50 protein-coding genes (1 of these 50 only partly in view) are annotated in these 57,671 nt (G+C 70.2%); 26 read left to right on the top strand and 24 right to left on the bottom strand.

What is annotated here, in order from left to right; all coding sequences use genetic code 11:
• Positions 1-158: 158 nt before the first annotated feature.
• Genes E1166_RS01835 through E1166_RS01815 form a run of 5 tightly spaced genes read left to right on the top strand, consistent with a single transcriptional unit; the run spans position 159 to position 5,582 of the window.
• The gene (locus tag E1166_RS01835; protein WP_132335170.1) at positions 159-1,304 is read left to right on the top strand and encodes an inositol-3-phosphate synthase; all 1,146 of its coding nucleotides are present in this window, start codon (positions 159-161) and stop codon (positions 1,302-1,304) included.
• Entirely contained in the window at positions 1,304-2,167 is an 864-nt protein-coding gene (locus tag E1166_RS01830) for an SCO3242 family prenyltransferase (protein ID WP_132335168.1), read from the top strand. The genes E1166_RS01835 and E1166_RS01830 overlap by 1 nt, the downstream gene beginning before the upstream one ends.
• A complete protein-coding gene (locus E1166_RS01825; protein WP_132335166.1) occupies positions 2,164-3,033 on the top strand; it encodes a sugar phosphate isomerase/epimerase family protein in 870 nt (289 codons plus the stop codon). Before E1166_RS01830 ends, E1166_RS01825 begins: the two co-directional genes overlap by 4 nt.
• A 24-nt stretch (positions 3,034-3,057) precedes the next feature.
• The gene (eboE, locus tag E1166_RS01820) at positions 3,058-4,209 is read left to right on the top strand and encodes a metabolite traffic protein EboE (RefSeq protein ID WP_132335164.1); all 1,152 of its coding nucleotides are present in this window, start codon (positions 3,058-3,060) and stop codon (positions 4,207-4,209) included.
• 8 nt (positions 4,210-4,217) lie between these two features.
• On the top strand, positions 4,218-5,582 hold the full coding sequence (locus tag E1166_RS01815) for a nucleotide pyrophosphatase/phosphodiesterase family protein (RefSeq protein WP_132335196.1): 1,365 nt from the start codon (positions 4,218-4,220) through the stop codon (positions 5,580-5,582).
• Between the two features lie 99 nt (positions 5,583-5,681).
• On the opposite strand, the gene E1166_RS01810 is transcribed toward E1166_RS01815, so the two are convergent.
• Complete coding sequence (locus tag E1166_RS01810) at positions 5,682-6,935, bottom strand: exo-alpha-sialidase (protein WP_165944209.1); 1,254 nt, start codon at positions 6,933-6,935, stop codon at positions 5,682-5,684.
• A 121-nt stretch (positions 6,936-7,056) separates the two neighbouring features.
• The gene (locus E1166_RS01805; protein ID WP_132335160.1) at positions 7,057-9,630 is read right to left on the bottom strand and encodes a helix-turn-helix domain-containing protein; all 2,574 of its coding nucleotides are present in this window, start codon (positions 9,628-9,630) and stop codon (positions 7,057-7,059) included.
• A gap of 417 nt (positions 9,631-10,047) precedes the next feature.
• On the opposite strand from E1166_RS01805, the gene E1166_RS01800 reads away from it, so the two are divergent.
• Complete coding sequence (locus tag E1166_RS01800) at positions 10,048-10,836, top strand: hypothetical protein (protein ID WP_132335158.1); 789 nt, start codon at positions 10,048-10,050, stop codon at positions 10,834-10,836.
• Between the two features lie 162 nt (positions 10,837-10,998).
• Here the strand turns inward: E1166_RS01800 and E1166_RS01795 are convergent, their stop codons facing one another.
• The 5 genes from E1166_RS01795 to E1166_RS01775 form a co-directional block, all read right to left on the bottom strand.
• On the bottom strand, positions 10,999-11,682 hold the full coding sequence (locus E1166_RS01795; protein ID WP_132335156.1) for a hypothetical protein: 684 nt from the start codon (positions 11,680-11,682) through the stop codon (positions 10,999-11,001).
• Positions 11,679-12,503 (bottom strand): ATP-binding cassette domain-containing protein, encoded by an 825-nt coding sequence (locus tag E1166_RS01790; protein WP_132335154.1) that lies wholly within the window; start codon positions 12,501-12,503, stop codon positions 11,679-11,681. Before E1166_RS01790 ends, E1166_RS01795 begins: the two co-directional genes overlap by 4 nt.
• Positions 12,500-12,838, bottom strand: coding sequence for a PadR family transcriptional regulator (locus E1166_RS01785; RefSeq protein ID WP_132267088.1), 339 nt, complete (start codon positions 12,836-12,838; stop codon positions 12,500-12,502). Before E1166_RS01785 ends, E1166_RS01790 begins: the two co-directional genes overlap by 4 nt.
• A 436-nt stretch (positions 12,839-13,274) precedes the next feature.
• Positions 13,275-13,718, bottom strand: a complete 444-nt coding sequence (locus tag E1166_RS01780; protein ID WP_132335152.1) for a hypothetical protein — start codon at positions 13,716-13,718, stop codon at positions 13,275-13,277.
• 194 nt (positions 13,719-13,912) lie between these two features.
• The gene (locus E1166_RS01775) at positions 13,913-14,512 is read right to left on the bottom strand and encodes a TetR/AcrR family transcriptional regulator (protein WP_207913917.1); all 600 of its coding nucleotides are present in this window, start codon (positions 14,510-14,512) and stop codon (positions 13,913-13,915) included.
• 86 nt (positions 14,513-14,598) lie between these two features.
• On the opposite strand from E1166_RS01775, the gene E1166_RS01770 reads away from it, so the two are divergent.
• The gene (locus E1166_RS01770; RefSeq protein WP_132335150.1) at positions 14,599-15,087 is read left to right on the top strand and encodes an SRPBCC family protein; all 489 of its coding nucleotides are present in this window, start codon (positions 14,599-14,601) and stop codon (positions 15,085-15,087) included.
• A 112-nt stretch (positions 15,088-15,199) separates the two neighbouring features.
• Here the strand turns inward: E1166_RS01770 and E1166_RS01765 are convergent, their stop codons facing one another.
• Positions 15,200-16,177: a WYL domain-containing protein gene (locus tag E1166_RS01765; protein WP_132335148.1), complete on the bottom strand. Its 978-nt coding sequence runs from the start codon at positions 16,175-16,177 to the stop codon at positions 15,200-15,202.
• 62 nt (positions 16,178-16,239) lie between these two features.
• On the opposite strand from E1166_RS01765, the gene E1166_RS01760 reads away from it, so the two are divergent.
• Positions 16,240-16,689 (top strand): hypothetical protein, encoded by a 450-nt coding sequence (locus E1166_RS01760; protein WP_132335146.1) that lies wholly within the window; start codon positions 16,240-16,242, stop codon positions 16,687-16,689.
• Between the two features lie 165 nt (positions 16,690-16,854).
• On the opposite strand, the gene E1166_RS01755 is transcribed toward E1166_RS01760, so the two are convergent.
• The gene (locus tag E1166_RS01755; protein ID WP_132335144.1) at positions 16,855-17,244 is read right to left on the bottom strand and encodes a MarR family transcriptional regulator; all 390 of its coding nucleotides are present in this window, start codon (positions 17,242-17,244) and stop codon (positions 16,855-16,857) included.
• A gap of 101 nt (positions 17,245-17,345) precedes the next feature.
• Here E1166_RS01755 and E1166_RS01750 point away from each other — a divergent pair, with 101 nt between their 5' ends.
• On the top strand, positions 17,346-18,806 hold the full coding sequence (locus E1166_RS01750) for an MFS transporter (RefSeq protein ID WP_243710078.1): 1,461 nt from the start codon (positions 17,346-17,348) through the stop codon (positions 18,804-18,806).
• Positions 18,807-19,010: 204 nt separating this feature from the next.
• Here the strand turns inward: E1166_RS01750 and E1166_RS01745 are convergent, their stop codons facing one another.
• Positions 19,011-20,105, bottom strand: a complete 1,095-nt coding sequence (locus E1166_RS01745; RefSeq protein ID WP_207913914.1) for an arginase family protein — start codon at positions 20,103-20,105, stop codon at positions 19,011-19,013.
• A gap of 186 nt (positions 20,106-20,291) precedes the next feature.
• Here E1166_RS01745 and E1166_RS01740 point away from each other — a divergent pair, with 186 nt between their 5' ends.
• Both E1166_RS01740 and E1166_RS01735 read left to right on the top strand, forming a co-directional pair.
• Positions 20,292-21,257, top strand: coding sequence for a PaaX family transcriptional regulator C-terminal domain-containing protein (locus tag E1166_RS01740; RefSeq protein WP_132335142.1), 966 nt, complete (start codon positions 20,292-20,294; stop codon positions 21,255-21,257).
• Between the two features lie 229 nt (positions 21,258-21,486).
• Positions 21,487-22,725 (top strand): S8 family peptidase, encoded by a 1,239-nt coding sequence (locus E1166_RS01735; protein ID WP_132335140.1) that lies wholly within the window; start codon positions 21,487-21,489, stop codon positions 22,723-22,725.
• 206 nt (positions 22,726-22,931) lie between these two features.
• On the opposite strand, the gene E1166_RS01730 is transcribed toward E1166_RS01735, so the two are convergent.
• Positions 22,932-23,348, bottom strand: a complete 417-nt coding sequence (locus E1166_RS01730; protein ID WP_132335138.1) for a cellulose binding domain-containing protein — start codon at positions 23,346-23,348, stop codon at positions 22,932-22,934.
• 358 nt (positions 23,349-23,706) lie between these two features.
• Here E1166_RS01730 and E1166_RS01725 point away from each other — a divergent pair, with 358 nt between their 5' ends.
• The 8 genes from E1166_RS01725 (at position 23,707) to E1166_RS01690 (ending at position 33,645) form a co-directional block, all read left to right on the top strand.
• Positions 23,707-24,978 carry a hypothetical protein gene (locus tag E1166_RS01725; protein WP_132335136.1) on the top strand — a complete coding sequence of 424 codons (1,272 nt, stop codon included), beginning with the start codon at positions 23,707-23,709 and terminating at the stop codon, positions 24,976-24,978.
• 802 nt (positions 24,979-25,780) lie between these two features.
• Positions 25,781-27,163, top strand: coding sequence for a PLP-dependent aminotransferase family protein (locus tag E1166_RS01720; RefSeq protein ID WP_132335134.1), 1,383 nt, complete (start codon positions 25,781-25,783; stop codon positions 27,161-27,163).
• An 83-nt stretch (positions 27,164-27,246) separates the two neighbouring features.
• Positions 27,247-30,198 (top strand): AfsR/SARP family transcriptional regulator, encoded by a 2,952-nt coding sequence (locus E1166_RS01715; protein ID WP_132335132.1) that lies wholly within the window; start codon positions 27,247-27,249, stop codon positions 30,196-30,198.
• 66 nt (positions 30,199-30,264) lie between these two features.
• Complete coding sequence (locus tag E1166_RS01710) at positions 30,265-30,504, top strand: hypothetical protein (protein ID WP_132261221.1); 240 nt, start codon at positions 30,265-30,267, stop codon at positions 30,502-30,504.
• Positions 30,505-30,571: 67 nt separating this feature from the next.
• Positions 30,572-31,054 (top strand): hypothetical protein, encoded by a 483-nt coding sequence (locus E1166_RS01705; RefSeq protein ID WP_132335130.1) that lies wholly within the window; start codon positions 30,572-30,574, stop codon positions 31,052-31,054.
• Between the two features lie 2 nt (positions 31,055-31,056).
• Positions 31,057-32,835, top strand: coding sequence for an ABC transporter ATP-binding protein (locus tag E1166_RS01700; RefSeq protein ID WP_132335128.1), 1,779 nt, complete (start codon positions 31,057-31,059; stop codon positions 32,833-32,835).
• Complete coding sequence (locus tag E1166_RS01695; RefSeq protein WP_132335126.1) at positions 32,832-33,143, top strand: S24/S26 family peptidase; 312 nt, start codon at positions 32,832-32,834, stop codon at positions 33,141-33,143. Before E1166_RS01700 ends, E1166_RS01695 begins: the two co-directional genes overlap by 4 nt.
• A 1-nt stretch (position 33,144) precedes the next feature.
• Positions 33,145-33,645 carry a MauE/DoxX family redox-associated membrane protein gene (locus E1166_RS01690; RefSeq protein ID WP_132335124.1) on the top strand — a complete coding sequence of 167 codons (501 nt, stop codon included), beginning with the start codon at positions 33,145-33,147 and terminating at the stop codon, positions 33,643-33,645.
• 91 nt (positions 33,646-33,736) lie between these two features.
• Here the strand turns inward: E1166_RS01690 and E1166_RS01685 are convergent, their stop codons facing one another.
• On the bottom strand, positions 33,737-35,308 hold the full coding sequence (locus E1166_RS01685; protein ID WP_132335122.1) for a nucleotidyl transferase AbiEii/AbiGii toxin family protein: 1,572 nt from the start codon (positions 35,306-35,308) through the stop codon (positions 33,737-33,739).
• A gap of 470 nt (positions 35,309-35,778) precedes the next feature.
• Here E1166_RS01685 and E1166_RS01675 point away from each other — a divergent pair, with 470 nt between their 5' ends.
• Positions 35,779-36,918, top strand: coding sequence for an ROK family transcriptional regulator (locus E1166_RS01675; protein WP_207913912.1), 1,140 nt, complete (start codon positions 35,779-35,781; stop codon positions 36,916-36,918).
• 57 nt (positions 36,919-36,975) lie between these two features.
• Here E1166_RS01675 and E1166_RS31695 read toward each other — a convergent pair whose 3' ends face one another.
• Positions 36,976-37,224 (bottom strand): hypothetical protein, encoded by a 249-nt coding sequence (locus E1166_RS31695; RefSeq protein ID WP_243710077.1) that lies wholly within the window; start codon positions 37,222-37,224, stop codon positions 36,976-36,978.
• Between the two features lie 571 nt (positions 37,225-37,795).
• On the opposite strand from E1166_RS31695, the gene E1166_RS01665 reads away from it, so the two are divergent.
• Entirely contained in the window at positions 37,796-38,170 is a 375-nt protein-coding gene (locus tag E1166_RS01665) for a hypothetical protein (protein ID WP_207913909.1), read from the top strand.
• A gap of 56 nt (positions 38,171-38,226) precedes the next feature.
• On the opposite strand, the gene E1166_RS01660 is transcribed toward E1166_RS01665, so the two are convergent.
• Complete coding sequence (locus E1166_RS01660) at positions 38,227-39,186, bottom strand: YafY family protein (RefSeq protein ID WP_132335118.1); 960 nt, start codon at positions 39,184-39,186, stop codon at positions 38,227-38,229.
• A 102-nt stretch (positions 39,187-39,288) separates the two neighbouring features.
• Between E1166_RS01660 and E1166_RS01655 the strand changes: the two genes are divergently transcribed.
• Complete coding sequence (locus E1166_RS01655) at positions 39,289-39,762, top strand: VOC family protein (RefSeq protein WP_132335116.1); 474 nt, start codon at positions 39,289-39,291, stop codon at positions 39,760-39,762.
• Positions 39,763-39,877: 115 nt separating this feature from the next.
• Here the strand turns inward: E1166_RS01655 and E1166_RS01650 are convergent, their stop codons facing one another.
• From E1166_RS01650 to E1166_RS01625, 6 genes are all read right to left on the bottom strand, one after another.
• Entirely contained in the window at positions 39,878-40,594 is a 717-nt protein-coding gene (locus E1166_RS01650; protein WP_132335114.1) for an ABC transporter ATP-binding protein, read from the bottom strand.
• A 20-nt stretch (positions 40,595-40,614) separates the two neighbouring features.
• Entirely contained in the window at positions 40,615-43,404 is a 2,790-nt protein-coding gene (locus tag E1166_RS01645) for an ABC transporter permease (RefSeq protein ID WP_165944208.1), read from the bottom strand.
• 464 nt (positions 43,405-43,868) lie between these two features.
• Complete coding sequence (locus E1166_RS01640) at positions 43,869-44,615, bottom strand: BTAD domain-containing putative transcriptional regulator (RefSeq protein WP_132335110.1); 747 nt, start codon at positions 44,613-44,615, stop codon at positions 43,869-43,871.
• Positions 44,616-44,635: 20 nt separating this feature from the next.
• Entirely contained in the window at positions 44,636-46,378 is a 1,743-nt protein-coding gene (locus E1166_RS01635) for an ABC transporter ATP-binding protein (RefSeq protein WP_165944207.1), read from the bottom strand.
• Between the two features lie 160 nt (positions 46,379-46,538).
• Positions 46,539-47,090 (bottom strand): redoxin domain-containing protein, encoded by a 552-nt coding sequence (locus tag E1166_RS01630; RefSeq protein ID WP_132335106.1) that lies wholly within the window; start codon positions 47,088-47,090, stop codon positions 46,539-46,541.
• A gap of 38 nt (positions 47,091-47,128) precedes the next feature.
• Entirely contained in the window at positions 47,129-47,686 is a 558-nt protein-coding gene (locus tag E1166_RS01625) for a MauE/DoxX family redox-associated membrane protein (RefSeq protein ID WP_132335104.1), read from the bottom strand.
• Positions 47,687-47,804: 118 nt separating this feature from the next.
• Here E1166_RS01625 and E1166_RS01620 point away from each other — a divergent pair, with 118 nt between their 5' ends.
• From E1166_RS01620 to E1166_RS31360, 3 genes are all read left to right on the top strand, one after another.
• A complete protein-coding gene (locus tag E1166_RS01620) occupies positions 47,805-48,302 on the top strand; it encodes a S26 family signal peptidase (RefSeq protein WP_132335102.1) in 498 nt (165 codons plus the stop codon).
• A gap of 494 nt (positions 48,303-48,796) precedes the next feature.
• Positions 48,797-49,570 carry a hypothetical protein gene (locus E1166_RS01615; RefSeq protein ID WP_132335100.1) on the top strand — a complete coding sequence of 258 codons (774 nt, stop codon included), beginning with the start codon at positions 48,797-48,799 and terminating at the stop codon, positions 49,568-49,570.
• Between the two features lie 332 nt (positions 49,571-49,902).
• Positions 49,903-50,043, top strand: a complete 141-nt coding sequence (locus E1166_RS31360; RefSeq protein WP_207913906.1) for a hypothetical protein — start codon at positions 49,903-49,905, stop codon at positions 50,041-50,043.
• Positions 50,044-50,229: 186 nt separating this feature from the next.
• On the opposite strand, the gene E1166_RS01605 is transcribed toward E1166_RS31360, so the two are convergent.
• Positions 50,230-51,246 carry an MFS transporter gene (locus tag E1166_RS01605; protein WP_132335098.1) on the bottom strand — a complete coding sequence of 339 codons (1,017 nt, stop codon included), beginning with the start codon at positions 51,244-51,246 and terminating at the stop codon, positions 50,230-50,232.
• 71 nt (positions 51,247-51,317) lie between these two features.
• Here E1166_RS01605 and E1166_RS01600 point away from each other — a divergent pair, with 71 nt between their 5' ends.
• A complete protein-coding gene (locus tag E1166_RS01600) occupies positions 51,318-51,923 on the top strand; it encodes a TetR/AcrR family transcriptional regulator (protein ID WP_132335096.1) in 606 nt (201 codons plus the stop codon).
• 804 nt (positions 51,924-52,727) lie between these two features.
• Here the strand turns inward: E1166_RS01600 and E1166_RS01595 are convergent.
• From E1166_RS01595 to E1166_RS01585, 3 genes are all read right to left on the bottom strand, one after another.
• Positions 52,728-53,510: a hypothetical protein gene (locus tag E1166_RS01595; RefSeq protein ID WP_132335094.1), complete on the bottom strand. Its 783-nt coding sequence runs from the start codon at positions 53,508-53,510 to the stop codon at positions 52,728-52,730.
• A gap of 367 nt (positions 53,511-53,877) precedes the next feature.
• Positions 53,878-56,331, bottom strand: coding sequence for a glycoside hydrolase family 2 protein (locus E1166_RS01590; RefSeq protein WP_132335092.1), 2,454 nt, complete (start codon positions 56,329-56,331; stop codon positions 53,878-53,880).
• A gap of 231 nt (positions 56,332-56,562) precedes the next feature.
• A protein-coding gene (locus E1166_RS01585) for an ROK family transcriptional regulator (RefSeq protein ID WP_132335090.1) crosses the window boundary here: on the bottom strand, positions 56,563-57,671 show its 3' portion. It continues 151 nt past the right edge of the window; only the last 1,109 of its 1,260 coding nucleotides appear in the window; the start codon falls outside the window, past its right edge; the stop codon is at positions 56,563-56,565.

Below are 57,671 nucleotides of genomic sequence, written 5' to 3'. Positions count from 1 at the left end.
CTGCGTTACCTCCTGGCGAACCTGGCTGCCCGTCGCGGCCGACGGCATGAGGGCCTGACCGACACACACGTACACCTTCGGCGCCCAGGCGCAACCCGCCAGTCGGCCCACGGCTCCGGCGCGTCCAGATCGTCCACAGAGCATCGGAAAGGGGGGCCATGCGAACGGGCATCTGGCTGATCGGCGCGCGCGGATCGGTCGCGGTCACCGCCACGGTCGGCGCACTGGCGCTTCGGGCACGGCTGGTCGAGTCGACCGGATGCGTCACCGAACTGCCCGCGTTGCGGGCGGCCGGGCTGCCTCGCTGGTCCGACCTCGTCATCGGCGGCCATGACATCGTCGCCACCCCCGTGGTCAAGAAAGCCGAGGCGCTGGCGGCGGCCGGTGTGGTGCCGGCCCGACTCGTGGCCGCGCTCGCCGACCAGCTCGCCGCCCAGGAGGACGACCTGCGTCCGCTGCCCGATGGCCCGACCCAGGCCGACACGGCCACGCTCATCGCCGACGACCTGGCCGCGTTCCGGCGACAGCACGAACTCGCCCACGTCGTGGTCATCAATGTGTCCACCACTGAGCCGGCACCCGCTCCGCACCCGGCGCACGGCAGCCTGGCCGCCCTGCGGTCCGCCCTGGCGACGCCTGAGCCCGTGCTGCCGCCCAGCGCGCTCGCCGCGTATGCCGCGTTCACCGCCGGCTGCGCGTACGTCGACTTCACGCCATCCACCGGGGCCCGCCTGCCGGCGTTGGACGAGCTCTCACGGGAGATGGGGGTACCGTACGCCGGCAACGACGGCAAGACCGGCGAGACGCTGGTCAAGTCGGTCCTCGCCCCGATGTTCGCGCTACGCAACCTCCACGTGCTCACCTGGTCGGGCATCAACCTGCTCGGCGGCGGCGACGGTGCGAACCTCGCGGACCCGGGCCCCAACGCCGCCAAGGTGGCCAGCAAACAGCGGGTGCTCCGCGACGTGCTCGGCTACCAGCCGCAGGGCACCAGCCGCATCGACCACGTCGAGGGGATCGGCGACTTCAAGACGGCCTGGGACCTGATCACGTTCGCTGGCTTTCTCGGCACCGGCATGCGCGTCGAGTTCACCTGGCACGGCTGCGACTCCGCGCTCGCCGCGCCGCTGGTACTCGACCTCGCGCGGCTCACTGCCGCCGCGCACCGGGCCGGCCGCCGCGGGCCGCTGCCGGAGCTTGCCTTCTTCTTCAAGGACCCGCTGGGTGCCGCGCCGTCCGCGCTGGGCGAGCAGTGGGCGATGCTCACCATGCTCGCCACCGAGTTGTCCACGGCGGAGCAGTGATGAGACCTGGCGCGCTGGCCGACCTCGTCCGTGCGCCGGCCGCGCTGTCGGTGCCCGGCGACGTGGTGGCCGGCGCCGCCGCCACGGGCGTGCTCGACCGGCGAACCGGCGGCCTGGCCAGCGCGTCGGTCTGCCTGTACTGGGCGGGCATGGCGGCCAACGACTGGGCCGACCGCGCACTCGACGCGGTCGAGCGGCCCGAGCGGCCGATCCCGTCCGGACGGGTACCCGCCCCCGTCGCACTCGGCGTGGCGGCCGGCCTCACCGCCGTCGGGCTTGCGATCTCGGGGGCCGTCGGGGGTCGGCGCGCACTGGCCGTGGCCGGCCCGCTCGCCGCCGCCGTGTGGGCGTACGACCTGTGGGCCAAGAACACCGTGGCCGGCCCGCTGGCGATGGCTGCCTGCCGGACACTCGACGTGCTGCACGGGGCCAGCACCGGCCGCATCGTTCGGGCGATTCCGGCTGCTCTCACCGTCGGCGTTCACACGTACACCGTCACCGCGCTGTCGCGGGGCGAGGTGGGCGGCACCCGGCCCGGCGTCGCCGCCGCCACGCTCGCCACCACCGCCGCGGTGGCCGCGACGGTGGCCCGCCCGAACGCTGCTGCCCCGGCCGGCGCTGCCGCGTCGGTGGCCAGGCTGCTGGCGGTCGACTACGCCCGCCGGTACGGGCGGGCCCAGGCCGGAGTGCTCGGCGACCCAGCGCCGCCTCGGGTGCGGGCTGCGGTGGGCGCCGGCATCACCGCGCTACCGGCTCTGCAGGGCGCCCTGACTGCCCGGACCGGCGCGATCCGGGCCGGTCTCGCGGTCGCGGCCGCCGCTCCCCTGGGCCGGGCCCTGGCCCGTTGGATCTCGCCGACATGAACGGGCTCCGGTTCGGCTACGGCACCAACGGCTTCACCAACCACCGGCTGGCGGACGCGCTCGCCGTGATCGCCGACCTCGGCTACGCCGGGGTCGCGCTGACCCTGGACCACGCCCATCTCGACCCGTTCGGCCCCGCCCTGGCCCGGAAGGTGACCCACACGGCCGACCTCCTGCGCGACCTGGGCCTCGGGCTGGTCATCGAGACCGGCGCACGGTTCCTGCTCGACCCGTGGCGTAAGCACGCGCCGACCTTCCTGCACGACGAGCGTGCGCGCCGGATCGACTTTCTCCGCCGGGCCGTGACGATCGGTGCCGACCTGGGTGCCGAGGCGGTCTCCTGCTGGGCGGGGGTACGGCCGGCCGGCGTGGACGAGTCGACCGCATGGGCGCGGCTGGTCGACGGCGTTGCGGAGGTCGTCGCGCTGGCAGCCGACCGGAGCGTGCCGATCGGGTTCGAACCAGAGCCGGGCATGCTCGTCGAGGACATCGCCGGGTGGAAAAGACTGCGGGCCGAGCTGGGCGCGCCGGCCGCGTTCGGACTCACCCTGGACGTCGGGCACTGCCGGTGCCTGGAGCCGGTGGGCGTACCCGAGTGCGTGGCCGACGTGGCGACACACCTGGTGAACGTCCAGATCGACGACATGCGCCGAGGCGTACACGAGCACCTGGAATTCGGCGCCGGCGAGATCGACTTCCCGCCGGTGCTGCGCGCCCTGGCCGACGGCGGATACCGCGGGTTGGTCGCGGTGGAGTTGCCCCGGCACTCCCACGCGGCACCGGAGGTCGCGCGGCGCTCGCTGGCGTTCCTACGGACGGCGGAGGCCCACGCCGTAGGACTCCAAGGGGTGACGCATGACGGCTGACGGGGGTCCCGGGGGTGCTGGCTGATGCGCCTGCGGCATCGTGACGGCAGCGTGGTGCACCTGTCCTACTGCACGAATGTGCACGCCGCCGAGGACCTGACCGGGATCCTCGCCCAACTCGACACGTACGCCCTGCCGGTCCGGCGCCGGCTCGGCAGCGCGGTGCTGGGGCTCGGACTGTGGCTGGCGGCGCCGGCCGCGGCAGAGCTGGCCGCCGACCGGGCCGCGCGGCGGCGGCTGCGGAGGGAGCTGGCCGCGCGCGAACTCGAGGTGGTGACGCTCAACGGGTTTCCGTACGCGGCGTTCCAGGCGCCGGTGGTCAAGTACGCGGTGTACCGGCCGGACTGGACGCAGCCGCAGCGTCTGCGGTACACACTGGACCTGGCGACCGTCCTGGCCGACGTGCTGCCCGCCGATGCGGCCCGTGGATCGATCTCCACGTTGCCGTTGGCCTGGCGCGAGCCCTGGACACCCGAGCGCTTTGACGCGTGCCGGCGATCCCTGTCCATGCTGGCCGTCGAGTTGGCGGCGCTGGAGCGGCGTACCGGCCGCCTGATTCGGGTCGCCGTCGAGCCGGAGCCGGGATGCGTGGTCGAGACCACCGCGCAGGCCGCCGCCATGCTGTCCGGCGTGGACACCCGGTACCTGGGGGTGTGCCTGGACCTGGCCCATCTGGCAGTTGCGTGGGAGGAGCCGGCGGCGGCGCTGGCGCGGCTGCGCTCGGCCGGGCTCCCCGTGGTCAAGACACAGCTGTCGGCGGCGCTGGAGGCAGCCGATCCGGTTCGGGACGGCGACGCCCTGCGCGGATACGTCGAACCGAGGTTCCTGCACCAGGCGCGGAGCCGCGACGGCCGGTCGGCTGACGACCTGCCCGAGGCGCTGTCGTGGGGGACGCCGGACTCCCCGTGGCGGGTGCACTACCACGTCCCGTTGCACGCCGCGCCGATGCCGCCGCTGCGTGCGACGACGGGTGTGCTCACCGATGCGCTGCGCGAGTTGCTCGGCGGGGCGGAGGCCGCCTGCGACCACCTCGACGTCGAGACGTACACCTGGAACGTGCTGCCGCCGCGGTCCCGGCCGGACGGCCCGGCGCAGCTCACCGCCGGGATCGCGGCCGAGCTGGCGTGGGCCCGGGACCGGCTGACCGACCTCGATCTGAAGGAGCTGCCGTCGTGACGCCCGTCATGGTGCTGGACGTCGTCGGTCTCACGCCGCGGCTGCTCGAATTCATGCCTCGGCTGCGCGCGCTGGCCGCCTCGGGTTGGCAGGCCCCGCTGGGCACGGTGCTGCCCGCCGTGACGTGCTCCGTGCAGTCGACCTTCCTGACCGGCGAGACACCGGCCGGGCACGGGGTGGTCGGCAACGGCTGGTACTTCCGCGACCTCGGCGAGGTGTTCCTGTGGCGGCAGCACAACGGGCTCGTCGGCGGGGAGAAGGTGTGGCACACCGCGCGGCGGCACCGGCCTGAGTTCACGGTGGCCAACGTGTGCTGGTGGTACGCGATGGGCGCCGACGTGAACTGGACGGTGACCCCTCGGCCGGTCTATCACGCCGATGGGCGCAAGGACCCCGACTGCTACACCGACCCACCGGGGCTGCGCGACGACCTCACCGCGGCACTGGGCACCTTCCCGTTGTTCAGTTACTGGGGGCCGGGCGCCGGTATCGCGTCGTCGGCGTGGATTTGTGCGGCGGCGCAGCGGATCCGGACGGCGCACCGACCCGACCTCACCCTCGTCTATGTCCCCCACCTGGACTACGACCTGCAGCGCTACGGCCCCGACGCGCCGCAGGCCGCCGTCGCCGCCGCGGAGCTGGACCGGGTGATGGCGCCGCTGCTGGACTCGGCGGGCGACGCGACGGTCGTGGTGCTCTCCGAATACGGCATCACGCCGGTGTCGCGCCCGGTGCACATCAACCGCGCGCTGCGGGCCGCGGGGCTGCTGCGGGTCTACACCCAGGCCGGCATGGAGTACCTGGACCCGTGGACATCGCGCGCGTTCGCGGTCGCCGATCACCAGGTGGCCCACGTGTACGTCCGTGAGCCGGCCGACGTGCCGGCGGTGGCCAGGATCTGCGCGGGTGTGGCTGGCGTGGCCGAGGTACTCGACACGGAGGGCAAGGCCGCGCACGGGCTGCACCATCCACGGGCCGGGGAGCTGGTGCTGGTCGCCGAACGGGAGGCGTGGTTCACCTACTACTACTGGCTCGACGAGGCCCGTTCTCCCGACTTCGCGCGTCTGGTGGAGATCCACCGCAAGCCCGGCTACGACCCGGCCGAGCTGTTCCTCGACCCGGCGAACCCGCAGGCGGCCAAGGCCCGGGCGGCCGTGGCCCTGCTGCGGAAGAAGATCGGCATGCGCTACCTGATGAATGTCGTGGGTCTCGACGCCGGTGCCCGCGCGGTCCGGGGCTCCCACGGCCGGCTCCCCGACGACCCCCGCGACGGTCCGATGATCATTTGCTCCGACCGGGCGCACGCCCGGTCGGCCGTCGCCGCCACCGAGGTACGGGATCTCCTACTGGCACTGTCCGGCTTCCCGACCTGATCGCCGGCGCCCATGACCGCGACCCTGGGCACTGACTTCTTGACGTCGGCCATAGTTCGCTCACGTCATCCCGGAGCACCGGGCAGCCGTCACCGGTCGCTAGTTGTTGGGCCCGTTGACGATCCAGGACAGGTTGAACCGCCGCCAGACGATCGCCCGGTGTGAGCGGGGGTCGCTGCCGTGCTCGTAGAAGTCGGTCTCCACGAGGGCCCCGATCTTGTAGTCGTCGGTCTTCGTCATGCTGGAGTAGCCGCCCTCGTCCCCGACGCCGGAGATCGGCACGTCGCTGAGTTCGCGGCCGTAGGTGAACCTCCGGGCGTCGGCGTCGTAGCTGATCCGGACGCGCATGGCGCGGCGGCTGCCGGTGGACGCGGAGTTGAGGAAGAGGGTCCGGGCCGGCGCGTCGATGTTGTACGCCAGGACCGAGGCCTGGCACTCCGGGTCGGGCAGCCCGGCGTCGTCGGCGAACGAGCCGAAGCTGGTCAGCGTGCCCCGGGCGACCCGCCGGTAGCTGCCGGAGTTGGGCCGGTCGTTGCGGTACAGGTTGTCGTCGGGGGTCTGGGCGATCGTGCCCTCGTTGTTCGTCTCGCTCAGCCGTTGGTAGCGCCACTGCCGCTGCCCGTCCGAACGCAGGGTGCCGATGATGTTGCGGCCCCGCGCGGGCACCACCAGTTCGCCGGAGCGCATCCTGATCCCGTTGCCCGGGCCCACCGCGTCCCAGGCCCAACCGCTCGGCGTGAGGTCGGCGGTCATCTTCACCGGGGTCGTCCAGCTGGCGCCGTCGTCGGTGCTCCTGCTCAGGTAGAGATGCCGCCGACCGGCCTCGGTGGAGTCGATCGGCTTGGTACGCGACCCGTCCGGTAGCAGGTCGGTCCCGGACGGACTGCGATCGCCGGCGTTCCAGGACATGAAGAGATAGACGGTGCCGCCGTCGACCACCGGCGTGGGGTTGCCCCAGGTGCCGGATCCCGACCCGACCACCTCCTTGAGCGGCTCCCAGTCACCGGCCGCCGCGCCGTGGTTCGTGGCGGTCTCGGTTCGCTTGTACACGAGGTTGATGTCGCCGAAATCGGCATTGTTGTAGCGGCGACCCTCGGCGAAGGCCAGCAGTCGCCCGGTGCTGGTTTTCACCACCGCCGGGATACGGAAGGAATGGAACCCGACACCGCTCGCCAGCCGGTCCGGGTTGGGCATGTTGGCGCTGCGGAACAACGGGAATCCGACGTGGTACTGGGCAGCCGAGCCGGCGGGATCCTCCACGGCGGCCGACGCGGTGCCGTGCGGTGCCGCGACCGAGGCCGCGACGGTGGTGAGGCAGGCCAGCCCCAGGGCTACGACTCGTTTGGCGATCAACGGGTACTCCTCACCCTTCGACATGTGTCGGGCGGGACAGTAGCCAGTCGACATGAATCATGATCAAACAACCGGACAAGGCCGGGTTCCCGTCCCGGTCGGACGGACCGTGTCACGAATGTCAGGTCCTCGGCACGAGGCTTCGGCGCCGCGGCGTCAGCCGCCGTGCTGGTACTTCCCTGTTCCCGCGTTCCCGTCGGCTGCGCCGGGCGGTACGGACGAGCCGGTCGCGGACCTGCTCGGCATCGGGGTGGCCGAGGTTGTCGAGGATGCGCAGGGCCCGCTGCCAGGTGCGCACGGCGCCCGCCCGGTCACCCAACGAGTATCGGCTGTCACCGAGCCGGGTCAGGGTCTCCGCCTCGTCGTACCGTTCGCCGATCTGGATGAACAGGTTCAGCGCCCGGTGGTAGCAGCGGATCGCCCGGCGGTGGCGGCCGAGACGGTCGTGAATGAAACCGAGGCTGTCCCAGGTGTTCGCCTCGCCGTGCCGGTCGTCGGTTCGGCGCAACAGTATGAGCGCCCGCCGGCAGCGCTCGAGCGCCGGTCCGTACTGGCCGAGTTGGGCGTGCGCCCAGCCGATTCCGTTCTGCGCGCTGGCCTCCCCTGACAGGTGGCCGGCGGCCCGATACAGATCCGCGGCCCGTTGTACGTGGTACAGGACCTCGGTGTGCCGACCGAGCCGATCCAGCATCGCGCCGAAGGCCCGATGGGTACGCGCCTCCCCGGTGAGGTCGTCAAGTTCACCGAAGAGCTTCAGTGCCGCGCGGTAGTGGTCCTCCGCCGCCTTCGGCTCGCCGACCCGGGCCAGCACACGGGCGAGGTCGCGGTGGGCGTTCGCCTGCCCGGACGGGTCGTTCGTCCGCTGCGCCGCGACCAGGGCGGCCCCCTGCGAGGCGACCAGGTCGCACCAGTGGCCCCGGCGTTGCAGGAAGTCCACCAGGGTGTGGGCCAGCCGCCAGGCATGCCCCTCGAACCCGGTGCGCTCCGCATGGGCGACCGCCGCCAGGAGAACGCGGTACTCCGTGGTGAACCAGGCCAGCGCGTGGTCGTGGTCGGTGATCGCCTCAGGTGCCACCCCGTGGTGGACGGCGTCCAGCCGGACCGGGTCCCAGCCGGGCTGCAACAGCAGTGCGGCGGTGTGCGCCGTGTGCAGGTAGTGGTCGAGGCCGCGCTGGACCGCCGCGCGGTGGGTCTCGGGCGGGTCGGTGTTCTCGGCCAACTCGGCCGCGTACCCGCGCAGCAGGTCGTGGGCGCCGAACCGGCCCGGCGCGTGTTCGGTGACCAGGTGCGCGTTGGCCAGCTCAGCCAGCAGCCGGTGCACCTGGCCCCGGGGCAGCCCGGCCAGGCTGGCGGCGGCGGCAATCCCGACGTCCGGCCCTGGATGGCAGCCGAGCAGCCGGAACAGGCGCGCGGCCGGCGGGGTGAGACTCTGGTACGACCAGGAGAAGACCGCCTGCACGTCGGTACCGGCGTCGCCGCTGTCGAACGCGTCGAAGAGGCGTTGCGTCTCACGCAGCTCGGCGGCGAGGGCGGTCAGGGGAAACGCGGGATGGGCCATCCCTCGGGCGGCGACCACGGCCAACGCGAGCGGCAACCGCGCGCACCGCTCGATCATCTCGTCCACGGCCCACGGTTCGACCGTCAACCGGTCGGCACCGAGGCGCCGGGCCAGTAACTGCCGTGCCTCACCGACGGTGAGCAGGTCCACGGTGATCGGTCGGGCCCCCTCGGTGGCGACCAGGCCGGCGAGGCGGTTGCGGCTGGTCACCAACGCCAGGCAGCCCGGGCTGCCGGGCAGCAGGGGGCGGACCTGGTCGACGTCGCGGGCGTTGTCCAGCACCACCAGCATCCGGCGGCCGGCGAGCAGGCTCCGGTACAGCCCTACCTGCGCGGGCAGATAGGTGGGGATGCGTTCGGGCGGTACGCCGAGGGCCTCGAGGAACCCCCGTACCGCCTCGGCGGGCGTCATCATCGAGCCGGTGGGGTCGAAGCCCCGTAGGTTGACGTAGAGCTGACCGTCCGGGTACCGCTCGGCGACCTGGTGCGCCCAGTACACCGCCAGCGTCGTCTTACCGACCCCGGCGGTGCCCGACAGCACCACGCTCGTCGCGGCTGGCTTACCCGAACCGTCTGCCCCGGCGGTGAGGAGCCCGATGTCACCGCCGCACTCGGCGTCGAGCTGGGCCAGTTGCGCGGCGCGACCGACGAAGCTGCCCAGAGCCGGTGGTAGCTGGTGCGGCACGGCATCCGACGCCCTGACCGCCCCTGCCGCCACACCGCTCGCCTGAGCCGGCGCGACCTCGGCCCGGCCATGGCCGTCGGCCGGATTCGTCTGCCGCCGACCTTCCTCGACCCGGTCACGTGCGGTGGCCAGCGCCCCTTGCTCGGCTCCGGTGGCACCGAGCAACCCGGTCAGGATGTCGAAACGCTCGGTCGAGGGCAGGATGTTGCCCGCGAAGTACTCCCCGATGACCCCGCGTGACCAGCCGGTCTTCACCGCCAGCTGCCGGTACGTCAGGGGGGTTCCGCCCTGCTGCCGAGCGTGACGGCGCCGGAGCTGGCGCAGCAGCCCGGCCAGGTCACGCACCGTCCGCACCTCGGTGGCCTCGCGGATCACGGCGAGCGTGGAACGGGATTCCTCGGGCGTCCGGTGGAGCGTCTGTCGGGCGTCGTGACGTACCCGTTGTTCGGACATGCGGCCTCCACGTGCTGGCCGCCCGACGGCTCGGGCGTTGACACCCGGGAGGGTAGATCAACCCCTTCGGGCATCGACAGCAATCGACCGACATCCGTCAGTCCACACAGGACCCTACCCAACGCCCGCCGCCCGGCCAATGGCATTACCGGGCCGACCGCGGAGGCCGGACTGCCCAACCCTGAACGCGCTCGCTCCGCCCACCCGGCGTCCAGCGCCGTCCAGCCGGGTCCAGTACCGCGCCCGATCAGCCGGAGCGCGTGCCACCGTTCCGGGGCGGGCTCGGCCCGTCCCAACAGACCGGGGAAGGAGCACCTCATGAAGAAACGGCACATGGCATCGCGAGGGCCCGTGGCGGTACCGCGCGACCGAGAGAGAGGGCCCAGGCCGAAAGCCCCCCGACCCACGCGACGCAGGGTGGCGGCCCTCGCCGCGCTGCTGGCCGCCATGCTGGTCGGTGCCGGGCTGACCGCCTCGCCGGCACAGGCGGCACTGCCCTCCGGCACCGGATGGTCGGGCTCGTGGAACTACCGCGGCGTCGACACGATCGACGTCGCCGGAACGCTGCCGGGCGTAGAGCTGATCGGGACTGCCAGCGACACGTTCGGCACCCGGGCACTCTTCGGCACGATCATGGACACCGCCAACGACAACCGGTGTGCCCGCGTGCACATCTACTCGACCTCACACCAGGCCTACGTCGTCGACAAGCAGGCATGCGGGGCCGGAAGCGGTACGCCCTTCATGGCAACCGACCTGACCGGGGGCCTGCTGGTGATCATCCAGCGGGTGACTCCCGGCACCACCACCGCCGACAAGGGCCACTACCTGACCATCCCGGGTTCTGCTGACGACGCGGACCTGCGCAGCGCAGGCACCGGCGCGAGTTGGTCCTACTACGCCCCGGACGCGTTCCGGTACTCGGTCGTCCGCAGCGGGGTGAAGCTCACCGGCTACGGCTCGCACGCCTCGGCCGACCGACGCACCTCACTGAACACCGTGGAGAAGACCGCGACCAGCTCGGGCTGCGCCTCGGCCAGTGCCAGCGCAGGCGTCACGAAGGTCAGCGCATCGACGTGCGCCAACGGTGGCGCGGACCACTTCGCCCACTTCGAACTGGGCGGCACTCTGGTGGCGAACGCCTGCTACCAGCCGACGGGCGGAACCCAGCGGTGCAACCTGCTCCACCTGCCGGTGCCCGCCTAACCTCACGGGGGTCGTCCGGGCGGCATCCCTGTCGCCGCCACAATCCGATGAGAGTCGTACGGGGGCGCCGCGCTCAGCGTGGCGCCCCCGTCGACCGTCACCGACATCAGGCCCGGCGATCCGCCGCCTGGTTCGCCAGAGGATCTACCGTTCCCACCCGCCCTACGCGATCCGCAGGTGCCGGCGCTGGCGCAGCCGCACTGCGGCGGCCGCCACGACCAGCAGGGTGAGGGCGACCGCGAAGACGAGTCCCTGGGTCAGGCCGCGGGTCAGATAGCCGCTGTCGGTGTGGTCGACGGCGTACGTGCCGATCTCCCGGCTGAACCAGAACGGCAGGGCTCGGGTGGCCGTACTCGCCGGATCCATCACCATCTGCAGGCCGACCACGGTGAGCAGCACCAGCGTGCCCTCAAGTTCGCGCGGCAGCACCGCGCTCAGCAGCAGACCGAACGGAACGGCCACGGCCACGGTCAGCACCATGATGAGGGCGATCGCACCGTACCGGACGTCGTGCTGGTCGACGAGGATGAGCACGAAGTACGGCGCGCAGAGCAGGGCGCCGACCGCCCAGAGGGCGAGCAGCCGCCCGAGCACCAGGTGCATGCTGCGGTAGCCGGAGAGCCGCAGCCGGGGTTCCATGCCGCGCGCCGCGCTGCCGGCGAAAAGCGCCGCGGTGCTCAGCGCCCAGCCCAGGCCGAGGCAGACGAAGCGAATCGACTGGCCGAGGTGGTCGCCCCGCCGGCTCAGGTAGAAGGCCAGCGGAAACAACAGGAGAATGATCAACACGGTACGGCGACGCAGTAGTTCACGCAGGGCGCTCTCGGCCACCACGAGGATCCTGGTCATGCGGTGCGCTCCTGGGAGGCGGTCAGGTCGAGCACGATGTCGACACGGTCGAGCTGGTTGAGCAGGTGGGTGACGACCACGATGGCCTTGCCGGCGTCGCGCCAGCGCCACACCTCGTGCCAGAAGTCGAGGTAGGTGCCCCGATCGAAGCCCTGGTACGGCTCGTCCAGCAGCAGCACGTCCGGTTCGCCGAGCCGGGCCAGCACCAGGTTGAGCTTCTGCCGGGTGCCGCCGGAGAGGTGCCGCGCCTGGGTGCGCGGGGGTGTCCAGTCCAGCGCGGCGGCTCCCGCGCGGCCGGCGCGACGGGCCGTCGCCCGGCCCAGGCCCCGGCCCGCGCCGATCAGCACGAAATGCTCATCGGGGTCGAGGAACTCGGCCGTGCCGCCGTCCTGGGGGCAGTAGCCGAGTGCGCCGTGCACCTGGACGGTGCCGGCGTCCGGGCTCAGCAGGCCGGCGCAGATCCGCAGGAAGGTGCTCTTGCCGGCACCGTTGGCCCCGACCACCGCCGCGATCTGCCCCGCCCGTACGGTCAGGTCGATGCGATCCAGAACGGTCTGTCCCCGATAGCGTTTCGTGATACCCCGGGCCGCGAGCCGCACCGGGCCGGGGTGGCGACGCGGTGGGCGCACGTCGGGGCCGCCGAGGCTGTCGGCGACCGCCCGGGCGTACACCTCCGGCGGGCCGAAGACCCGCAGGGGCGACTCACCGCTCTCCGCCAGATGGGTGGCCGCCTCGGCGACGACGTGGCCGGTCAGGTCGGGCCCCACCCCGTGCCGGCGCAGCTCGCCGGTGAGGGCGGCGAGCCAGGCGTTGTCCTTCACCGCTTCGGCTCCTCGCTCAGTATCGCACCCACGCTCGCCGTGAAGGCGCTCCAGTCGATGACGGCCGCGTGCAGCGCCGCGCTGCCGGCCGGGCTGATCCGGTAGTACTTCCGGGCAGGGCCCGTCTCACCCTCCCGCCAGTGGGCGGTGAGCAGGCCGGCACGCTGCAACCGCAGCAGCACCGGGTACAGGGTGCCGCCCTGCACGGTGCCCAACCCGTAGGTCCGCAACGCCTGGGACAGCTCGTAGCCGTAGGACTCACCCCGACTCAGGAGCGCTAGCACGCAGAGATCGAGCACCCCGCGCAGCCACTGCGCCCGCCGTTCCTGGTTCATCCTGGGCCACCCGGGCCCGCTGGACAGATCACGGCAACAATCTAGCGCCGCCATCTAGATAGCACAACAAGTTAGCTGGGGACGGTGTCCCATCCGCATCCATCGGGGCCGCGCTGTCAGCGACCTGCGGACACGCTCGCCCACTCGATGGCGTACCAGGACTTCCACGCCGTCGTCGTCAATGTCCCCGGTTCAACAAGCGTTCGACCAGGTCCGCTCCGCCGTCGACACCGCCGTCGACACGTTCAATCGGATCGTCAAGCAGGTGAACGACTGCAAGTGGCTCGCGCCTCGGCGGCGTTTCCGATCACCGCACCGCTAATGGCGTTCACCGTAGGCCCTGCGGTTGACAGCCGCCGTACCGGACCGTCGTCAGACGGCGATGAGGGGAGAGCGTCCAGGTGAACGCCCTCCCCAGATCCGCCCCGACGGCCAGCTAGTAGCAATACAAGCTACTGGCGCGGCTGAGGATATACCAGTCAGCCTGTCCGTGCCCGGTCCGAGTGGTGTAGCACTTCTTCTTCGGCCACTTCCAGTGGCATGCCACCCAGGTGCCGTTCCCCTTCTTGTTTCCCTTGTTGTTCTGGCACACGTACTGGTTGCCGCTACCCTTCCAGCTTCCGAGCTTGAAGTAGCCGTCGGCCTTGTCGCTTCTGACGTACATGGTCCTCCGGTCGAGCCGGATACACATCGTCGCCGCGATCTCACCGTTCCCGTAACAGATTATGTTCTTGGTGTTCGCACCGTCGAACACCTTCGAGTGCGACACGGCCTTGCCGGTCTTCCAATACAGCTTCCCGGCGGATGCCGGGGATGCGAATCCGGTCACGAGGCCGAGAGCCAGGACCAACCCCATCACGACCGAGCGGATTTTGAACACTAAAAGATTCCCCCTTCTCGATACCGTCTACTTGCGACAGACTCTCCAACGCGGACGGATCACGGTCAATGAATCATCGACCGACTTGAGGAAATCTTGCGCTTTCTCCGGTTCGGGCCGCATGTCGAAATAAATGCGTAACCGACAACCCGGGCGCGACCCGTGGCCTCGCACCGTCGAAGAAAGGCCGTCAGCTAGGACCAGTGGCGGGTGACCCTCTCCGCCACGGAGGTCACCAGGAGGGGATCCCGCCGGACCCGGGCCAGCAGGAGAGCGCCTTCGAGGGCGGCGAGCACCATGCACGCCTCCGCCTCGGGGTCGTCGGCGACCGCGTCCCGCTCGATCAGCTCGGCAAGTTGCGCCACCCACCGGCCGTACCCCTGCCTCACCGCGTCGTGCACCTGGGTGTGCTCCGGGCCTGCGTCGAGGGTGGAGCTCGCGAGCGCGCATCCGCGCTGAAAATCCGAGTCGTCCAGTCGTGCCGCCAGCACGGACGCGAACGACCGCACCGCGGCGGCGGCGTCGGGGGCATCGACGATCACCGTCGCGATAAGGTCACTGACCGCAGCTGCGCGTACCCGCAGCGCGCAGGCAACGAGTTCCTCCTTGCCGCCGGGAAAGTGAAAGTAGAGCGAGCCCTTGTTGGCACCGCTGCGCTGAAGGATCTCCGCCACCCCGATACCCGCGTATCCCCGCAATTGGAGCAGGTCGCCGGCGACGGCGACGAGGCGGTCCCGCGTCGGCAGGGCACGCAGGGCGGCGGCGTCGATCGCCGCCGAGACCGTTTCGGGCATGGACCCCAACCTACCTCTTGACCAATCGGTCAACCAGATGGGAGTTTGGGTGCCGCCCCGCCCCGACATCCCTCGTGAGGAACCCGATGACGCCGAACGCCTCCCCCGTGATCGAGGAAGACGCGCTGATCGACGCCGACCCCGACGATGTCTGGAGACGTATCGCCGACCCGAGGGCCATGAGCCGATGGAGTCCACAGGTGTTGCGGACACGGGTGACGACCCAGGGGCCGGTCGGTGTCGGAACCCGCATGCGTAACCTCAACCGGGGCGGCCTTCTCCTGTGGACAACACACGCTCAGGTGGTGCGCTTCGATCCCGGCGTCGAGTTCGCCATCAAGATTCGGGAGAACAGAACCGTCTGGTCGTACCGCGTCGAGCCGGTCTCCTCGGGCACGTCACGCCTGGCGATCCGGCGCGAGACCCCCGACGGCGTCAGCCGGATCGCCCTGCGTCTGGAGCGACTGTTCTGGCGATCCGTCCCCCGCTTCGAGTCACGCCTACGCGCCGGCATGAGAACGACCCTCGCCCGGATCAAACGGGAATGCGAGCGCACAGCTCACGCCCGCGACTAGCCCGTGTCGAAGCCCTGGCCGGACACCGTCTTGTGGCTGCGAGCCGGGTGCGGGCGTGATCGACAGGAAGCCCGGAGCTGCATGAGCGTGCGCGGGCCATCCGTGGTGTTCGTCAAGCGGGATACAGGCGGGCCATCGCCTGGATGGTGTCGGTCAGGTGAGCGACCAGTTGCGTGGGAAGAAGAGCCTGGACGTTCGGGCCGAGGCGGAGCAGAGTCACGGCAGTGTGTGGCACGTTCTCCATGGGAATGGTGACTTGGTGCCAGCCGTCCGGGCCGGCGGGTGTGAGGGTGCGAAGGGCCAACCGGGCGGCCTTGGGGCCGAGGGCATCGGGGAGGGCGGCGACCCCGTTCGGGGTCAGGCGCACGACGGCGACCTGATCGGTGTCGGCCCGCTCGTACCGTTCGACATGCGCCCGCCAGAAGCCCGCCAGATCGAAACTGTCCGGCCGGGTGACTGTCTCGGGCAGCGCGCGAAGGTCCACGATCGCCGAGACGCGGTAGGTACGTGGCTGGCCACGGCTGGCGGCGACCAGGTACCAGACCCCGGCCTTGAGCACGAGTCCCAGCGGGTGCAGCCGCCGGGTGACCTCGCCGGGCCGGGGCGCCCAGCGGCGGTACCGGACGTCGATCGTCTGGTCCTGCCAGAGCGCCTCGGCGACGGCGAGCAGGTGCGGCACCGCGTCGGGCTCCCGGTACCAGCCGCGTGTGTCGAGGTGGAAACGCTGCCGGATCCGCATCGACGCGTGCCGGTACGGGATAGGCAGCGCCGCCATCAGCTTGAGTTCGGCAGCCGCCACCTGGGCACCCAGACCCAGCTCGGCGGCGGGCTGCGGCATACCGGTCAGAAACAGTGACTCGGCCTCATCGGCGGTCATCCCGGTCAGCCGGGTGCGGTAGCCGTCCATGAGCTGATATCCGCCGGCGGGGCCCTGCTCCGCGTAGATCGGCACACCCGCCGCGGCGAGGGCCTCGACGTCGCGGTAGACGGTCCGGGCGGTGACACCGAGTTCCGCGGCCAGTTGTGTGGCGCTCATCCGCCCTCGGTTCTGCAACAACAGCAACAGGGAGAGCAGTCGACTCGCGCGCATCCGAGACAGTTTGGCAGGCCACTGACAGAAGCTGTCAGGGGTGGTCCGCCACGATCATCGGCATGAACGACTTCGACTTCCTCATCGGCTCGTGGAACGTGGTCAACCGCCGGCTCAGGACGCTGTTCGCCGACAGCGACGACTGGGAGACCTTCCCCGGCACCACCACCTGCCAGCCGATCTTCAACGGCGCCGGCAACACCGAGGAGATCATTTTCCCGACGCTCGGCAGCTGCGGCTTCACCCTGCGCCTGTTCGACACCGAGCGAGAGCAATGGTCGATCCACTGGGCGAGCAGCCGTAGCGGCTTGCTCTTCCCGCCGGTCGTCGGCACCTTCACCAACGGCCGCGGCGACTTCTACGGCAACGACACGCACGAGAGCAAGCCGATCAAGGCGCACTTCATCTGGTCCGACATCACACCCACCTCGGCGCGGTGGGAGCAGGAGTTCTCCCCCGACGGCGGACAGACCTGGGAGTCCAACTGGGTCATGGAATTCACCCGCGCCTGACCGATCGGCTCGGCCCGGCAAGGGCCGAGCCGCATCTCAACCGCCGCCTCCCACCACGGACAAGAGCCCGGGTCCGACGTCGGCCTGCGGCCACCACCACGGCGTGACGGAAGTGTCAGCGGGCGATCGACAACATGATGACGAGTCCGGCCGCCAGCCGACCGGTCAGCCGCAGGGAGCGTTCGACGGAAGATGATCAGCCAGTACGGCGAGATAGGTGCGTCGGGCCTCGGTGTGTCGCCGTACGCCCTCCTCGGTCGCGGCGACGAACACGCCACGGCGGTCGGCCTCGCAGATCGCGCGCAGCACCAGGCCGCGCTTCTCCAGTCGGTCCACCGTGCGGGACAGTGCGCTCTGGCTGAGATACATGTCGCCCGCCAGATCCTGCATGCGACGCTTCTCACCATCCCGGCCCACGAGCCGGTCGAGCGTCTCGAACTCCGTCAGGGTGAGACCATGCCGGTCCTGAAGGGCGCGGTCGAGCTGGGCCGCGACGCGGTTGTAGCTGGTCAGCAACGAGCGCCAGCGCTCGATCAGGGCAACCTCGGACGTCATCGCGCGGATCGTACTCCCGGTCGTGAGCTTCGTACACCTAATTATATGCAATCGCATAAGGTGCATGGACATTAGATGCGTCTGCATCTAACGTCCCTCTCGTGATCGACAACGCCACCGGCACGACGCCGGTCATGACGAGACCGGCCGGTTCGATGCCGACCCGCACGCCCACCCGCACCAGGACGCAGTGGACGCCGCAGCTCTGGGGACTCCTCGCCGTGCTGTGCGCCGTGCTGTTCCTCGACGCACTCGACGTCTCGATGGTCGGGGTGGCCCTACCCTCCATCGGAGCCGACCTCAACCTGTCCACCGCCTCCCTGCAATGGATCGTCAACGGCTACGTCCTCGGCTACGGTGGGCTGCTGCTGCTCGGCGGCCGCACCGCGGACCTGCTCGGCCGGCGGGTGACCTTCCTGGTGGCGCTGGGCGTCTTCGCCGCCGCGTCCCTGGTCGGCGGTCTGGTCGACGACAGCACACTGCTCATCGCCACCCGCTTCGTCAAGGGGCTCGCGGCCGCCTTCACCGCACCCACCGCCCTGTCCATCCTGACCACCACGTTTCCCGCCGGGCCGGCCCGGAACAGGGCGCTCTCCATCTTCACCGTGTTCGGCGCGAGCGGTTACTCCAGCGGGCTCATCATGGGTGGGCTTCTCACCGGCCTGGGCTGGCGATGGACGTTCCTCATCCCCGTACCGCTGGCAGTGGCGGCCCTGATCGCCGGCCTCGCTCTGATCCCACGGGACCGGCCCGCCGCCAACGGCGGGCACGACCTGGTCGGCGCGCTCACTCTCACCGGCGGAATGCTCGCGGCCGTGTACAGCGTGGTCGCCGCTCCGGAACGAGGCCTGTTCGACCCGGTGACGCTGGCCGCCGCCGTCGCCGCCGTCCTGTTGCTGGTGGGCTTCGTCGCCACGGAGCGTCGGGTGCGACACCCGCTGATCCGACTCGGCATCCTGCGTTCCGCCACCGTCGTACGGGCCAACGTCAGTATGGTCGCGCTGTTCGGCAGCTACCTCAGTTTCCAGTTCATCATGACGCTCTACCTGCAGAACGTGCTGCGCTGGTCGCCACTGCAGATGGCGTTGGCCCTGCTGCCCGCAGGGCTGCTGGTCGCCTTCGGCGCACCGTTCGTCGCCCGCCTGATCGACCGCTACGGCACCGGCCGGGTGATCCTGGCCGCCATGGTCTCACTGGCCCTGGGCTACCTGTGGTTCCTGCTGACCGCCGGGGACACGCCGCACTACCTGCTGACCATCCTGCCGACCATGCTTCTGCTCGGCGGCGGCTTCGCCTTCGGGTTCAGCTCGATCACCGCGCAGGCCACGGACGGCATCGACGACTCCGAACAGGGGTTGGCCTCGGGCCTTGTGCAGACCTCGGGTCAGGTGGGTGCCGCCCTGGTGCTCGCCGTCGTCACCGCCCTGGTGTCCGGCGACGAGGTGGCCGGCCAGGTGGCTGACTTCAGCCAGTTCCGCCCTGGCGTCAACCTCGTCAGCGTGGTGGCACTGGTCGGGCTGGCACTCAGCCTGGCGGCGCTGCGCAGGAGTCGGCGCGTGTGACGCACAAGGAAGATCGGCCACCGCGCCGACGGCCCGCCGGCCTCTGGCGGGCCGTCGGCCCAGGGGGATCGCGACAGCCGACCTACCCATGGCGCCATGAACCTGCTCCGGTGCGCCGCCGGGGTGGCGAGCTGACTCGCCGCGAACGGCATCTCCGCCGCGCGCCGTCAGCATGGCGACGAACAGCAGCGCCAGACGCGGTGGTCAACCCCCGCGGCTCACGGTGCGGGTAGCCGGCCACGCCCTCGCGGGAAGGCGTTCGACTTCTTGCACCGTGCTGTTGGCAGCGCCGCCGTCCAGAACAGACGCCAGTGCGGTGATCAGGCTGGTGAGGACCTCGAGGTCGCCGTCGTCTCGCGGCTCGTACTCGGCAAGACAGAGTCCGGCGAGGGTGTAACGCGAGGCAAGGTAGCGCACGGCGTTAACGAGCTGTTCGAGGGTCAGACCGCCCGGCTCGGGCGTGCCGACAGCGCCGAACACCTCCGGGTCCAGCACATCGAGGTCGATGTGGAGGTGGACAGCGTCAGCACCGGTGGCGGCGACCTCGTCCAACAGTACGGACGGATCGGCCAGACCCGCCGCCGCGACGTGCCGGATCCGATGCTCAGTCACGAACGCCCGTTCCCCGGGATCGAGCGCGCGTACACCGGCCAGCACCACCTGATCCGGCCGCAACGTCCTGGCCGGGGCCAGCTGGCTCGGGCCGTCCCCGAGCAAGGCACGCAAGATCATGCCGTGGAACGCGCCGGACGGCGACGTGGCCGGGGTGTTCACGTCGCCGTGCGCGTCGAACCACACCACGGTCAGCCGGTCGCCGTGGGCAGCCAAGGCCGCCTCGACGGGGGCGAGGTCGACACCGCAGTCCCCGCCGACGGTCACAACCGCCCGCCCACGCGCCCGGGCGTGGACGTGCGCGGCGCGCACCGCGTGCAGGTTCGCCGCGAGTGTGTCGAGTGCGGCGACGCCGTCGCGGGGACCGCCCGGTTGGTTGTCCGTGTCGACTCGCATCCGTTGCCCGCCGGGAAAGAGCCCGGCCAGCGCGGACGCGCCCTGCCGCAACCGGTACGCGCCACGCGAGCCCGACCCCTGCCACTGCGGCACTTCCAGGACCGTGTAGCCCGACACCCCACACCCACTCTCTGCATAACGATCATTAGAGGGCAAATTACTACATTCAGCGTGTGGCGAGTTCACCGCCTTGAGGCCGTGGCGGAGGGCTGCTTGTGTCGACAGGGTGGACGCCGTGTTCGATGCCGCTGACGCAGCCATGTCGCGGTTGCGGCGGCGCTTCCCGGTCACCCTTCTCGTCCTGACCACGCTGCTACCGCTTACCCCTGCGCCCCTCCCCCGCCCGGGCAGGAGCGCCACACGATCCGGCTTCCGGAGTCCGCCGGCCGGGCGCACAGCCCGGTGCTGTGTCCACCCTTCGCGGGCCGGCGTTAGGGTCGGTACGCCCGCACTCACCCGCGCCCCGGGGAGCACTCTGTGGTACGCCCGTTCAACATCGAGGAGATCTTTCCCGAGGCACCCGGCGGATCGCCCCGACGACGGCGCCGGCAGATTGGCAGCTCCGCTCAGGGCCTCGCGGTGACGCTGCTCGCCGACTACACGGCGCGCACCCGCGCCTGGCTGCCGTCGGCGGTGATCGTGGCCCTGCTCGGCGAGTTCGGGGTGAGCAGCGGTGCCGCCCGGACAACGATCAGCAGGCTCGCCCGCAGGGGCGTACTGGAGGGCAGCCGGCAGGGTCGGTACAGCTCATACCGTCTGACGGAGCCGGCCGCCGTCGACCTCTCGATGGGCGGCGCCTCGATCGCGGCTCTGGCCACGCAACCGGAATCCTGGGACGGGTCGTGGACCGTGGTGGCCTTCTCCATGCCCGAGAGGGAAAGCACACGGCGGCGGGCGCTGCGGGTGTGCCTGCGCTGGCACGGATTCGCGCCACTGTACGACGGGGTCTGGGTTCTGCCACACCCGTTGGACGCCAAGGGGCGAGCCGAGTTGGCCGCCCTGGCACGCGGGGCGGTAACCGTGTTCCGCGCGCAGCACACGAAGTTGGAGACGGAGACGGACCGTCATCCGGTCAGCGCGTGGGATCTGCCGGCCATCGCCGAGCAGTACGCGGGGTTCATCCAGCGCTGGGCCCCGCTGCTGCGCCGCATCGCGGCCGGGGCTGTCACCGGTACCGCCGCGTTACGGGCCCGCACCGAGGTGATGGACGTCTTCCGTCGCATCCCCGTCCTCGACCCCATGCTCCCCACCGAACTGATGCCGCCCGACTGGCCACGCGCACGGGCACGCGAGGTGTTCGTGGCGATATACGACGGGCTGGTGGACCCGGCCGAAGACCATGTACGAGCTGTCGCGGCACGCGTCACCGGTGCGCCTCATCCGGACCTGCGGGCACACACCACTGCCGAGATGGCCGCCGGCATTCGCCCGTACCCGAACTGAACCGCGGCCGCCTGGGCCGGGACGAGCACTCACCCGTCACGCCGGAACCGACGACGCCGCGGATCACGACAGGGCCACGTCGCTCGTCGCGGGGCGACGCACGCTCGGTGACCAGTCGTCCATCTGATTCATAATTATGAATGCATCGGCTACCTTCCTCCTATGTCCAGGCCGCATCCGGAGTGAGCCACACGTCGCCCGGAAAGGCCCCACAGGAGGAGGACCGCAGATGACAGGCTCACGTGTCCGGGGCCGGTTTCCCGCGATCGCCCTGGTGGTCGCGCTGACCGCCGTGCTGGCCCCGGGTGGCGACGCCCTCGCGGCCACCGCGACCGCGACCGCGGGGACGATCCGCCACGTCGGCGGCACCGACGCCGTACCAGGCAGTTTCATCGTCGTGCTCCGCGACGAACTGGTGCGCCCGACAGCCCGGGTCGGTGCCCCGGCCGAGGTCGCCCGGGTCGCGGACCGGCTGAAGGCCCGCCACGGCGGCACCATCGGCCACGTCTACCGCCACGCCCTGGCCGGATTCGAGGTACGCATGCCGGAGCGGGCGGCCCGTCGCCTCGCCGCCGACCCGGCCGTGGCGTACGTCGAGCAGAACCGGACGACACCCCTCATCGGGCCCGGCGTGCAACTCAACCCGCCCTCGTGGGGGCTGGACCGGATCGATCAGCGCAGCCTGCCGCTGGACGGCCGGTACGCCTATCCGAACACCGCGCACAACGTGCACGCGTACATCATCGACACCGGCCTGCGGAGCACGCACACCGACTTCGGCGGCCGCGCGGGGGGCGGGGCCGACCTGGTCGACAGCGCGCTGCCCGCCGACGACTGCAACGGCCACGGCACGCACCTGGCCGGCACCGTCGGAGGAACCCGGTACGGAGTCGCCAAGGAGGTCCGGCTCCACCCGGTACGGGTGCTCAACTGCAACGGCAGCGGCAGCTACGCGGCGGTGATCGCAGGGGTGGACTGGGTCACCGGGAACGCCGTCCGGCCGGCGGTGGCACTCATGGCCCTCGGCGGGGCGGCCAACTCGGCCCTGGACGCCGCGGTGACCCGTTCGATCTCCTCGGGCATCACCTACGTGGTGGCGGCGGGTAGCTCGGCTGGCAGCGCCTGCAACTACTCGCCGGCGCGGGTGCCGGGTGCGATCACCGTCGCGGGCACCACGTCGTCCGACGCGCGGATGCCGAGCGGCAACTACGGCAGCTGCCTGGATCTCTACGCCCCCGGGGCCAACATCTCGTCCACCTGGCACACCGGCGACAGCGCGGCCACCACCATCAGCGGCAGCTCGATGGCCGCCGCGCACGTCGCCGGATGCGCCGCGCTCGCCCTCTCGGCGAACCCGACCTGGACCCCCGCCCAGGTCGCCAGCTACCTGACCAGCCGGGCGACGACGGGCGTGGTCGGCGGAGTGGTCGCCGGCACGCCGAACCGCCTCCTCTACTGCGGCGCCTGAGCCAGACCCGGCGCGTGCCGGCGACCGGTCCGGCACGCGCCGCCCGCCCGACCCTGATCGGCGTCGTTTGCGGCCGGGTGGGGTTGGGATGACCGCGATACCCGTGTGGCCCAAGTAGCTTATGCGAGCCCTCGGCGGTGACCCGGACCGCCGATCGGACGCTCGGCGAACCAGCGCGGACCCGACGTCTGTCCCGGTCGCGCTAGCTAGACCCAGGTGCAGGGTACGCCGTTGAGGGCGAAGGCGGTCGGAGCCGTCCCGCTGCCACCGAAGCCCACGTTGGCCTCGGTGCCCGGCGTAAGCGTGGCGATCCAAGAGGCCGGGTGGAAGGTGCCGGCCGTGCCGTTGAGCGTGATCGTGCCGTTGAACCGGGACTCGATCCTGGACGACGTCGGCAGCGTGAACTGGACCGTCCAGTTCGTCAGCGGAGCGGTGGTGGTGTTCGCGACCGAGATGAACACCTGAAAGCCCCCGAAGGTGAGCAGATCGACCTCGCAGGTCGGGGCCTCGGTCGCAGCGGGGGCCGAAACGGCGGCGGCCGGCGTCGTGGCAACGGTCGCCGAGCCCGCCGTCGCGAGGCACAGCAGCGCGGCGAGGGCGGTGAGGATACGGATGCGGTTCATGGTGCTCCTCCGGCAGGGAAGTTGGTGACCGTCCCATCGTGATCCGGGCCAGCGCCGCTCGACGGACCAGTTCGGCGGGCATTGGACAGGACCACTCGCGTCGGCGGTCAGGAGGACGACGCTCGCCGGCCGCACCGGGCCGCCGCGTCTGGTCCCCCGGTTCCGGCGGCGAAGTGGTCCGCTACGACCGCCAACCGGCACCGATGCTTGAGATCACGCACTGGCCGAGAGGTGAAAAGCGAGCGTGGGCGAGCAGGACGGCTCCGGTGACGGTCGGATCGGGCCACTCGGCGAGTGAGATCAGGTATTGCGACCGCCCGCGAAACGCCAAGCGTACGGGCAGTTAGGGGGAGAAAACGTGAGACGTAGGATCCGGACCGCCGTGGTGGCGTTGACCGCCGCGGTGGGGCTTCTCGCTTCGAGCACCACGGCGGTTGCCGAGGAACGCGTCGCCAGCAGCGCCACCCGCACACCGGTTGTCGTCTTTCCGGCCTTCCACTTCACCAAACTCAAGGTGAACGTTGACCGGCAGTACAGCCATCCGCGCTGCCCGACGACGGGGTACTTCGAGGACTGGTTCGGCAACGACACCACCTCCCGCTTCAGCCAGGTCTGCCGGGACAGGCTGATGACCTTCACGTACGACCCCGACCCGGCCAAGCCCATGGCGGAGCGCTTCAGCGACCAGCCCGGCGTCAAGGTCGAGATCAAGCACTACGGACGCACGGAGAGCGCGCCCTTCTACGAGCCGCTCTACGAGGCCCTGGAGGGGCAGGGCTACGTGCGCAACAAGGACATCCGCGTTGCCGGCTACGACTCCCGGCGCACCCCCGACCAGGGCGGATTCCTCAAGCGGACGATCTCGTTGATCGAGCGGACGTACCACGACAACAGCAACACCCCCGTTCATCTGGTCGGCCACTCGAACGGCCCGCTCTACGCCCAGTACCTGCTGACCCACACCAGCAAGAGCTGGCGCACCAAGTACATTCACGGGTTCACGGCGCTGGCTGGCAACTGGCCGGGGCAGGGGCTGCTCTACGGGGTCTTCTTCACCGGACTCAACGTCACCGACTTCTCGTACCCGAGCACGGAGGGGAACGCGCGGAGCAGTGCGCTCATGTACCAGTCGCACCCGTCGACGTACATGAGCGCCGCCGACCCGGCCGTCTTCGGCAACCGTGAGCTGGTGGTTCGCACCACGGCACCGATGGCGGACTACACACCCAAGGACAACCTCAGGCTGTTCGAGCATGCCGACATGCCCCTCGCGAGGCACCTGGCACCCTATTACACCGGCTTCGTGAAGTTCGCCGACCCGGCCTCGTTCCCCGGCGTCGACGTCTACGCGGAAAAGGGTTCGGGGCTGCCCACGGTCGTCGGTGTGACGCTGCCCAACCTCAGGGTCGGGCAGGTGCTCGACCCCGCAACGGCCGAGCTGTTCTTCCGCAACGGTGACGGCAACCAGGAGGACATCACCAACGACGCGATCGCACCCTGGGCAACCATGCCGTGCCACCGCTTCGAGTTCTCCGACAACCCACGCGTCGACCACTTCTCGCTCGCCAGCGCCCCTGCCGTCGTGGCGCGCCTGCTCGACAACCTGCAGCGGCCGAAGTCGGTCTGCTGACACCGCCGCCCCGACCGCTACGTGCTCGCACGTAGCGGTCGGGGTGTTTCGTTGGTTGATTCCGCCCGCTAGGTGTGGTGGTTCGAGCGCGGACCCGGCGTGCTGTTGTGGACCGCCGCCATCCCGCCTGACCGGCTCTGACCTCGGGGCGAGCACTCGAGCCATGGCAGTGCGTCGCGCACGCCAACGTCCGATAGAGACCCTGCTCAGGTGGTTTCGGCAGTCTTGGGGTCAGGGGCATCACCCTGTCGGGGACGCAATGCCCGCAGCGCGGCGACGACCGCCGTGGACGGTCCAGGTCGGTGGCCGCGACCCACAGGGCGGTCAGAGCGTCCATGGCCGTCGGATGTCCGAACTCAGCTGGGCGCCGCCCGTAGCCCGCGAGGTGCCGCGAACCGGTGTGCCGACGGTCCAGGTCCGCGGTCGCGGCGGCCGCGGTCACCGTACCAGCCGATGGTCAAGATCGGCGTGCGCGCCGGAGGAACGCCAGGGCGGCGCGGGGGACGCCCGGTTGACGGCGTTGCGCGCAGTGCTGACCGCGTCGTGACCACCCGGTGTCCAGCGTTGTCCAGCCGCGTCCAGAATCGCGCCGGATCAGCCGGAGCGCGTGGCACTGTCCCTGGGCGGGCTCGGCCCGTCCCCGCCGAAGCGCGCCGCTGACCTGCATCGACAGGCGGTTACCCAGGTCACAGCGGCGTGGCGCCGTGCCCGGTGACCGGAGCGCGGCGCCGACCAAAGTCTTGGGGGGGCCGGGCCGGTCGACCATCGCGGGTCGGACAGCCGTCGAGACAATGGGGGAAACATGCGCGGAGCCGATCAGCTCACCGTCCACATCAACCTGCGCCGCGAGCGCACGGAGCATCTGCCTCAGCAACTGGTGACCCAACTGGCCCGCGCCATTCACCGAGGTCAGCTCGCTCCCGCGACGCGGCTGCCGTCGACGAGGGACCTGGCTCGGCTGCTGGGCGTGTCCCGGGGCGTGGTCATCTCGGCGTACGAGCTACTGCTGGCCAAGGGTTTGGTGGAGAGCAGGCCCGGCTCGGGCACCTACGTCCGGCAACTGCAGATCGACCCGACGCGACGCCCACGCAGGGCACTGGCGGCACCGGCCCGTCGGGTGTGCGACTTCACCCCCGGCCCCGCCCCGACCCGCGCGTTTCCGTTGGCCGCCTGGCGTGCCGCGTGGCGGGAGGCCAGTTACCAGCCTCCGTTGGATCAGACGGCACCACTGGGTATGCCCACCCTGCGGGAGGCCGTCGCCGCGCACCTGCGCCGCACCAGGGGCATCAGAGTGGACGCCGACGAGGTGGTCGTGGCGTCCGGGCTACGTCAGGCCTGCTGGCTGCTGTTCGAGGCGATCGGCCAGGCGCAGTCGGTGGGCCGCCGGATTGCGGTGGAGCAGCCCGCACCGGCCTATCCGGTGCTGGCTGGACGGCAGGCCGGCTGGACCGTCGGCGCCCTGCCGGAGAATGCGGTCCCGCAACAGGCAGACGCCGCCGACGTCGCGGTGGTGTTCGCGGAGGGAAACCATCCGCTCGGCACGGTACTGACGCTGGACCAACGTCATGCCCTGGTGGACTGGGCCTTCCGCACCGGCGGATATCTGGTCGACATCAATACGGAACAGGCCGGTTCCGGTGACGGGTTGCCGTTGCCGGCGCTGTTCAGTCTGGCCGGCGGACAGCGGGTGGCCATGGCGGGCACGATCGGTGACAGTCTCGCTCCCCCCGGCCTGGCGTATCTGGTGATACCGCGCGAGCTCACGCCGCGCATCGCGGACCTGATCGGCGACGACGACGGGCCGGTCGCCCGTACCACCCAGGCCGCGTATACCCGGCTGTTGCGGGACGGTGTACTCGTGCACCGAGCCACGCGGATCGGCCGGCTCTTCACCGAGCGGCGCGAGCAGGTGCGGGCCGCACTCGACCCGGTGCCGCACCCCGTCCGCGTCATGATCGGCCCCCGCGGGTCGACCGCGACGTTGCTGCTGCCCCAGCAACTGGCCACCGCCATGGTGGCCCGGCTGGCCGGGCTCGGCGTGGCCGTGACCCCACTGGCCGAGTTCTACCGGGTCGACCCCGCGAACTCGCCCGCCGGCATCGTGCTGGCCTTCGGCCACCTGAACGACGAGGAGTTGCGCTGCGGAATCGCGGCCATCCAGGCGTTCCTCGCCGGGCTGGGCTGATCGACATACCAACGCAGAACTGCGCCAGCGCCGGCACAGGTACCCCGAGACGCAACCGGTGCACACCGCGCTAGCTTTGCGCGGTGTGCGGGTATCGGATCGGCGTCCTCGGACGGATCCAGTTGAGCGTCGACGGGGTAGCTGTGCCGCTCGCCCCGCTGGAACGGGCATTCGTGGCGGGCCTGGCAGCCCATCGTGGACGCATAGTCTCCGTCGACCGTCTGATCGACGGTCTCTGGCCGGACCACCCGCCCGCAGGAGCGCGTAACCGGGTCCAGGCGGTCGTCGCCTCGGTCCGGCGCAGTGCGACGCCGGAGTTGATCCTCACCAGGTCACCTGGTTACGAGCTGAACGCCATGGTGGTGGTGGACGCGGCGGAGTTCGGCGCCGAGGTGCAGGCCGCTGCGGCCGCCACCGACGCCCGGCGTGCCGTGGAGCTGCTCGACCGCGCGCTGGCGCGTTGGCGCGACGACGCGTTCGTCGACGTCGGTGCACGACTGGTCGACTTCGAGCGCGACCGGCTTCGCGAGCTGCGTCAGCAAGCGATCGAGCTGCGCGTCGAGGCATTGCTGTCGCTCGGTCTGCATCAGGAGCTGGTGCCGGAGCTGACCACACTGGTGCGTGACCAGCCGCTGCGGGAACGGCTGCGCGGCCAGCTCATGGTGGCCCTGCACCGCAGCGGCCGGCAGGCGGAGGCGCTCGCCGTGTACCGGGACGGGGCCCGGATTCTCGCCGACGAGCACGGCATCGACCCGGGACCGCAGCTGCAGCAGCTGCACCGGGAGATCCTCGGCAGCGAGCAGGACACGCCCCCGCGAGCATGGGTACGTCCCAACCAGCTCCCCGGCGTCACCGGTGACTTCGTCGGGCGGGACAAGGAACTCGGGCTGCTGCTGTCGTTGCTGGGCCGGCCCCCATCAGCCGCCGGGGCTGCTCAGGTCGTCGTCGTGACCGGGCTTGCGGGAACGGGCAAGACCACGCTGGCGCTGCGGGCGGCCCACGAGTGCCGCCATCGTTTTCCCGCCGGGTGCCTGTACGCGGACCTGCGCGGCAACACCACGGACCCGGCACGACCCGGCGCGGTGCTCGGCGCCTTTCTGCGTGCCCTCGGGGTGGCCGGCGAGGCCATCCCGGTAGCGGCCGAGGAACGCGCGGCGCTGTACCGGTCCGTGCTCGCCGACCAGCCCATGTTGGTGATGTTGGACAGCGCGGCGGATGCGGCCCAGGTGCGCCTTCTGCTTCCGCCCGCCGGCGGCAGCGCCCTCATCACCAGCACCGCGGCGTTGCCCGGGCTGCCGGGCACCCAGGTCGTCACACTCGACGTCCTGCCGGTCGACGACGGTTTGGACCTGCTGGCCGGGCTCGCCGGTGCCGAGCGGATCAACCGGGAGGCCGCGGCGGCAGCCGACGTCGTGGAGTTGTGTGGCCGTCTGCCGCTGGCGTTGCGCATCGCCGGCGTGCGGCTGGCCGAGCGGGACGCGATGACCGTGGCACGGCTGCGCGACCGGCTGCGCGACGAGCGGCGCCGCCTCGACGAGCTGTCGCTCGATGGGCTCGACGTGCGCACCAGCTTCACCGTCGGCCTCGAGCGTTTGCCACCGCCCGCCGCGCGGCTGCTCGCGGTGCTCAGCCGCACGTCGCTGCGCAGCTTCGGTATGTGGGACGAGACCACCGAGCCGCTGCTGGAACAGCTGTGCCGGTCCCACCTGCTGACCGCCGATCCCGACGGCAGGGTACGTATGCACGACCTGGTCCGGTTGCAGGCCCGGGAGCGCACCGACGTCACCGCCGATGAGGTGATCACCTGGTACGCGCGGCTGCACGCGTACGCCGAGCGCGCCGCCGCGTCACTGCCCTGCAAGGCCCTGCCGGTCGCGGACGTGGGGTGCGTGATCGACGCCGGGGACGCCGTGGACTGGTTCGAGGCGGAGTTGGAGAACCTGGTCGCGGCGGTGCGGGACCTGCTGGGGCTGGGCGCGGTCGACCTGGCCGGACGGCTGGCCCGCACGATGGGCAATTTCGCGATGATGCGCAGCCAACACCTGCCCGAGTTCGTCGACTGCCTGCGCGGCGTGCTCGACCATCACGCCGACCTGCCGTTGCCGACCCGCATGTCGCTGCGGCTCCACCTGGGCACGGCCTACCGGGTGTTGAACCGGCACGCCGAAGCCGTTCCGCTGCTGCGCGCGGCACATCGGGACGGCTGCGGGCCGCTGGGTGGGCAGCGCCGTGGTGATCGCGACGCACTGGCGCACCGGCTCGTCGCGTTGCAGGGCTACTCGCTGTGCTGCCGTCAGCTCGGTCGGTTGCGGGAGGCGGACGCCGCGCTGCTGCTGATGGTGCGGTTGTGCGCCGCGCACTGGCCGGTCGGCCCGGTCGGCGGGCACGTGCTGCTGGCCCTCGGCATGCAGCACGGGCAGTACCAGCACACCTCCCCGTTCGCCCACGCCGCCTACGCCGCGGCCCTGCGGCTGTTCGAGGATGGCGGCGACCTGTGGGGCGAGGCGCTCGCGCGGGAGAGCATCGGGCTGCTGCATCGGCATGCCGAGCAGTGGTCGCAGGCGCTGGAGCAGCTGCGGCAGGCGGTGACCGCCGCTCGCCGGCTCGGTGACCGGATGAGCGTGACCACCGCCGAGCAGGCGCTGGCCGCGACGCATCTCGCCTGCGGGGACAGCGTGGCCGCACGCCGGCTGCTGACCCGTACGGTGTCGGCGTTCCGCGAGATGCGCCACGAGTGGGGCGAGGCGATCTCCCGCCGGCTGCTCGGGAAGGTGCACCTCGAGGAGGGCGACGCCGGTCAGGCGGTGGCCGAACTGGAGGGCTCGGTGGCGATGCTGCGCGGCATCGGGCAGCCGTTCCCGCTCGCGAACTCGCTGAGCCTGTTGGCGCGGGCGCAGGCCGCCCTGGGCAGGTACGACCGGGCCGTCGCGCTGGGCGGGGAGGCGCTGCGCACCTTCGAGCACTTCAACGCCGCGTACGCCGATGACCTGCGCGAACGGCTGGCCCACTGGCGGGACGCAGCCCGCGCGCAGTAGAAGCGCAGGGCAAGCGCAGCGGCGTCCAGCACAGTGATCGGCAACCACCCACAAAGGAGGTCTGCCATGACCAAGATCATTGCCCGCGTCGGCGACGCCGTCCTCGGCAAGGTGCTCGGCCGCGAGGTGGCCGGCGCCTGCGTGCCGGAGCACGGCCAGAAGTGCTCGTGCGTCGCGTCCGACGGCTACTGCTCGGGCGGCGACTACTTCCGCCGCTACCGGCAGGGCTACTACAACTGCAACGGCGCGTGCGTGACCTCGACGTCGCGGGCGATCTGCTATGTCAAGAAGGCCGGCGTCTGCTGACCTGACTTTCCCGGGGGCCGCGCCGGCCGGCGCGGCCCCCACCCCTCTGACTCGCCGAGGAGTTCCCATGTCGGGTTTCGCCTACGCCGCTGTCGCTGTCGTCGGCGCGGTCGCCGTGCTCAACCTCGTCCTGACCCTGGCCCTCGCCCGGCGACTGCGCGAGATGCAGGCCGGCCACGCCCACGACGGCGAGCCCGTCCCCGAGGTGCTGCCCGCCCCGGGCCTGGACGTCACCGGCTTCCCGCACGCCGACCTGACCACCGGCCGGCGCACGGTGGTCATGCTGACCCCCACCTGCCCACCCTGCCAGACTCTCCTGGACGCTCTCACCGCCGACGCCGACCGCTACCGCCACGACACCCTCGTGTTCATGATCGGCACGCCGGCGGAGACGGCGGCGATGGCTCCCCGCCTCACCGGTTTCGACACGGCCACCATGTCCGAGCCGCAGGCCGAGAAGGAGTTCCAGGTCAAGGGGTTCCCCGCTGTGCTCTCGGTCGTCGACGGCGTCGTCGTCGACTCCAGCCACCAGCTTCCGGTCCTGGCCTGAGCGTGGCCACCCTGCGAGCCGCCCTGCGGCTGGGCTGCGCCGACCCGAAGGCGCTCGCCGCCATGGTCGCTCTGGTCCTCGTCGGCGCGGCGCCGCCGGTCGGCATCGCCTGGTTCACGAAGCTGCTGTTCGACGAGGTCAGCAGGGGCCGCTCGGCCAACCCGTCGACCGCGACCTGGTACGCCGTGGCGATCGCCGTCCTGGGGGCACTGGCGGCAATCGCCAGCCGCCTGTCCGGCTACTTCACCACGGCGCTGCAGAACGCGATCACGATCGCCGCCGACGTGCGGCTGTACCGGAAACTGAACAGCTTCCTCGGCCTGGGCCCCTTCGAGCAGCCGGCCCTGCGCGACCGGTTGGCGCTGGCCCAGCAGGCCGCCAACCAGGCGCCCTACGCGGTCGTCATGTTCACGGTCGACGTGGCCCAGAACGTCGTCACCATCGGCGGCTTCGCCGCCATTCTGACGTCCCTGTGGCCGCCGGCCGGCCTGCTCCTGCTCGCCGTGGCCGTGCCCGAGTTCCTCATCCAGCTGCGACTGTCCCGCCGGGCCGCGCGGGCCGTGGAGGACAGCGCCGGTCTGTTCCGGGCCCGGTTCCTGTTCCAGGCCGTGCTGACCGACCTGCGCGCCGCCCGGGAGGTGCGCCTCTACGACCTCGGCCGGTTCTTCCACGGCCGGCTCGCGGGCGCCGTGCGGGGGGCAGCCCGGATCGAGCTGGCCGCCGCGCGGCACGCCACGGTGGTGCAGACCTGTTGGGCGCTGGCCGGTGCCGCCGTGACGCTCGCCGCGACGGTGATCGCGGTGAACGCCGCGGTCCGTGGCCGGCTCAGCCTCGGTGACCTCACCCTCCTGCTGGCCGCTCTCGGCGCGACACACAGCGGCCTGGCCGGCATCGCCGGTCAGCTCGGCGAGGCCGGCACGGCCGTGCGGCTGTTCCGGCACTACGTCGCCGTTCTCGACAGTCCCGCCGACCTGGCCGACGGGACCCTGCCGGCACCGCCGCTGCGCACCGCGATCACGTTCGAGGACGTGTGGTTCCGCTACGACGAGGACGGCCCCTGGATCCTGCGGGGCGTCGACCTCACGCTGACCGCCGGTGAGGCCGTCGGCCTCGTCGGCCTCAACGGCGCCGGCAAGAGCACCCTCGTCAAGCTGCTCTGCCGGTTCTACGACCCCGACCGTGGCCGGATCACCTGGGACGGCGTGGACCTGCGCGAGTTGCGGGTCGAGACGTTGCGCCAGCGGATCGGGGCGGTGTTCCAGGACTTCATGTGCTACGACCTGACCGCGGCGGAGAACGTCGGCATCGGCCGGCTGCCGCACACGACCGCGCAGGTCGAGGAGGCCGCCGCGCGCGCCGAGATCCACGAGCGCCTCCGCGCCCTGCCCCACGGCTACGACACGCTGCTCAGCCGTACCTTCGCCGACCAGGACGGCGAGCCCGGGGTGACCCTCTCCGGCGGGCAGTGGCAGCGGGTCGCGCTGGCCCGGTCCCTGATGCGCGCCGACGCCGACCTGCTCGTCCTGGACGAGCCCAGCTCCGGGCTCGACGCCGATGCCGAAGCCCGCGTGCACGCCTCGCTGGCCCGGATCCGCCACGGCCGCACCGGGCTGCTGATCTCCCACCGGCTGGGCACCCTGCGCGACGCGCGGCGCATCGTCGTGCTCGACGCCGGACGCGTCGTCGAGTCGGGCGCGCACGACGAGCTGATGGCGGCCGACGGCGAGTACGCGCGGCTGTTCCGCCTCCAGGCCGACGGCTACCAACTGGCGGCGACATGACCGGTTGGCTGCGCCGTCGCTGGCGCCTGGTGGTCGTACGCGGGGAGAGCATGGCGCCGACGCTGCGCGACGGGGACCGGCTCGTCGTCCGCGTCGGGCGGCGGCCGGCCGTCGGTGACCTCGTCGTCTTCCGGGCCCGTGACGTCGTCCCGGACGCGGACCTGGCGTGGATGGTCAAAAGCGTGCACCGGCTCGAACCCGACGGCGCCGTGACGGTGCGCGGAGACAACACCCACAGCCAGGACTCGCGACACTTCGGGGTGGTGCCCCGTGAGGCGATCCTCGGCGTGGCCCGAGGGAGGCGATGACATGTACGTCGAGATCGGGTGCCGGGTGCTGCTCGGCACGGTCCTGCTGGTGGCGGCGGTAGGCAAGGTTTCCGGCCGCGACGCCTACCGCGGGTTCACCCGCTCGGTGCGCGACATGGGCTACCGGCCGGCCGGCCCACTCGCCGCGGCCGTGGTCGCCGCCGAGTTCACCGCGGTCGCCCTGCTGGCGGTGTTCCCGCCGGCCGGCTTCCTCGCGTCCGCCGCCCTGCTGCTCGCCTTCACCGCCGCCATCGTCGCGAACCTGCGGCGCGGCGGCGGCACCTGCCGCTGTTTCGGCCGCGCCGCGGCACCTCTGGGTCGGCACCATGTGTGGCGCAACGCCTTCCTCATCGGCTGCGCCGTCGCCGGCGCCCTCGCGCCGGCCGGACCGGTACGCCCGGGTGAAGCGGTCCTGGTCGTCGCCGGCGCGCTGGTCACCGGCGTACTGGTCGTCATGCTGGACGAGCTGCGCTACCTGTTCGGCGTGTCCAGCCGAGTGTGACCTCCCAGCGGTGGGCTGCTCGGGCGCGTCAGGTTGCGTCCTGGACCCGTCGCACGGCCTCGTTTCGTGACGTGGGTAGGGGTGAGCCGGGTCAGGTCCAGGCACGGTCGAGGGCCAGCGCCAGCCGATTGGTCCACTGCTCGGCGGTGCCCGTGATCTCGGGGTACTCGTCGGTGACGTTGGTCCAGTCGACCTGCCAGGACAGGACGGTTTCGGCGGTGAAGGTGTCGGCTTCGGCGCCGAGTTCCGGTCGCATGAGCTGGCGGACGAGGGCTTGGTCGACGGTGGTGTGTTCGGCGAGCAGGACCGCGTCGTAGAGGTCCTTGCCCTGCGGGTACATGTCGGTGGCCAGCCACATCAACTTCCACGCCAGCGCCAGCGGGGCCGGCGCGGCCAGCATCGGTTCGTCGACGTCGGGCAGTACCAGCACCTCTGGTGGCAGGGGAAGCTTTTCACCGAAGACGACATCGACCTGTATGTGGCCGTCCGGTGCCTGCGGTGTGTGGAACGGGATGACCAGGCGGCGTCCGTCAGCGCGCTCGTACGTCCAGATGGCGGACTCGGTGATCCGGTCTGGTCGCAGGCCGGCGCCGGATGCGGCTCGCACGGCGGTCTTGATGTCATCGAGCAGCGTGCGGGCGTCGGCGCTGTCGCTGGTGACGGTGTGCGGAGTGACGACGAAGTCGAGGTCGCCCGGCTCCCGGGCGGCGTCGCCGACCCAGGCCGCCATCGTGACGCTGCCGCGCAGGACCAGGTGTTGACCCCAGGCTGTTGCGGCGATGGCCGCCAGGACGTGACGCATCGCGGCGCGCCGGGCGTTGCTCCACCGCTGGCCGGTGGCCGCCACGAGGAAGTCCGGCTCGCCGGCGCGGTAGGCGTTCAGGTACTGCTTGAGGGCAGGGTCGAACGCCGCCCTCTGGCGGACGGTCGGGCTCGCGGGTAGTGGCTGGTAGGTCGGCGGATAGTGCGGGGAGCCGGCCGGCGCGGACCTCATCCTGTTCTCGCGCTCCACTGCCCAACCGCTCGCGCCCGGCGTGGGCGGTTCCAGCCAGCCCTGGTCGTGGTGGAGGTCGCTGTCGAAGACGACGTACTCCTGCTCCACCGTGGTGGGCTCATGGCCCGCGGCCCGGAGGGTCTCGACGAGCTCGTTCAGCCGCTTCGTGGCCGTGGTGAGCCCGACACCGTGGCAGCGCTGGTTGACGAACCGTTCCTGCGCACCGTCCGCGAACTCCCGGCGGGCGTTGCGTGACAGCCGCGCCCCGTGGGGCGCGGCCAGATCGGTGAGAGCCAGCAGGTCGGCCAGCGCCGTACTGGACAGCAACAGTTTGACGTGATGCTCGAAGTACCGGCCATCCGGCTCGATCGCTGCCTGCTCATCCGACTGTGGTACGCCGACGCACCACGGCGCCGCCTCGATCTTCGAACGACACGGGTAGATGCCTGCCTCGCGCAGTTCGCGTTGCCAACGCTGCACCGCGGCGTGCTGCTCGGGCACAGTGCCTCGCCCGACCAGGGTGAGCATCGGTTGAGAGACGTTCTCGCCGCGATCGAGCACGATGTGGACGAACGTCACGCCATGCTCGGTGGCGAACGCCGACAGCTTCTCGGCCTGGAAAGCGTGAGCCGTAATGTGGATCTCGAAGTCACCCGACACCTCAGGCATCGGCGGAGTATACGGCACCGTCCTCAGGCCGCCGGCACACAAAGGCACCGGGGCAGCGGCGGCGACAGCCGGTCACCGCGTGCCGATCCACGTGCGGAGCAGGAGCCGCCGGCCTTCGGGACGCGGTGGCCCGAGCCACAGCCGACGAGCCAACCGCCGGTCGTTCTCCGGACGCAGCGCCGCCGGGCCACTGCTCCCCGCCGCCGCCGAGGCATCCGGCCCCCGGATCGCCGAACGCCTCGCCGACGAAACCACCCGACCAGACACCTGAACTCACATCGGGTTCGCCGACTCGAACTGAACCTCCTACGCTCCTACAACTTCCCCAGCCGGTACATCCGGCACTCCGGTCACCAACTGCGTATCGACCCGATCAGCAGCAGCTCGTCGACGGCTGACAAGCCAGCCATGCCTCCAGGTCGCCGGCGGGCAGCACTCCCCGGTGACGGCCGCGGGGTAAGGTTCGACCGATGTCGACCGCAGTCCGCTCGCCGTGGCCGGCCCTCACCGAGGGCGCGCGCGAGGTGCTGTTGGATCTCCTCGTCCACGGTCCGATGCCGCGCGCCGAGATCGCGGCCCGCCTGCGGATGTCCCGCCCGACGCTCAGCCGCCTCACCGGAACCCTGGTCGCGGCGGGCCTGCTCGCAGAGGGGGGCACCGAGCTGCGTTCGCGAACCGGGCGTCCCTCGGAACTGCTGCACGTTAAGGGCGGGTCGCACCACTTCCTCGGAGTGAAGCTCACCGCCGACCGGCTCTACGCGGCCGTGACCGACCTGACCGGCACGCTGGTGGGTTCGGCCGAGGAGACGTTGGCGTCCACCGAGCCGGACGACGTGGTGGCGCAGGTCGCCGCCGTCGCGACCGGCGTCGACGATCTGACTGGCCCCGGCGGTCTGACCGGCTTGGGCGTGACGCTCGGTTCAGCCGTTCAGGACGGTGTCGTGCTGGACGCCGGGTTTCTGGACTGGCGGGGAGTGCCGCTCGCCTCGGCCCTGACCGCGGCCACCGGCCTACCGGCCGCCGTGGACAACGATGTGCAGGCGCTCACCCTCTGCGAGCACTGGTTCGGCGCGAGGGCCGGAGCCGACTCGATGGTGCTGATCACGGTCGGCGCGGGTGTCGGTCTCGGAATCGTCTCCGGAGGACGCCTGGTGCAGGGTGCGCACGGCCGGCCGCCCCGGTTCGGTCACCTCCTGGTCGACCCGACCGGCCCGAGGTGCGGATACGGCCACCGCGGCTGCGTCTCCAGTTTCCTCATGACCGAGATGATCATGCGTCAGCTCCCCGGGCGGTCGACCTACGAGGAGGCGGTCGAGCAGGCTCGTTCGGGGCACCCGGAGAGCGAAGCGGTATTCCAGGCCGCGGGATACGCGCTGGGAGTGCTCATCGGGCACGCGGCCAACATCCTCGACCCGGAGCGGATCCTGCTGACCGGCGAGGGCCTGCCCCTCTACGAGGTGGCCGAGGCCGCGGTAGCCCGAGGGCTCCGGAACACCTACGAGGATGATCCGGCGCTCATCGACCTGACGGCGGTCCCCTTCGGCTTCAGCGAGTGGGCCCGCTCGGCGGCCGCGCTGTCGATCCGGGCCACGGTCACCGGCACTCGCTGAGACGGCGTGCGCCGGGCCTGGTCACCCGCGCGGATGACCAGGCCCGGCGCGCTCGCGTCAGCTGGCTCGCAGGTCGTCCAGCAGGACGGATCCGCGCGTCACACCGACCCCGTCGGCCTGGTTGACGAAGATGTTGAACTGCGACAGGTTGCGCAGGTCTTCCGGGGTGATGCGCCGGTCCGCGTTCGCGGTGTCCCACGGGGCGGGCCGCCATTGCGAGAACGGGATGGTCAGCTGTACGGGCGCCGTGCCCGCCAGTGACGGGTACGCCTCGTAGGAGACGCCCCCGGCATTGAGCTGGAGCACGAGCGTCGAGGCGCTGCAACAAACGTCGGTTGTCCGCCGTCCCCGGCGTCAGGGCGGCATTGATGTCCGCGTTCATCGGCGAACCGGCGTAGCCATCGGAATCCTGCGCCGGCGATCCCATGTGATACCCGACCATCGGGATACCACCCGAACGCCACCACGCCGCCACACGGCTACCGAAGGTCGGCGAGTCACCCATGTCCAGGCTACGAATCGCCGGGTACTTCCCGGTATGACGGTAGATATAGTTGATCTCGTGATCCGGCCCGTCGATCCAGGTCGACTCCTGCTGCCCGGACAGGATGTGGTTGCCGTACTGGCTGTACAGGTAACACAACAGCTTACGGGCCGCCGTCGTCGCCTGCGGGTCCACCGGCGTTACGTTGCACGTACCGTTTCCGGCGACGGAGAGACCGGCGGGGTCGTGGGCGGCGGGTGGAGGGCGGGGTTGACACCGATGGGCTGACCGACGGTGACGAGATCGGGTCGACGCCGCCGGTGCAGGCGGTGCCGTTGAGGCTGAAGGAGGTCGGACTTCGACACCGTCGCGCTCTTCTACAACACGAAGAAGGTGGAGGAAGCCGGCGTCAAGACCGAGGATCTGCAGAACCTCACCTGGAACCCGACCGACGGCGGCACCTACGAGAAGTTGATCCCCCGCCTCACGGTGGACAAGAACGGCAAGCGCGGCGACGAGCCCGGCTTCGACAAGACCAAGGTCGCCACCTACGGCCTGGGCCTGAACAGCTCCGGCGGTGGCTTCGGCCAGACCGAGTGGAGCCAGTACACGTTCTCCACCGGATGGACGCACGGCGACAGGACGCCGTGGCGGGCGGTCCGACATCCGCTGCTGCCGACCGACGCTTCATACTGCCTTCTCTGCGGTTGTTGTGCGGGTCGTGATGCTCTGCGTTTCGTTGGCGTGGTTTGGCGGACGTTCCGGTGAGCCGCTGCCGGTCTCGGCACGGTACCGGCCAGTTTGGTGCGATCCGGCTGGCCATCTCAGGTGTCGGGGGTCACGGCGCGGGTGATCCGGGTGCCTAGCTGGCGCATGTGGTCGATCAGTTCGACTGGTTGGTGGACGGTGAAGTCGCAGCCGAGCAGGGTCAGGCGGACGGCGAGCCAGTCGATCGTGTCCTCGACGCTGTGCCACCGACAGGTTCCGTCGTCGAGGGGCTGCAGTTCGCCGGCGTAGTCGCCCAGTCGGGTGGCTGCCTGCGATGCCGGCAGGGCGAGGGTCGCCACCGCCCGGAAGACCGGTGCCAGGTCGTAGAGTCGGGTGGTGACGAATGCTGCCGCGTCGGCTGGTGGTTGGCGCGGCGGTACCCTTGTTCCGGTGCTCTGCGCTTTTTCGATGCGGTCGATGCGGAAGGTCCGCCAGTCGGCGCGTTCGTTGTCGTAGGCGAGCAGGTACCAGCGGCGGCCGACCACGACGAGCCGGTGTGGTTCGACGATCCGCCCCGTGGCGACCCCGTGGTGGTTGCGGTAGTTGAACCGGACCCGTTCGTTGGCCGAGGCCGCGGCGGCGAGGACGGTCAGCTGCGTGGCGTCGACCAGCGAGGCCGCCGCTGGCGTGGGTGGTGTGGCCGCGGTGAGGGTGCTGACGCGGCGGCCCAGCCGTGGCGGCAGTACCTGCTGCAGCTTGGCCAGAGCGCGCAGCGACGCCTCGGCGATGCCGGCGACCGGCTGCCGCGCCGCCGCGCGCAGGCCGACGGCGATGGCCACGGCCTCCTCATCGTCCAGCAGCAGCGGCGGCATCGCTTTGCCCGCCGTGAGCCGGTACCCGCCGTGGGCACCCATGGTGGCTTGGACCGGATACCCGAGCTCACGCAGCCGATCGACGTCGCGGCGCACGGTGCGTGCAGTGACCTGGAGCCGATCGGCGAGTTCACTGCCCGGCCATTCCCGTGGTGTCTGGAGCAGGGACAGCAGTCGCAGCAAGCGGCCGGAGGTGTCGTTCACCTGCTCATAGTGCCTGGTGATGTAGGACCATGACAGACCTATATCAGCTCTAACGTGGTCTCTGGTGGTGCGCGGACGTGCACCGGACCGAGGAGATGAGCGATGAAGGCTGTGCCCGACGGCTACCACACCGTGACCCCGTGGATAATCTCTGCGGGCAGTACGGCTCAGTTGATCGACTTCGTTGTGGGTGTCTTCGACGCCACCGAGCTGGCTCGGGTGGACGTTGGTGGGGTGATCGGCCATGCCGAGGTCCGCATCGGGGATTCGGTCGTGATGATGTTCGACAGGCCGCACTGGCCACGGACACCGGCCTTCCTGCGTCTGTACGTCGCCGACGACGCCGAGGTACTGCGCCGGGCCGTCGAACGTGGTGCGAGCGTCGTCACCGCGCCGACCGAGATGTTCTGGGGCGACCGGGTCAGCCGGTTCCGCGACCCGTTCGGCCACCTGTGGTGGATCCACCAGCGCGTGGCGGAACCTACCGAGGAGGAGTTGAATCAGCGGCTCCACGACCCCAAGTTCGTCAAGGCGATGGAATACGTGCAGGGCGCCACGTTCTTCCCCGATCGCTGACGTCCTCGCACCACCCTGCTGCGGCTCCGTTGCTGGCTGGCGCACAGCCATCAGGGCTCATCGCAGCCGATCGGCCGGTCGAATCATCGACCGGCCCAGTTGCTTCCCGGGGATCTCATCCGTCCAGGCTGGTGAGGCATCCGTCCCGCATCTGGACAACCCGGTCGCAGCGTGCGGCGATGCCGGTGTCATGGGTGGCCATGATGAGGGTCGTAGCGTGCTCGTCGCGCAGACGCAGCAGCAGGTCGACGATGGCGGTGCCGGTCTGACTGTCGAGATTGCCGGTGGGTTCGTCGGCCAGCAACACGGCAGGTCGGTTGATGAGCGCGCGGGCGATGGCCACCCGCTGTTGCTGCCCACCGGAGAGCCGCGACGGCAGGGCGGCGGACCGATCAGCGAGCCCGACCATCGCCAGCAGCTCACGTGCCCGGGCGGCCTTGTCGAAAACGGTGCGGAACGGAATCAGTGGTGCCATGACGTTGTCCAGAGCGGTGAGCGTGGGCAGCAGGTGGAACCGTTGGAACACGAAGCCGATCCGTCGCCGGTACGCGGCCAACGCTGAGCCGGACAAGCCAGTCACCCGTTGCCCGTCGACGTCGATGGTGCCCCCGTCGCTCCGTTCGACGGCACCGATCAGGTGCAGCAGCGTGGACTTGCCGGAGCCGCTCGGCCCGGTCAACGCGACCGCGGTGCCGGCGGCGACCGAGAGACTGACATCGTTGACCGCCACCAGCGGTGCGCCGCCGGGCAGCGGGAAAGTCTTCCGCACATCCGTGAGACACACCAGCGGCACGCTGACCTCGGTCAGCGCCTTAGCTGACGTCCGTTGCATCGGATCTACTCCTTTGCCGCTCATCCCTCGGCGAGCAGTTGGGCAGTGGGCAGTCGGCGGAGCATCGCGATCGGCACCACCACCGACAGGGCGGTGACGGCAACGCCGGACGCCAGAGCGGCCACGGAACACCAGACGATCGGAGCGGTGATGCCCCCGGCGAAGGCCGCTGCCGCGCCGAGGCCGGCAGCGGCGCCGAGCGTGCCGCCGATCACCCCCATGCCGATGGCCTCGATGACGACCAGCCGGTTCAGCATGGCACCGGTCCAGCCGACGGCGCCGAACAGCGCGAACTCGGCGGCGCGCTCGGAGATGTTGAGATAGAGCACATCAGCGACGGAGACGATGCCCAGCACGATGGTGACCGCGACGGCGACGTAGTCGACGGTGCGGGCCTGGAGGGTGACGGCATCGCCGAGCAGGGTGCCGGTGACCGTGCCGCGGAAAGCGAACGTGATCGCCAGCAACATGGTCAGCGCGGCGACCCCGATCATCAGACTCATCGCGCCGAGCGCGGTACGACCGGGTGTGCGGGCAAGGTTCGCCAGGGCGAGGGTCGACAGCCGGCGCGGGGTCTGCCGGCGTACGGCGACACCCAGCACGGCGGGACGGATGACCTCACCGGGATCAGGCCGGGCGGCCCGCCAGGCCGGCCAGCCACCGGCGAGCAGGGCGAGTGCCACCGCCGCGGGAATGGCGAGCAGTGTGTGACTCCACGGGATGTCCAGCCCGAAGGCGAAGGCGAACCCGAGCGCGAGCGCGGTGCCCACGAGGCCGGCGACGAGGCCGATGCCGGCGATCTCGGTGAACATCAGTTGGAGGAGGTGTCGCCGGTTCCATCCGAGGCAGGCGAGGATGCCGTACTCGGTGCGTCTGGCGCGGATGGCGGCGGTGTTGGCGTTGAGTACCGCCAGCGCGCACACCGCGAGTACCAGTACGGACAGCAGCACGCTCTTGCGGTCGGCCGCGTGGACCAGCACGGCCGCGACGCCCTTTTGCACCCATGGTTCGGCCACGGCGAGGTCCGGCCGTCCGTAGTTGCCCGCTGGGTAGTGCACCGTCATCGCGGTGGGCGAGGATCCCAGCGTGATGTCGACCTGCAGTCCGGTGCGTCGCGCGATCTCCTCCGCGATGACCCGTACCCGCTCGCGGGAGACCGGGTCGATGCCTACCTCTCCGGCCAGCCGGACCCGTACCACGCTGATCGGCGCGGCGGTGTTGAGCTGGTATTCGGGGTAGGCGGGTTCGGTGCTGTAGGCACCGGGGTCGAAGATGGCCGGCAGGGCCGCCATGGTGGTGAGCATCAGCGGTGGTTGGCTCAGCAGGCCGGTGACGTTCGCGTTCGGGACCAGTCGCTCGCCGCCCAACGCCTGCCGTGACGCCTCGTCCGCGCCATCGGCGCCCGGGTTGAAGTACGTGTCCATGGGCACCGCCGACAACGCGCTGCCCAGCGAGATCTTGGCCGGGTCGAAGGTGCCCACCGCGCCCATCGCGGTATCGGGCATGTTGACGCCCCCGGCCTGGGGGTCGTACCCCCGGGCCGTGTTGCGATGGATGGCGACGCCACCACGCACGCCGGTGTCGGCGAACTCCATCGGAACGTGACGCGAGGACCCGCCGTCGTCGGCACCCTTGCCCCAGATCTTCAAGTCGTACGGCGCCGGTTGGGCACTGAGGCCGTCCTCGGCCTGCACCGTATTCGCCGGTCCGACGGTCCAGAACGAGTGCAGCCACATGGTGTTGGCCGTCGCCACGTCGTATTCGATGGCCAATTGTCCGGGGCGCAGCATCCGGTCGACCATGGTCCGGTAGGGTTCGTCGATCGACATGGTTCTTTGTGCGACCGGCGTGCCGGACTCGTTGCCCAGGGCCGCGCGTAGACGCTGGTCGTCCGAGCCGGAGCGAACCAGTTGCGTCGCGCCCGGGTTCAGCCGCTGCACGTCGATCCTGAGCGCCCCTTCGATCTGGGGCCGGTCCGCGATCAGAATCGGCAGCTTGGAGTAGGGATACCGCATTCCGTCCAGGCGATGCGACGTCGGCTTCTCGGCGGAGGTGAAGTACCGGCCGGTGGTGACCGCTCGGTCCAGGCCCGCCAACGCCGCCTCGGAGTCCGGGTCGACCGCGGCCATCAGGAACGGGACCGTCCACACCAGCGTGACGACCGGGCGCATCGCCTTCCCCTCCCGATCCTTCGATCCCGCGCGGCCGACACACGTCAACGACGAACGGGCTCGTAGATCCGTCGGTTGGAGCCAGTCCCCCTCGCCGACAGACGACGCCGCCGGGCATATCTTCACCCGCTGACCGTCGGCATCGACCTCCTCTGGCGGCGGCAGCCCACCGCCGCTTTCCAGTTCGCTGTTCGGCACCACATCCAGCCGGTTGCGCGTCACGTACAGGTATGCCGGCCCGTCCGGGATCTGGCTCAACCCCGCATCCGTCACCCATGTCGGCTGCACCCGCAGTACCTGCCGCTCCGCGGTCGGGTCCAGCTGATCCGACAGATCGACCGTCACGGGCACGGTCCGCATCACGTACCCGATCATGGCAACCGGAGCCGCGACGGACACGCCCCGCACCGCCTGGATTTGCCGCCACTGGTCAACGGTGATTCCGCCGCGCATCCCCGCCAACTGACCCGACTGGACCAGATTGCGCTGCTGCTCCAGCGGCAGCACCGCGTTCCTGGGCCGCACCAGGAGGTCGTACACGGGACGGTAGTTGGCGGCCACGGTGCCCACAGTGTCCAAACGGGAGGTCACCGCGGCCCCGGTGAGCAGAGTAAATCCCGCCACCGCGACAGCGATCATCGACAACAAGGCCAATGACCGACGCAGCCGAACACGCCACTGCGACACGGCCATCTCCAGCACTACATCACCATCCGGCCGCGCCCGGGGTCATAGGTGCCTCCCACGATGGTGCCGCCGGCCGGACAGCGAGTGTCCGGCCGGCGGCAGCGGATCGACGATCAGCAGCAGCCCGGGGAGCTGCTGACGTATGGCGCATCGCAGTAATCCGCGGTGTTGGCGTAACAGCGAACCTGCGATCCAGCCACCCTATTGTAGTAGTAGTAGCAGTAGGGACCTCCGCACCCAACGCGGATGCGTTGACAGATGTTGCACGCGGATGCCTTGGCCTTGGGCAGCAGCGCGGCCAGCAGCTTGTCGCCCAGCCTATTGATGATCACCATCCGGTCCTTCTCCTTCGTCGGTCCGACGGTTACCGGCAGGGCCACCATGTCATCGACCGCTTACGATCGACTAACGATGCGCTAACGCTCGATGCCCGCCCGAATCATGCTGACGAGCCGGCCGATTCGCTGACCAGGTGCGACCCCGAGGTCGGCAGCCAGGACGTGGCACAGCTGGTCATGAGCGGCCAGCGCGGACGCGATGTCGCCACGCCTCATGTGCGCTTCTATGAGATGTTCCCAGGCCCGCTCCCGGTAGGGCCACTGGCGTACGAGGGGTTCCATCGCGTCGATGACGCTGTTGTGGTCGCCCAGCACGAGCTGTGCCTCAGCGAGATCCTCCATCGCCCGCCACCTCCGCTCGTCCAGCGATGCCGCCACGGCCGCCACCCCGGCGGACCCGACGTCGAGGCACGCACTGCCCCGCCACAGCCGCAGCGCCGCGGACAGCGACGCGACGCGCTGCTCGGCTCCTTCCGGAAGGCGGACGTCGGCTCCGCGCCGCGTCAACTCGTCGAAGCGTGCCAGGTCGGTCGACGTACGGTGAGCGCACAACACGTAGCCCGGTGGACGGGTCTGCAACACGTTCACGGCTTCCGGGCCACCGAGCCGCACCAGGCTCTGCCGCAGTGCGGAGACGTGGCCCTGCAGCTTCGTCGTGGCCGTCACCGGTGGGTGATCGTCCCAGATCACCTGGACGAGACGGCTGACGCCGACCACCGTACCCAGGTTGAGGGCGAGCGTCGCCAGCAGCGCCCGCTTTCCCGAGCCACCGATGGCCATCGGCTGGCCGCCGACAGTCGCCTCGAGCGGACCCAGCAGTGACATCCGGAGCAACGTATGAGCGTTCACGTCACCGCCCGCGTCGAAAGTGCGTCGTCGTAGCCGGACGCCTGGAGACGGAACAACTCGGCGTAGCGCCCTCCCAACACCATCAGCTCGTCGTGACTGCCCTGTTCGAGAATGCGGCCACCGGACAGCACAGCGATGCTGGCGGCCTCCCGGACGGTGTTGAGGCGGTGAGAGATCAGCAGACTGGTGTGTGTGCGGCGCAACGCCATCAGCCGTCGGTTGATCTCATGCTCGGTCGCCACGTCGAGCCCCGACGACGGCTCGTCGAGGATCAGCACATCAGCGCCTTCCCTCAGCGCGGCTCGGGCGAGCGCCAGCCGCTGCCACTGTCCACCCGACAGCACGACACCGACCCCGGCCGAGTCCCCGTCGCTGAACGCGCGCGTCAGCATGGTGTCGTACCCGTTGGGAAGGTTTCCGAGTACGGAGTCCATGCCAGCCGTGGCGGCTGCCGCACGCACCCGCGCACGGTCGTCGAGCGCGCTGATGTCACCGACGGCGATATTGTCATGGGCGGAGAACTCGTACGTCATGAAGTCCTGGAACGTCGCCCCGATCCGCGCACGCAGGGACGCCGGGTCGACAGTGGAGATGTCGACGCCATCCCAACGGATGACGCCTCGGGTCGGAGCGTGAAACCCACAGAGCAGCTTGACGACCGTGGATTTACCAGCACCGTTGTCACCGACCAGCGCCAGTGACGAGCCGCGCGGGATCCGCAGCGTCAGACCGCGCAACACCCACTCGTGGTCGGGAGCGTACCGAAACCACACGTCGTCGAACTCCAAGCCGCGCTCCAGCGGCGGCACGGCGGGCAGCGGCTTGGACCGCGGCCCCTCGCGGGTCACCGCGGTGATGTCGACGTAGTGACCGAACATGATGAACGTCTCGCCGAGCATCGCTATCTGGCGGACCAGTCCCGACGCGGACATCTGCAACGCGGCCAGTGCCGCGAGCACGAGTACCAGGTCGCCGACGGTGCCTCGGCCGTCCGCCACCCGCGCGACGAAGACAGCCAACGCGACCAGCGACACGACGCCGGTCAAGGTCGCCAGAGCGCTGTCGACCCACAGCGCCAGACGGTCCTGGTGCCGCTCCTGCGCCTGGGCAGCGCGCAGCTCGCGCAGGAGACGACCCTGGAAGAACGCGCCGAGACCGAACAGCCTGATCTCCTTCGCGGCGCGCATGTCGAGCAGGAGCGAGGCGTAGAAGGTCTGCCTGCGAAACATCGGCACGGTGCGTTCCAGCATCGCCCCACGCATCCGGGCCAGACGGATCTGGGCGATGAGCGTGGGCACAGCGGCCAGCAGGACCAGTGCGCCTGCCAGGGGAGACCATCGCACCAGCGTGACGCCGAACGCCACCACGGTGATCGTCTCCTGCCCGATCGCCAGGACCATGGTGTTGAGCTGGGTCGGCGCGTAGCGGCTCGCCTCGTGCGCGAGCCGGAGCCGATCATGGAAAGAGCTGTCTTCCAACTCAGCCAGACCGGGATGCGCCGACACCGCGGCGAACAACTCCTGTTGCGTGCGGATCGTCACGCGGCGTTCCGCATCCCGCTGGGCGTACTGTGAAACGTGCAGGACGACGGGTGACACGACGGCCAGGACGCCGAAGCCGGCGACACCAGCCCAGATCGTCGATCCGTCATTGGCGGTGAGGCCGTCGATGATCGCCCGGGTGAACCATGCCGTACCTACCGCGGCCAGGCCACCCACCACCATGAGCACGATGCTCACGGCTGCAGCCCAGGGCGCGGCGCCGAAGTAGATGCCGAACGCGCGCCGCATTAACGATGCCGACCGCCTCATCGGAGCATTTCAACCTCTCTTGCGCGCCGTCGTGGCCACAGCTCAGATGCGGAGCACAAGCACAGCGGGGGTTCAGGTTGAAAAGGGCTCATTGGCTGCTGAGTACCTCCGTCAGCTCGTGGCCGCGGGCCAGCAACCGCCCCTCGTCGCCGAACATCAGGAACGCCGGGGTGCCCTGCACCTGGAAGGTCGTCATCACCGCGCTCGAGTCGCCTGCCGTGACGAGCTGACCGGCCTTCCGCAACGTCGGGGCCAGTTCATCGCTCATGTTCTCGCCCACGGTGAGGAAGCTGACCACCCGCACACCCCCGCCCCCGATCTCCTCCGCGCGCTCAGCCAACGCCTCAGCCTGGGCCGGGCAGTGTCGGCAACCCGCCGAGAAGAAACCGATCAGAACCGGGCCGCCGGCGATGTCGGCGCTGGAAACCTGGCCGTCGGGCGACACGAACTCCGGCATCGCGCTGCCGAGCGGCAGCCCCGACGCGGGTGGCGTCGTCATCTCGATGAGCTTCGTCTCCGTTTCACGCAACCGCCTGATGATCGCGGCACTCAACGCTAGATCGACGAAGACGAGTACCGCCAGAATGGCGACAGCGACGGAGAGAAATAGCACATTGTCTCCTTGGGTTGAGTGCGCCAACCTGGTGCACCAGGGTGCGTATTCGGTTGTATGGAAAGTCAGCGCGGGTGGGCCGCTCCACGCAGGAGCCAGGTCAGATCGTCCAGCCAGACCAACGCCGTGACCACCATGCCCGCGGCGAAAATGGACAACAGAATTTGCGACGGGTCGAGGCTGGCCAGCGCCACCGTGGGCAAGGCGAACGTGCCGAGAAACGCGCCGAACGAGGCGACTGCGAGGAACCCGCTGCGCACGACGTGCCGCCAGGCAACGGGTGCGCTCGTCGGCCCGAAGCAGTGGCACCCGGTCGTGGAACCCCGCCGAACGGCCCGTGCGAGCACCACGGCGAACGCGCCAAAGAGCAGGACCGCCGCCCCGAGACCCGCCGGCGCGCCACCTGGCCAGACAACCAGAACCAGCACCACCGTCTCGGCCGCGATCGATGCGACTGCCACGGGGCGGGACCAGCGTGGAGCGGTCACCTGTAGGCCGGTAACGGCGTCGGCGAACGCGTGGAAACTGGCGCGGGTGCGCACCTTGCTGACTATGGATATCGCAAGAACGCCAGATACCGCCAATATTGCCGCGACAACAGCAACGCCCACGACGTCCCCCATGTCCCCGTGTCCTGCGTGTCACGAGCCAATCGATGCGCACGCAACTAGCTAGGTTCCTGGACCGTACCCTTGCCATCCAACTGCGTCAACGGTTTGATTTACGGGCACATAGACATGCATGACCGGGGGGCGCATGATCGACAAGTCACCACTCCCGCTCGCCACCATGATCGGACTCGCGCTTACGGCATCGATTCTGGGTGGTGTCGTAGCGACACGTCGCCGCCTCATGGTCATCGATGTGCTGGGTGACAGCATGGCTCCCAGCCTCATCCACGGGGACCGTCTCCTGATTCGGCGAACACATCGGCTACGGGTGGGCAACATCGTGGTCGCGCACCACCAGGAGGGTGGGCGCCGGACCGCCACAGATGGGTCTCTGGCATCCACGTGGCTCGTCAAGCGACTGGCCGCCCTACCCGGCGACGCTGTCCCGGAATCGGTTGCTCCAGCCGTTGGCGGTCACTCGCGGCAGGTGCCCGCCGGCATGGCCGTGCTACTCGGCGAGCACCCGGCTAGCGTCGACTCCCGCCTATGGGGCTTCGTACCGCTGGATGACATCGAGGGCGTGGTCGTCAGGCGGCTGAGGTCCAATACCGCAGACCCTGGTAGATAAGGGCTTCGGATGTGTCGGTGGCGGTCGATCCAGGAGAGACGTACGCTCGAGCACCCAACGGCGGTACAGCACGACGAAGGTCGTCTACCCGGCCACCTTGGCGACCATGGACGACCTAAACACGCAGATGATCGTCGATGTTGCTGGAACGGGTAAGGGTGTGCTGGAATGGCTCACATCACCGCAGCACGGGCAACCGCGCTGGGAACGGTGAGCACGAAAGCATCGCCGGTCGGCAACGCGCCGCTCCGGCAGACGCGCGCCGCATGGCCGGGCCATCTCCACGACGACGGGCAGGTGTCCCGCCGTACGTGTCCCCCACAACGTACTCCCGCGACAACCGAGACGTTCGACCTCTGACACGCCGGAGGCGCCCGATGCGCCATGTCGACACACGCACACCGGCGACGAGGTGAGCACCGATCCTGATGGCCCGGAGAATTCCTTCTGGCCCCTGCCCGCGTGGTGGGGACCAAACGTCATGGAGGATGACCATGCGCAGTTTCCTCGCGGTGTTCACCGCCGCTCTGATCCTCGGCACCGCAGCCGGCAGCGTCCCGGCCGGTGCGTCGGGTGCCTCGCAGCGCTCGTGCACCCGTGGCATGCTCTTCTGCGAAGACTTCGAGCGGCTGCCTCGTGGCGGTCCCAGTACGTTGAACTGGGGTGTCGACACGCGCAACGGCACCCTCACCGTCGAGCGTGCCCGTCACGGCAACCAGGTGCTGCACATCCACACCGTCGACAATGGCCGCGCCTTCCTGCGCGTCGACGACTTCGCCGCGCCGGGCAACCTTTTCTACGGTCGGATGCGTCTGCGCGTCGACGCCTTCCCAACCGCCCCCGACTGGGCGCACTTCACGCTGGTGGAGGCGACCGGCACCGGCAGTTCGGAGGTTGTCCGTCCGGTCGGCGGCCAGTACGCGCCCACGGTCCCGGGAATCTTCTGGGGTGTGGGTGCCGACGGTGGACCGACCGGCGACTGGACCAACTGGCGTGAGTCCGCTCCGGTCACCGAGGACACCTGGCAGTGCTTCGAGTGGAAACTCGACCCGGCGGACAACCGCGTGGCAGTGTGGATCGACGGCGTGGCGAACCCGGAACTGACCGCCTCCACGACCGAACACGGCGGCAACGATGTTCCCTTCATTCTGCCTGCGGTCAACACAGTGAAGATCGGCTGGCAGCTCTACCAGGGCGGCACCACGCCGGGCGAGTTCGACCTCTGGATCGACGACATCGCTCTGTCCACCAAGCGACTCGGCTGCTGACGTCGTTCGTCACGTTCCATCGCGCACGCCCACCAGGCACGCACTGTCCGGTACGCGGTCCGACGCCGTGCACCTCGATGCCGCGCTGCCCACCAGTGAAGGCGAATCGCAGCGGGACAGGTTCGCCTCGCCGCGATTCGCCTCCTGGTGGTTCCCCGCCAGTTTGGGGGCGGGCCGGGGATCGGCGCCCGGGTTGCCCTGCTTGCAGCTGTGGCGGTCGGCCGGTGAGTACACCATGTTCGAGCGTCCCGGATGAGAAAGCCGTGCTCTGCACCAGGCGCGCATGAATGTTCGCGCCGAAGTCGCGGTGCTTTCCGGAATACCCGGCGTCGATGACCTCTCCTTTGACGCTGAGCGTGGTCTCGGTCAGCAGGTCACAGTCGAGGCTTCCCGTCCAGGATGACGTGGAACCAGCCGTCGTCGGCCACCCGTCGCGCGGTGGTGTGCAGAAGACCAGCACCATCAATGCCTAGCCGAAGCAGGTCAACGCGCGCGTACCGGTGTCCCGGCTCGCTCACCGCGGTCGACACGTGCGGGACTTCCGCCCGCGTTCCTGCAAATGCGAAGGTGGCTGCCGTGCCGCCGCTGTACCGGCGGCGGCACGCCAGTCGGCGCCGTTGTGGCTGCGCGTCCCCGGTGGGCCCCTGAGAAGGGCTTCGTCAGCGAAGGGCGTCGTTGGTGCGGGCAGTCCAGATCGTCAGGGCGGCGAGCAGGGCGCAGGCGCCGCCGAGCCACAGCACGCCCTGGAGGGTGAGCGTGTCGACGATGACGCCGCCGACCAGCGCGCCGAGGCCGATGGACAGGTTGAACACCGCCACCCACAGCGAGGAAGCCGCTTCCACCGCCCTCGGGGCGGCCTTGATCATCCAGGTCTGGAGGCCCACGGACACACCGCCGTAGGACAGACCCCAGACGATCAGCAGGATGACGCCGCCGACCGCGGTTTGGCCCAGCAGCAGGAAGAGCGGCATCGCGACCGCGAGGGCCACGGAGATGATGAGCACGCTCCGGTGCATCCGGCGGGAGAGTGCCGAGCCGGCGACGAAGTTGCCGATCATGCCGGCCGCGCCGAACCCGAACAGCAGCGGACCGACGTAGCGCTCGTCGATCCCCGACAGCTTCTGCAGTGCCGGGCTCACGAACGTGTAGGCGGCGAAGTGCCCGAACACGATCAGCACCGTCGCGATGATGCCGACGCGCACACCCGGATTGCCGAACTGCTCCATCAGCAGCTTCGGCCGGATGGCCTGCGAAGCGGCCAGTCCCGGCAGCACCACCAGCAGGGCGATGAGGGTGACAAGCGCCAGGGCGCCCAGCGAGGAGAAGGCGATGCGCCAGCCGGTGAGGTCACCGACCAGGGTGCCGAGCGGGACGCCGAACACGTTCGCGGCTCCGACGCCGCCAAAAATGACCGCGGTGGCTCGCGGCACGTCCGCAGGGGCGACGAGCCGGACGGCCAGGCCGCTGGCGACGGCCCAGAAGCCGCCGATCGCGATACCGACCAGCACCCGGGAGCCCACCAGGACGGCGAAGTTCGGTGCCAGGGCCGAGGCCAGGTTGGAGACGGTCATCAGTGCCATCAGTCCGAGCAGCAGGATGCGCCGGTCCATCGCCCCGACGAGCATCGGAACGAGCGGTGCCGCGAACGCGGCGACGATGCTGGGCACTGTCACCATCGAGCGATCGCTCCCGTATTGGCGACACTAGTATGGGAGCGATCGCTCCACAAGTTGGGTAAGGTGAACACATGGCACGCCCCCGACAGTTCGACGAGAAGAACGCGGTCACGTCGGCGACCGAGCTGTTCTGGCGACGCGGTTACCACGCCACCTCGGTCCGCGACCTGGGAGACGAGCTGAAGCTGACACCTAGCAGCCTGTACCGAACGTTCACGGACAAGCACACGCTGTTCCTGCGCGCGCTCGACCACTACCGGGCCACCGAGTCGGCTCAGGCCCGGCAGCGGCTGGACGCGGCGGACCGTCCCGTTCGGGAGGTGCTGCGGGAATGGATGCTGTGGCTGGTCACCTGCCCGGCCGACGGCATGTCCGGCCGCGGGTGCTTCGTGGTCAACACCGCCACCGAGCTCGGCACCGCCGACGAAAAGGTCCGCCAGCGGACCGAGGCTGCCTTCGAGGTCACCCGGCAGGCCCTGCGGTCCGTGCTGGCCAAGGGCCGTGACCGTGGCGAACTGTCCACCGATCTCGACATCGACGACGCCGTTGAGCTGCTGTTCACCACGGTGCTCGGACTGCGGGTGCGGGAACGCGTCGGCCACGACATCGAGCCTCTGACCACCGCGATCGATCTCGCGATCCGTGTCCTGGGGCCCGCGCCCACGGAACCTGCCTGACGGCACCGGATGCGCTAGGTTGTGTTGCTTCGATCTTGCGGATGCCGGTGCTGTCGTTGGGGTGCACACCGTCGACGGTGTCCCGAGCGGTGTTGAATCCGGTGTACTGGTCGACCAGGACTCGACGCGACCGTCACGCAGAGACAACGGGGATGAAGGCGTGTTTCTCCGGCTCAGCCGCACATCACCAGCGGGGTCCTGCGAGGTGTCGACCGTGGCCACCGTGGAAAAGCTGATCACGACGAGCGTCGGCTCTGTCGATCCGACAACCTTCGGCCCGACGGAGAGAGCCCGGTAGCATCTCGACGTACTTCGATATGCTAGGCGGCCTCCACGTTAGGTGCAAGCTGAAATTAACTACGGCCGTGTCGCCCTGCGGTGCTGGCGGAACGCGCCGAGTCCAGGTGCAGGTGTTCTTCGTGGTCTCCGGTGGACCTCGACGGACCCGCAGTACCGGACCGCCTTCTACGACCCGTGTGCCGCAGCATCTTCCTGAGCCTGCTGGTCCGTGACAACTATCTCGCCCGTGTCAGCCCGTTCGGGACACGGCGGCCCGGGCGCGGCCGGCGAAGCCACCCGACCGCTGCGGATGCTACTGCCGGTGAGCTGCCCGACCAGGGCATGTCCCGGCAGCAACTTTCGTCGCTTCGGAGGTCAGCGACCCGGCTGTGGCTGGCGACGACTTGGTTAAGCCGCCCCCGCTGACCATGACCGCGTCGGTCACGTCCCGTGACGTGGTGGAGGTGACCTGTGTTTGATTTGGGCCGAAATCGGGTGCGGCGGATGACAGCGGCTCCGCCGACCTCAGCGCCGGGCGCCGCCCGGTCGGCCTCGACCGGTCCCGGAGGCCCGGTGACCGATGCGCGGAGCCCGTACCACCGGGGCACTGCCCGACCCGGGGCGGAAGTCCCGCGCCGCGCTGGCAACCATCTCGTCGGGATCGCGGCCGAGCAGGTGCCGGATGTGCGGCGGGACCACCTCCGACGTCGCCATCGCCATCCGCACCTGCACCGAGCGGTCGTCAACCAGGCGCCGCAGATCCACCTCGTCCAGCTCGACCGCGAGCACCAGGGCGGCGCGGACGTCCGCCACGGGATCCTGGGCAAGTGCGCTGCGCTGGGCGCTGGTGGTCCGCGGGTTGCGGGCGAGTCCCTTGCGTACGCGTACGGTGCGATCGGCCATCAGGGCGGTGATCACGTCGGGGTCGCGGGTGTGGGTGCCGAGTCGTTCCCGTACCTCGGGTGAGACGTCGTTGACCAGCCGCGCGGCCAGCTCGGGCTCCAGGTCGGGTGTCTCCGCGAGGAGACCGCGAAGCTCCTTGTCGGGAGCCTCCGCCATCACCCGGCGAATCGACTCGTCGCAGGCCGGGTTGCCGGCGACCGCCCAGCGCACCCACCGGTCGGCATCCTTGACGAGTAGCCGGAGATTGGCGACCGAGGTCGAGGGGTTTCTCGCCACGGCCTCCCGGACCTGACGATCGTGGTCGCGGGTCAGCGGCCGCAGTGCCTGCGCGGGCGCGTCGGTGCGGGTCGCGACCGCCTTACGGACCACGGCCGACGGATCGGACGCCAGGTCGATGAGGGTCATCTGCGGCGTCCTGGGGTCCCGCGCGACGGCGAGCCGCGCATCGACGCTGCCACCCGTCGCACCGTCCGCGGCGGCATCTGACCCACTGTGACGGTTGGGTCCGCCGACGTCCTGCTGTTTCCCCATGGGCGCCATCATCTCACGGGCCGACCGTGGACCCACGAGTCCCGACCAGGCCCTTGACGGCGGTCGAAAGCTGGTGATCGTCCGGCCTCGCTCCACGGCGCTCTACGGTGACCGCCGATCATCGGGCGGGACCGTTTCCCCTCTCGGGTTCGTCACGTAGGTGTAGGTGCCGACGTGCGCGGCCACCACGAGGACCGTGAGGACCACTGCGACATGGTTGATCGATCTCGTGGGACGGCCTTTATCGGCGGCTCTCGACGGCCCCGGCTGCCGCGTTGGCACAGCACAACACGTCTGGATTCACCAGAGCGGACGGCAGCTGGAGGTTCACCGTCGTGCGTACGAAGAAACTGTGCGTCTCGCCCGCCGCGAGCGAGACGAGCATGTCGTCGACGATCGCGTCGGGTGCGACCTTGTCGGCCAGCAGGGCGAGGTCTCGGACGTACGAGTTGGCTCGCACGTCGACCCGGTAGCCACCGGCCGCGGGTGTGACGCTCGCGGTGAACGGCGTCGGGTCGTAGCCGAGGTCGCGGTCCTCGGCGAACAGGTGGTGGACCCGGACACCGTCGGCAGCGGCGATCAGCACCTCGATCCTCGGGTCGGCCGGTTTGAGCAGGTCGTCGGTGAGGTCAAGCAGTGTGGTCGATCGGGGCGGAACGCTGAGCGGCAGATCAGCGGTGGCGAGCACGTCGCCGTCGAAGGTCTGTCTGGTCGCGAGGACGGTACCGGTCCAGGGCTGGTCGTGGTCGTTGACCACGACCAGCGTGGGCCTGCCCGCGCGGGGCTGGATGGTCAGCAGCCGGGGCGCGAACGCGTGCTTGATCGCGTAGTAGAGGGGTTTTGGCCGTTCATCGCTGTCCACAGCGGACCACGAGGTGACCGGCCAGCAGTCGTTGAGCTGCCAGACAAGGGCTCCCGCGGTGCGTGGCCACCAGGAGCGGAAGTGTTCGATGCCGAAGGCCACCGCGCGGGCCTGGTTGAGCTGGGTCGCCCAGTGCCACTGCGCGAAGTCGGCCGGGACCGGCAGGTGGGGTGCGAGGCCGCGGTGCAGCTTGCCGTTGCCGTCATCGGCCTTCTGGTGAAGCAGAAACGCCGGCGAGGTGGGGGTCAACGGCTGGTCGTGAATCCACCGGGTGAGGGTGGCCCAGGTGGGCGGTCCCTGGAAACCGAACTCGGCGCAGAACCGCGGCACGTGGTCGCGGTAGTGGGTGTAGTCCACGACATTCCAGACGTCCCATTCGTGACGGGTGCCGTGGTCGGCGCCGTTGGGTGGCAGGTCGCCAGGGCTGTACGGGCTGCCCGGCGCGTACGGGCGGGTGGGGTCCAGCTCGGCGACGAGCCTGGGCAGCAGATCGGCGTAGTAGCCGATCCCCCAGCTGCGTCCCTGCAGGCCGTCCTGCCAGCCCCAGTCGGTGTACGCGGGGAGGTTCTCGTTGTTGCCGTTCCACAACACGAGCGACGGATGGGCGACCAGCCGGGTGATGTTCTCCCGGGCCTCGGCCTCGACCTCGCCGCGCAGCGGCTCCTCCTCGGCGTAGAAGGCGCACGCGAAGGGGAAGTCCTGCCACACCATCATGCCGCGTTCGTCGCAGGCGTCGTAGAAGTCGTCGGTCTCGTAGATGCCGCCACCCCAGATCCGCAGCATGTTCATGTTCGCGTCGACGGCCTGGTCGACCCGGCGGGCGAGCCGCTCGGGGGTGATCCGGGTGAGAAAGTGGTCGTCCGGGATCCAGTTGGCGCCTTTGGCGAAGACGCGGGTGCCGTTGACGACGAAGGTGAACGGCGTGCCGATCTCGTCCGGCTCGGTGTCCACGGTGACCGTGCGGAACCCGATCCGGCGCCGGTCGGTGTCCACCGGCTCGCCGTCGGCCAGGAGCGTGATGGTCAGCTCGTAGAGTGGGTGGTCGCCGTAGCCGACCGGCCACCACAGCCGGGCGTCCGGCACGAGGACGGTGACGTGTGCGGTGTCGCCGGAGACGGTGACCCGTTCCTCGCGGTCGCCGACCGCCACCACCGCGGTGTAGTCGCGGTCCGCGGCGCGGTCCAGTTCCAGGTGTACGTCGACGCGGCCGGTGCCGTCGGCGTCGACGGCGACGAGCGGGCGCACCCGGGCCAGGCGAGCGGTGTCCCAGCGTTCCAGCCGTACCGGTTTCCAGAGGCCGGCGGTCTGCAGGTCCGGTCCCCAGTCCCAGCCGAAGGAGCAGGCCATCTTGCGGATCGCGTTGTACGGGTGCGGGTAGGCCCGCTGACGCCAGCCGAGCCGGGCCTCCATCTGCTCGGCCTGGGTGAGCGCGGATCTCAGCGTCACGGTCAGGTCGTTGCCGCCGTCGCGCAGCGACTCGGAGACGTCGAATCGGTAGCCGCGGTGCATGTTGGCGGTGTGGCCGAGCAGGTGGCCGTTCAGCTCGATGGTGGCGACCGTGTCGATGCCGTCGAAGACCAGCTCAACCCGCTCGCCGGGCCGAGGTGCCTGCGTCTGGAACCCGGTCGTGTACTGCCAGTCGACGCGGTGCATCCAGGTCAGCTCCGCCTCGTTCCGATTCAGGAAGGGATCCGGGATGAGGCCCGCGGCCATCAGGTCGAGATGGGTGCTGCCGGGCACCTGAGCGGGGACCTGCCGTCCCACGAGGACGTCCGGCACCGGCCCTCCCACGGCTCGCAGGAACCAGCCGTCGTGCAAGGTCTCGCGCATCATCCGCCCTCTCGTCGTCGGTCGGCGACCGCATCCTTACGTAGGCAACTTAAGTAAGTCAACCGCAGCAGGATGGTCGGACGTGGCGAGGCTCGCGTCCCGCCGCTGCTTGGCGCCGCCTGCGCTGCCGGAACCTATTGACGACCTTCTTAGGCAACTTGATGATTGCCGGAGCGCGGGCTCCACATCGTGCCGCAATCCCAACAGCGGCATGCGCCATCGCGTAAGGGTGGGTCAGGGCGCTTCGCCCGCGCCGGCGGACACCGGCCTGGCGACGTCCTCCGGGCGGGAACGCGCCAGGGTCAGCTCGCTCTGCAGGACGAGGACCGCACCGCCGATCGCTGCCGCGTCCGACCCGTTGACCGACGGTACGACCCGCACTGGATGGGCCCGCCGGGCGAACGTGCGGCGGTCCACCTCCTGCTGGATCACCGCCTGGTAGATCGAGCTGGCGGCAGCGAAGCTCGGGCCGGCGAGGACGATCGCGTCCACGTCGAACAGGATCGTCATGGTGACGGCGGCAGACCCGAGATAGCGCGCCGACTGCTCGACAAGGGCCCGGGCGGCGGGATCGCCGGCGTTCGCCGCGGCCGCGACCCGCGCGAACTCGGTGAGGAAGTCGGCGCTGGCCGGATCGAGTGCCAGCCGTCGAGCGAGCCCCGGCGTCGCCAGGGCCTGGCGGACCAGAGCCGACGGGCCGGCGTAGTTCTCCAGGCAGCCGACGTTGCCGCACGGACACTCGTCGCCGTTGACGTCGACCGAGATGTGGCCGATCTCCACACTGTTCGAGGAACTGCCCCGATAGACCTCACCGGCGACCACGACCCCACCGCCGATACCGGTGGCCATATAGATGCAGCCGTAGGTGCTGCGTGGGTCGACCGCACCCATCCAGTACTCGCCGACAGCGGCCGCCACGGCGTCGTTGTCGAGCAGGACGGGCAGCCCGAGGCTCTGCGAGAGCCGCCGCGCGACCGGGTAGTCGAGCCACTCGTCGGTCGGCTGCGGCGTCAACAGCACACCCACGCGCCGATCCTGCGGGCCATAGCTGACCAGGCCGACCCCCAACACCTTGTCCCGATCGACCGCCGCCGTGGCCAGCAGCGCCTCGACCTGCGCGGCCACCAGCGGCAGCGCCTGCCCCGGCGGCATCGTCGCCACACCCTGGAACGAGGTGCGGGCCACCTGCCGGCCGGCCAGGTCGACCACGACGATGACGCACGTGTTGCGCTCGAGCTGGATACCGACGCTGTAGCGGGCCAGCGGGTTGAGCTGGACCAGCGTGCGTGGCTTGCCGCCCGTCGGCGCACCCCGACCAGCCTCGACTACCAGACCGTCGCCCA

It is taken from the genome of Micromonospora sp. KC213, from assembly GCF_004348325.1.
Taxonomy (GTDB): domain Bacteria; phylum Actinomycetota; class Actinomycetes; order Mycobacteriales; family Micromonosporaceae; genus Micromonospora.
Note: the sequence above shows the minus strand (reverse complement) of the source record. Positions and strands in the feature narration are given on the sequence as shown.

Coding starts and splice junctions, on each gene's coding strand:
- E1166_RS01835 (WP_132335170.1), top strand. CDS start 159: ATGCGAACGGGCATCTGGCTGATCGGCGCGCGCGGATCGGTCGCGGTC.
- E1166_RS01830 (WP_132335168.1), top strand. CDS start 1,304: ATGAGACCTGGCGCGCTGGCCGACCTCGTCCGTGCGCCGGCCGCGCTG.
- E1166_RS01825 (WP_132335166.1), top strand. CDS start 2,164: ATGAACGGGCTCCGGTTCGGCTACGGCACCAACGGCTTCACCAACCAC.
- eboE (WP_132335164.1), top strand. CDS start 3,058: ATGCGCCTGCGGCATCGTGACGGCAGCGTGGTGCACCTGTCCTACTGC.
- E1166_RS01815 (WP_132335196.1), top strand. CDS start 4,218: ATGGTGCTGGACGTCGTCGGTCTCACGCCGCGGCTGCTCGAATTCATG.
- E1166_RS01805 (WP_132335160.1), bottom strand. CDS start 9,630: ATGTCCGAACAACGGGTACGTCACGACGCCCGACAGACGCTCCACCGG.
- E1166_RS01795 (WP_132335156.1), bottom strand. CDS start 11,682: ATGACCAGGATCCTCGTGGTGGCCGAGAGCGCCCTGCGTGAACTACTG.
- E1166_RS01785 (WP_132267088.1), bottom strand. CDS start 12,838: ATGAACCAGGAACGGCGGGCGCAGTGGCTGCGCGGGGTGCTCGATCTC.
- E1166_RS01775 (WP_207913917.1), bottom strand. CDS start 14,512: ATGCCCGAAACGGTCTCGGCGGCGATCGACGCCGCCGCCCTGCGTGCC.
- E1166_RS01770 (WP_132335150.1), top strand. CDS start 14,599: ATGACGCCGAACGCCTCCCCCGTGATCGAGGAAGACGCGCTGATCGAC.
- E1166_RS01765 (WP_132335148.1), bottom strand. CDS start 16,177: ATGCGCGCGAGTCGACTGCTCTCCCTGTTGCTGTTGTTGCAGAACCGA.
- E1166_RS01760 (WP_132335146.1), top strand. CDS start 16,240: ATGAACGACTTCGACTTCCTCATCGGCTCGTGGAACGTGGTCAACCGC.
- E1166_RS01755 (WP_132335144.1), bottom strand. CDS start 17,244: ATGACGTCCGAGGTTGCCCTGATCGAGCGCTGGCGCTCGTTGCTGACC.
- E1166_RS01735 (WP_132335140.1), top strand. CDS start 21,487: ATGACAGGCTCACGTGTCCGGGGCCGGTTTCCCGCGATCGCCCTGGTG.
- E1166_RS01730 (WP_132335138.1), bottom strand. CDS start 23,348: ATGAACCGCATCCGTATCCTCACCGCCCTCGCCGCGCTGCTGTGCCTC.
- E1166_RS01720 (WP_132335134.1), top strand. CDS start 25,781: ATGCGCGGAGCCGATCAGCTCACCGTCCACATCAACCTGCGCCGCGAG.
- E1166_RS01710 (WP_132261221.1), top strand. CDS start 30,265: ATGACCAAGATCATTGCCCGCGTCGGCGACGCCGTCCTCGGCAAGGTG.
- E1166_RS01705 (WP_132335130.1), top strand. CDS start 30,572: ATGTCGGGTTTCGCCTACGCCGCTGTCGCTGTCGTCGGCGCGGTCGCC.
- E1166_RS01695 (WP_132335126.1), top strand. CDS start 32,832: ATGACCGGTTGGCTGCGCCGTCGCTGGCGCCTGGTGGTCGTACGCGGG.
- E1166_RS01690 (WP_132335124.1), top strand. CDS start 33,145: ATGTACGTCGAGATCGGGTGCCGGGTGCTGCTCGGCACGGTCCTGCTG.
- E1166_RS01685 (WP_132335122.1), bottom strand. CDS start 35,308: ATGCCTGAGGTGTCGGGTGACTTCGAGATCCACATTACGGCTCACGCT.
- E1166_RS01675 (WP_207913912.1), top strand. CDS start 35,779: ATGTCGACCGCAGTCCGCTCGCCGTGGCCGGCCCTCACCGAGGGCGCG.
- E1166_RS01655 (WP_132335116.1), top strand. CDS start 39,289: ATGAAGGCTGTGCCCGACGGCTACCACACCGTGACCCCGTGGATAATC.
- E1166_RS01650 (WP_132335114.1), bottom strand. CDS start 40,594: ATGCAACGGACGTCAGCTAAGGCGCTGACCGAGGTCAGCGTGCCGCTG.
- E1166_RS01645 (WP_165944208.1), bottom strand. CDS start 43,404: ATGATCGCTGTCGCGGTGGCGGGATTTACTCTGCTCACCGGGGCCGCG.
- E1166_RS01640 (WP_132335110.1), bottom strand. CDS start 44,615: ATGTCACTGCTGGGTCCGCTCGAGGCGACTGTCGGCGGCCAGCCGATG.
- E1166_RS01625 (WP_132335104.1), bottom strand. CDS start 47,686: ATGGGGGACGTCGTGGGCGTTGCTGTTGTCGCGGCAATATTGGCGGTA.
- E1166_RS01620 (WP_132335102.1), top strand. CDS start 47,805: ATGACCGGGGGGCGCATGATCGACAAGTCACCACTCCCGCTCGCCACC.
- E1166_RS01615 (WP_132335100.1), top strand. CDS start 48,797: ATGCGCAGTTTCCTCGCGGTGTTCACCGCCGCTCTGATCCTCGGCACC.
- E1166_RS31360 (WP_207913906.1), top strand. CDS start 49,903: ATGACCTCTCCTTTGACGCTGAGCGTGGTCTCGGTCAGCAGGTCACAG.
- E1166_RS01605 (WP_132335098.1), bottom strand. CDS start 51,246: ATGGTGACAGTGCCCAGCATCGTCGCCGCGTTCGCGGCACCGCTCGTT.
- E1166_RS01600 (WP_132335096.1), top strand. CDS start 51,318: ATGGCACGCCCCCGACAGTTCGACGAGAAGAACGCGGTCACGTCGGCG.
- E1166_RS01595 (WP_132335094.1), bottom strand. CDS start 53,510: ATGACCCTCATCGACCTGGCGTCCGATCCGTCGGCCGTGGTCCGTAAG.
- E1166_RS01590 (WP_132335092.1), bottom strand. CDS start 56,331: ATGATGCGCGAGACCTTGCACGACGGCTGGTTCCTGCGAGCCGTGGGA.